Source organism: Amnibacterium endophyticum (assembly GCF_042680685.1).
Lineage (GTDB): Bacteria > Actinomycetota > Actinomycetes > Actinomycetales > Microbacteriaceae > Amnibacterium > Amnibacterium endophyticum.
This window is the reverse complement of the sequence record NZ_JBHUEA010000018.1, coordinates 1-56,012: the sequence shown is the minus strand read 5'-3', so window position 1 is coordinate 56,012 and position 56,012 is coordinate 1. Positions and strand designations below refer to the sequence as shown.

53 protein-coding genes and 1 pseudogene (1 of these 54 running past the window's edge) are annotated in these 56,012 nt (G+C 72.1%); 34 read left to right on the top strand and 20 right to left on the bottom strand.

The annotated features are described in order from the left end of the window. Together ACFSBI_RS11980 and ACFSBI_RS11975 are read right to left on the bottom strand one after the other, a co-directional pair. On the bottom strand, positions 1-484 hold the 5' portion of the coding sequence (locus ACFSBI_RS11980) for a response regulator transcription factor (RefSeq protein ID WP_377935225.1). Its footprint begins 152 nt before the window's first position; only the first 484 of its 636 coding nucleotides appear in the window; the start codon lies at positions 482-484; its stop codon lies off the left edge, out of view. A gap of 8 nt (positions 485-492) precedes the next feature. Further along, a complete protein-coding gene (locus ACFSBI_RS11975; protein ID WP_377935223.1) occupies positions 493-1,722 on the bottom strand; it encodes a sensor histidine kinase in 1,230 nt (409 codons plus the stop codon). Positions 1,723-2,655: 933 nt separating this feature from the next. Here ACFSBI_RS11975 and ACFSBI_RS11970 point away from each other — a divergent pair. Next, positions 2,656-3,708, top strand: coding sequence for an adenosine deaminase family protein (locus ACFSBI_RS11970; RefSeq protein WP_377935221.1), 1,053 nt, complete (start codon positions 2,656-2,658; stop codon positions 3,706-3,708). 47 nt (positions 3,709-3,755) lie between these two features. On the opposite strand, the gene ACFSBI_RS11965 is transcribed toward ACFSBI_RS11970, so the two are convergent. Further along, a complete protein-coding gene (locus ACFSBI_RS11965) occupies positions 3,756-4,463 on the bottom strand; it encodes a FadR/GntR family transcriptional regulator (protein ID WP_377935219.1) in 708 nt (235 codons plus the stop codon). Positions 4,464-4,527: 64 nt separating this feature from the next. Between ACFSBI_RS11965 and ACFSBI_RS11960 the strand changes: the two genes are divergently transcribed. From ACFSBI_RS11960 to ACFSBI_RS11925, 8 genes are all read left to right on the top strand, one after another. Further along, the gene (locus ACFSBI_RS11960) at positions 4,528-5,433 is read left to right on the top strand and encodes an NAD(P)-dependent oxidoreductase (protein ID WP_377935262.1); all 906 of its coding nucleotides are present in this window, start codon (positions 4,528-4,530) and stop codon (positions 5,431-5,433) included. Between the two features lie 181 nt (positions 5,434-5,614). After that, on the top strand, positions 5,615-6,292 hold the full coding sequence (locus ACFSBI_RS11955; RefSeq protein ID WP_377935217.1) for an aspartate/glutamate racemase family protein: 678 nt from the start codon (positions 5,615-5,617) through the stop codon (positions 6,290-6,292). 23 nt (positions 6,293-6,315) lie between these two features. Further along, complete coding sequence (locus ACFSBI_RS11950) at positions 6,316-7,773, top strand: four-carbon acid sugar kinase family protein (RefSeq protein WP_377935215.1); 1,458 nt, start codon at positions 6,316-6,318, stop codon at positions 7,771-7,773. 115 nt (positions 7,774-7,888) lie between these two features. After that, complete coding sequence (locus ACFSBI_RS11945) at positions 7,889-8,866, top strand: sugar-binding protein (protein WP_377935213.1); 978 nt, start codon at positions 7,889-7,891, stop codon at positions 8,864-8,866. 64 nt (positions 8,867-8,930) lie between these two features. Further along, positions 8,931-10,475 carry a sugar ABC transporter ATP-binding protein gene (locus ACFSBI_RS11940; protein WP_377935211.1) on the top strand — a complete coding sequence of 515 codons (1,545 nt, stop codon included), beginning with the start codon at positions 8,931-8,933 and terminating at the stop codon, positions 10,473-10,475. 140 nt (positions 10,476-10,615) lie between these two features. After that, the gene (locus ACFSBI_RS11935; protein ID WP_377935209.1) at positions 10,616-11,509 is read left to right on the top strand and encodes an ABC transporter permease; all 894 of its coding nucleotides are present in this window, start codon (positions 10,616-10,618) and stop codon (positions 11,507-11,509) included. 70 nt (positions 11,510-11,579) lie between these two features. Continuing rightward, positions 11,580-12,464, top strand: a complete 885-nt coding sequence (locus ACFSBI_RS11930) for an NAD-dependent epimerase/dehydratase family protein (protein ID WP_377935207.1) — start codon at positions 11,580-11,582, stop codon at positions 12,462-12,464. Positions 12,465-12,574: 110 nt separating this feature from the next. Beyond that, positions 12,575-12,718, top strand: a complete 144-nt coding sequence (locus ACFSBI_RS11925) for a hypothetical protein (protein ID WP_377935205.1) — start codon at positions 12,575-12,577, stop codon at positions 12,716-12,718. A gap of 18 nt (positions 12,719-12,736) precedes the next feature. Here ACFSBI_RS11925 and msrA read toward each other — a convergent pair whose 3' ends face one another. After that, positions 12,737-13,261 carry a peptide-methionine (S)-S-oxide reductase MsrA gene (gene msrA / locus ACFSBI_RS11920; protein ID WP_377935203.1) on the bottom strand — a complete coding sequence of 175 codons (525 nt, stop codon included), beginning with the start codon at positions 13,259-13,261 and terminating at the stop codon, positions 12,737-12,739. 121 nt (positions 13,262-13,382) lie between these two features. Here msrA and ACFSBI_RS11915 point away from each other — a divergent pair, with 121 nt between their 5' ends. Genes ACFSBI_RS11915 through ACFSBI_RS11905 form a run of 3 tightly spaced genes read left to right on the top strand, consistent with a single transcriptional unit; the run spans position 13,383 to position 16,915 of the window. Continuing rightward, positions 13,383-14,882, top strand: coding sequence for an MmgE/PrpD family protein (locus ACFSBI_RS11915; RefSeq protein ID WP_377935201.1), 1,500 nt, complete (start codon positions 13,383-13,385; stop codon positions 14,880-14,882). Beyond that, positions 14,882-15,790: a methylisocitrate lyase gene (gene prpB / locus ACFSBI_RS11910; protein ID WP_377935199.1), complete on the top strand. Its 909-nt coding sequence runs from the start codon at positions 14,882-14,884 to the stop codon at positions 15,788-15,790. The genes ACFSBI_RS11915 and prpB overlap by 1 nt, the downstream gene beginning before the upstream one ends. Before the next feature lie 9 nt (positions 15,791-15,799). Continuing rightward, a complete protein-coding gene (locus ACFSBI_RS11905) occupies positions 15,800-16,915 on the top strand; it encodes a bifunctional 2-methylcitrate synthase/citrate synthase (RefSeq protein WP_377935197.1) in 1,116 nt (371 codons plus the stop codon). A gap of 66 nt (positions 16,916-16,981) precedes the next feature. On the opposite strand, the gene ACFSBI_RS11900 is transcribed toward ACFSBI_RS11905, so the two are convergent. The 5 genes from ACFSBI_RS11900 to ACFSBI_RS11880 form a co-directional block, all read right to left on the bottom strand. Further along, a complete protein-coding gene (locus tag ACFSBI_RS11900) occupies positions 16,982-17,710 on the bottom strand; it encodes an SGNH/GDSL hydrolase family protein (RefSeq protein ID WP_377935195.1) in 729 nt (242 codons plus the stop codon). After that, positions 17,707-18,195: a Cys-tRNA(Pro) deacylase gene (ybaK, locus tag ACFSBI_RS11895; RefSeq protein WP_377935193.1), complete on the bottom strand. Its 489-nt coding sequence runs from the start codon at positions 18,193-18,195 to the stop codon at positions 17,707-17,709. Before ybaK ends, ACFSBI_RS11900 begins: the two co-directional genes overlap by 4 nt. Positions 18,196-18,352: 157 nt before the next feature. Then, positions 18,353-19,147: a DNA-formamidopyrimidine glycosylase family protein gene (locus ACFSBI_RS11890; protein WP_377935191.1), complete on the bottom strand. Its 795-nt coding sequence runs from the start codon at positions 19,145-19,147 to the stop codon at positions 18,353-18,355. A 53-nt stretch (positions 19,148-19,200) separates the two neighbouring features. Further along, a complete protein-coding gene (locus ACFSBI_RS11885) occupies positions 19,201-23,910 on the bottom strand; it encodes an ATP-dependent helicase (RefSeq protein WP_377935189.1) in 4,710 nt (1,569 codons plus the stop codon). Between the two features lie 78 nt (positions 23,911-23,988). After that, positions 23,989-24,603, bottom strand: coding sequence for an alpha/beta hydrolase (locus ACFSBI_RS11880; RefSeq protein WP_377935187.1), 615 nt, complete (start codon positions 24,601-24,603; stop codon positions 23,989-23,991). A 36-nt stretch (positions 24,604-24,639) separates the two neighbouring features. On the opposite strand from ACFSBI_RS11880, the gene ACFSBI_RS11875 reads away from it, so the two are divergent. Together ACFSBI_RS11875 and ACFSBI_RS11870 are read left to right on the top strand one after the other, a co-directional pair. Beyond that, positions 24,640-25,182: an NUDIX hydrolase family protein gene (locus ACFSBI_RS11875; RefSeq protein WP_377935185.1), complete on the top strand. Its 543-nt coding sequence runs from the start codon at positions 24,640-24,642 to the stop codon at positions 25,180-25,182. An 82-nt stretch (positions 25,183-25,264) separates the two neighbouring features. After that, positions 25,265-25,630: a hypothetical protein gene (locus ACFSBI_RS11870; protein WP_377935183.1), complete on the top strand. Its 366-nt coding sequence runs from the start codon at positions 25,265-25,267 to the stop codon at positions 25,628-25,630. A 27-nt stretch (positions 25,631-25,657) separates the two neighbouring features. Here the strand turns inward: ACFSBI_RS11870 and ACFSBI_RS11865 are convergent, their stop codons facing one another. From ACFSBI_RS11865 to ACFSBI_RS11855, 3 genes are read right to left on the bottom strand one after another with little or no spacing between them, the layout of a single operon-like run. After that, positions 25,658-26,170, bottom strand: coding sequence for a hypothetical protein (locus tag ACFSBI_RS11865; protein ID WP_377935181.1), 513 nt, complete (start codon positions 26,168-26,170; stop codon positions 25,658-25,660). 41 nt (positions 26,171-26,211) lie between these two features. Further along, a complete protein-coding gene (locus ACFSBI_RS11860) occupies positions 26,212-26,523 on the bottom strand; it encodes a hypothetical protein (RefSeq protein WP_377935179.1) in 312 nt (103 codons plus the stop codon). Beyond that, complete coding sequence (locus tag ACFSBI_RS11855; RefSeq protein ID WP_377935177.1) at positions 26,520-27,137, bottom strand: hypothetical protein; 618 nt, start codon at positions 27,135-27,137, stop codon at positions 26,520-26,522. Before ACFSBI_RS11855 ends, ACFSBI_RS11860 begins: the two co-directional genes overlap by 4 nt. Before the next feature lie 82 nt (positions 27,138-27,219). On the opposite strand from ACFSBI_RS11855, the gene ACFSBI_RS11850 reads away from it, so the two are divergent. Then, entirely contained in the window at positions 27,220-27,522 is a 303-nt protein-coding gene (locus ACFSBI_RS11850; RefSeq protein ID WP_377935175.1) for a DUF427 domain-containing protein, read from the top strand. Between the two features lie 75 nt (positions 27,523-27,597). Here the strand turns inward: ACFSBI_RS11850 and ACFSBI_RS11845 are convergent, their stop codons facing one another. From ACFSBI_RS11845 to ACFSBI_RS11835, 3 genes are all read right to left on the bottom strand, one after another. Continuing rightward, positions 27,598-28,518: an SDR family oxidoreductase gene (locus tag ACFSBI_RS11845; protein WP_377935173.1), complete on the bottom strand. Its 921-nt coding sequence runs from the start codon at positions 28,516-28,518 to the stop codon at positions 27,598-27,600. Between the two features lie 62 nt (positions 28,519-28,580). Further along, positions 28,581-29,036 (bottom strand): SprT-like domain-containing protein, encoded by a 456-nt coding sequence (locus ACFSBI_RS11840; protein WP_377935171.1) that lies wholly within the window; start codon positions 29,034-29,036, stop codon positions 28,581-28,583. Positions 29,037-29,201: 165 nt separating this feature from the next. Continuing rightward, entirely contained in the window at positions 29,202-30,050 is an 849-nt protein-coding gene (locus ACFSBI_RS11835; RefSeq protein ID WP_377935169.1) for a spermidine synthase, read from the bottom strand. A gap of 367 nt (positions 30,051-30,417) precedes the next feature. On the opposite strand from ACFSBI_RS11835, the gene rpoB reads away from it, so the two are divergent. The 3 genes from rpoB to ACFSBI_RS11820 all read left to right on the top strand — a co-directional run bounded on the left by rpoB (position 30,418) and on the right by ACFSBI_RS11820 (position 38,499). Continuing rightward, positions 30,418-33,945, top strand: a complete 3,528-nt coding sequence (gene rpoB, locus ACFSBI_RS11830) for a DNA-directed RNA polymerase subunit beta (RefSeq protein WP_377935167.1) — start codon at positions 30,418-30,420, stop codon at positions 33,943-33,945. A 51-nt stretch (positions 33,946-33,996) separates the two neighbouring features. After that, entirely contained in the window at positions 33,997-37,830 is a 3,834-nt protein-coding gene (gene rpoC, locus ACFSBI_RS11825) for a DNA-directed RNA polymerase subunit beta' (RefSeq protein ID WP_377935165.1), read from the top strand. Positions 37,831-38,091: 261 nt separating this feature from the next. Further along, positions 38,092-38,499 carry a hypothetical protein gene (locus ACFSBI_RS11820; RefSeq protein WP_377935163.1) on the top strand — a complete coding sequence of 136 codons (408 nt, stop codon included), beginning with the start codon at positions 38,092-38,094 and terminating at the stop codon, positions 38,497-38,499. Positions 38,500-38,662: 163 nt separating this feature from the next. Here ACFSBI_RS11820 and ACFSBI_RS11815 read toward each other — a convergent pair whose 3' ends face one another. Further along, the gene (locus ACFSBI_RS11815) at positions 38,663-39,403 is read right to left on the bottom strand and encodes a hypothetical protein (protein WP_377935161.1); all 741 of its coding nucleotides are present in this window, start codon (positions 39,401-39,403) and stop codon (positions 38,663-38,665) included. Here ACFSBI_RS11815 and ACFSBI_RS11810 point away from each other — a divergent pair. Next, positions 39,402-39,656 carry a hypothetical protein gene (locus tag ACFSBI_RS11810; RefSeq protein ID WP_377935159.1) on the top strand — a complete coding sequence of 85 codons (255 nt, stop codon included), beginning with the start codon at positions 39,402-39,404 and terminating at the stop codon, positions 39,654-39,656. The two genes, ACFSBI_RS11815 and ACFSBI_RS11810, sit on opposite strands and share 2 nt — an antisense overlap. 7 nt (positions 39,657-39,663) lie before the next feature. Here the strand turns inward: ACFSBI_RS11810 and ACFSBI_RS11805 are convergent, their stop codons facing one another. The 4 genes from ACFSBI_RS11805 to ACFSBI_RS11790 are packed head-to-tail and all read right to left on the bottom strand — an operon-like array spanning position 39,664 to position 42,953. Next, positions 39,664-40,059, bottom strand: a complete 396-nt coding sequence (locus ACFSBI_RS11805) for a flagellar assembly protein FliW (RefSeq protein ID WP_377935157.1) — start codon at positions 40,057-40,059, stop codon at positions 39,664-39,666. Continuing rightward, complete coding sequence (flgL, locus tag ACFSBI_RS11800) at positions 40,059-41,021, bottom strand: flagellar hook-associated protein FlgL (protein WP_377935156.1); 963 nt, start codon at positions 41,019-41,021, stop codon at positions 40,059-40,061. The genes ACFSBI_RS11805 and flgL overlap by 1 nt, the downstream gene beginning before the upstream one ends. Next, the gene (gene flgK, locus ACFSBI_RS11795) at positions 41,021-42,451 is read right to left on the bottom strand and encodes a flagellar hook-associated protein FlgK (protein WP_377935155.1); all 1,431 of its coding nucleotides are present in this window, start codon (positions 42,449-42,451) and stop codon (positions 41,021-41,023) included. The genes flgL and flgK overlap by 1 nt, the downstream gene beginning before the upstream one ends. Before the next feature lie 4 nt (positions 42,452-42,455). Beyond that, on the bottom strand, positions 42,456-42,953 hold the full coding sequence (locus ACFSBI_RS11790; RefSeq protein ID WP_377935153.1) for a flagellar protein FlgN: 498 nt from the start codon (positions 42,951-42,953) through the stop codon (positions 42,456-42,458). A 472-nt stretch (positions 42,954-43,425) separates the two neighbouring features. Between ACFSBI_RS11790 and ACFSBI_RS11785 the strand changes: the two genes are divergently transcribed. The 15 genes and pseudogenes from ACFSBI_RS11785 to ACFSBI_RS11715 form a co-directional block, all read left to right on the top strand. Next, the gene (locus ACFSBI_RS11785) at positions 43,426-44,238 is read left to right on the top strand and encodes a sigma-70 family RNA polymerase sigma factor (protein ID WP_377935152.1); all 813 of its coding nucleotides are present in this window, start codon (positions 43,426-43,428) and stop codon (positions 44,236-44,238) included. A gap of 140 nt (positions 44,239-44,378) precedes the next feature. Next, a complete protein-coding gene (locus tag ACFSBI_RS11780) occupies positions 44,379-45,587 on the top strand; it encodes a flagellin N-terminal helical domain-containing protein (RefSeq protein WP_377935150.1) in 1,209 nt (402 codons plus the stop codon). Positions 45,588-45,691: 104 nt separating this feature from the next. After that, positions 45,692-47,101 (top strand): flagellar filament capping protein FliD, encoded by a 1,410-nt coding sequence (fliD, locus tag ACFSBI_RS11775; RefSeq protein ID WP_377935148.1) that lies wholly within the window; start codon positions 45,692-45,694, stop codon positions 47,099-47,101. 7 nt (positions 47,102-47,108) lie between these two features. Then, on the top strand, positions 47,109-47,525 hold the full coding sequence (locus ACFSBI_RS11770) for a flagellar export chaperone FliS (RefSeq protein WP_377935146.1): 417 nt from the start codon (positions 47,109-47,111) through the stop codon (positions 47,523-47,525). Then, positions 47,525-47,815: a hypothetical protein gene (locus tag ACFSBI_RS11765; protein ID WP_377935144.1), complete on the top strand. Its 291-nt coding sequence runs from the start codon at positions 47,525-47,527 to the stop codon at positions 47,813-47,815. The genes ACFSBI_RS11770 and ACFSBI_RS11765 overlap by 1 nt, the downstream gene beginning before the upstream one ends. Positions 47,816-48,301: 486 nt before the next feature. Next, positions 48,302-48,643: a flagellar basal body rod protein FlgB gene (locus ACFSBI_RS11760; RefSeq protein ID WP_377935142.1), complete on the top strand. Its 342-nt coding sequence runs from the start codon at positions 48,302-48,304 to the stop codon at positions 48,641-48,643. Next, entirely contained in the window at positions 48,643-49,029 is a 387-nt protein-coding gene (locus tag ACFSBI_RS11755; protein WP_377935141.1) for a flagellar basal body rod protein FlgC, read from the top strand. The genes ACFSBI_RS11760 and ACFSBI_RS11755 overlap by 1 nt, the downstream gene beginning before the upstream one ends. Next, entirely contained in the window at positions 49,029-49,334 is a 306-nt protein-coding gene (gene fliE / locus ACFSBI_RS11750; RefSeq protein ID WP_377935139.1) for a flagellar hook-basal body complex protein FliE, read from the top strand. Before ACFSBI_RS11755 ends, fliE begins: the two co-directional genes overlap by 1 nt. Further along, complete coding sequence (gene fliF / locus ACFSBI_RS11745; protein ID WP_377935137.1) at positions 49,331-50,977, top strand: flagellar basal-body MS-ring/collar protein FliF; 1,647 nt, start codon at positions 49,331-49,333, stop codon at positions 50,975-50,977. The genes fliE and fliF overlap by 4 nt, the downstream gene beginning before the upstream one ends. Further along, complete coding sequence (locus ACFSBI_RS11740; protein ID WP_377935135.1) at positions 50,974-52,083, top strand: flagellar motor switch protein FliG; 1,110 nt, start codon at positions 50,974-50,976, stop codon at positions 52,081-52,083. Before fliF ends, ACFSBI_RS11740 begins: the two co-directional genes overlap by 4 nt. Continuing rightward, complete coding sequence (locus tag ACFSBI_RS11735; RefSeq protein WP_377935133.1) at positions 52,073-52,804, top strand: FliH/SctL family protein; 732 nt, start codon at positions 52,073-52,075, stop codon at positions 52,802-52,804. Before ACFSBI_RS11740 ends, ACFSBI_RS11735 begins: the two co-directional genes overlap by 11 nt. Positions 52,805-52,824: 20 nt before the next feature. Beyond that, positions 52,825-54,105 carry a FliI/YscN family ATPase gene (locus ACFSBI_RS11730; protein ID WP_377935261.1) on the top strand — a complete coding sequence of 427 codons (1,281 nt, stop codon included), beginning with the start codon at positions 52,825-52,827 and terminating at the stop codon, positions 54,103-54,105. Next, positions 54,105-54,530 carry a flagellar FliJ family protein gene (locus ACFSBI_RS11725; RefSeq protein WP_377935131.1) on the top strand — a complete coding sequence of 142 codons (426 nt, stop codon included), beginning with the start codon at positions 54,105-54,107 and terminating at the stop codon, positions 54,528-54,530. The genes ACFSBI_RS11730 and ACFSBI_RS11725 overlap by 1 nt, the downstream gene beginning before the upstream one ends. Then, complete coding sequence (locus ACFSBI_RS11720; RefSeq protein ID WP_377935129.1) at positions 54,527-55,327, top strand: C40 family peptidase; 801 nt, start codon at positions 54,527-54,529, stop codon at positions 55,325-55,327. The genes ACFSBI_RS11725 and ACFSBI_RS11720 overlap by 4 nt, the downstream gene beginning before the upstream one ends. A 2-nt stretch (positions 55,328-55,329) precedes the next feature. Then, positions 55,330-56,012, top strand: a pseudogene (locus ACFSBI_RS11715) (hypothetical protein); the annotation flags it as partial.

Sequence of the window (56,012 nt, the reverse complement as noted above, 5' to 3'; positions counted from 1 at the left end):
CTCGCGCGGCGTGGAGGAAGACCTCCCGTTCGCGCGGTGTCAGTCCTGCGATCGCAGCGAGGTCCGGGGCGTGTGCTGGGACGGGATCGCTCAGCATCGGTGTCGACGCGCTCGTCGCCAGCACGGGTCTTCCCGCAAGCACATCGCGAATCGCGCCGATGAGTCGACCGGGCGTCGCGTCTTTCGTCAATACGCCAGACGCCCCTGCATTCATTGCGAGCCGTGCGCTGGCCGTGTCGCGGAACGTGGTGAGCACAAGGACATGAGGCGCTGCGGGCATACGGAGGATCTCGCGTGTGGCCGTCACACCATTTCCATCCGGCATCCGAAGGTCCATCAGGACGATGTCCGGATGCAAGCGCGCGCTCTCCCTGACGGCAGCCGAGCCCGAATGCGCGGCGCCGACGTACTTCAGGTCGGGCTGCGCATCGATCAGCAGCTGCAGGCCCGAGCAGAAGAGCGGCTGGTCGTCGGCAACCAGCACTGTCCTTGTCATGGCGTTACGGCCGGCCGCGGGACTGGCAGGAACGCAGTGACGACGTAGCGACCGGCGTCGGGGTCGGGCCCGGACGAGACCCAGCCTCCGACCAGCCGTGCGCGCTGCTCCATCCCAATCACGCCGCGGCCCGGCGTAGCGGTATCGCTGTTGTCCGCCCCGAGCGGCGACGAGATCACGATGGACAGGCCCGAGGGCTGCCAGTCGAGCGCGACAGTGATCGGTGCGTCGGCGCCGTGGCGGACCGCATTCGTCAGCGCCTCCTGCGCGATCCGATAGGCGGCGAGCCCGGACGCGGCAGGCAGCGCCGTCGCGTCGCCGCGCTGCTCGAGGTCGACGGCACGGCCGGTGGCTCGGACGCCTTCGACCAGTCCCTCGATGTCCGCGGCGGTGAACCCGGTGTCCATCCGCGGGTCTTCCAGGTTCTCCAGCAGCGTGCGCACTTCCGCGAGGGCGGACCGAGCGCTCACGGCGATCGTTGCGAGCGTTGCACGACTGACGTCGTCGCTCGCCTGAGCGGCGCCGCCGTCGGCCTGCGCCACGATGACGCTGAGCGAGTGCGCGGTGATGTCGTGCACGTCCTGCGCGATGCGGTCGCGCTCCTCGGCGACGCGCAGCTCGATCCTGCTGCCGGCGAGGTCGGATCGGATTGCCTGCGTCTCAAGCTCGGCCGCGACTTGTCGCCGGTGGGCATGGAAGACGGACCCGATCGTCCACGCGGCGAGAATCGCGCCCATCGCGATGGTCGACCAGAACACCAGCGGAAGGCCCACGCTCTGCATCGGATCCTGAACGACACCCTGCCGAAGCAGCGCGAGCTCGTTGCCGTTCATGATCACGCCCACCAGCGCTCCAAGGGGAAGCAACGCGAGCAGCGTCAGCCGTCGTCTGTCTTGTACTCGGACGGCGAGGAGCGCGACGGCAAGCACGATCGCGGCGGACGCGGCCCACCCCTGCTGGTCGAGGAAACCGTTGATAGCGGTGAGCTGCACAAAGAAGGCGGTATACAGCGCGGCAATCGCTGCCCAGGGCGCCACCCAACTGAGGCCCACGCCGCCGAAAAGCAGCAGTGCCGCCCAGGTGAACGGATTGAGCAGCAGCGCTGCCCAATCAGACAGTTGCGCAGGCCCCACGTCCGCGGACACCGAGACGCACCACCACGAGAGCAACGCCACGCCCAGGATGGGCGGGACCAGTCCTCGTGTCAGCCGGTGCACTGTTTGCATGTGGCGAATGTATGAACCTGCCGCATGAGCGCGCCATCACGGAGGTCCGATCTCGTCCAACTGGACGAGATATCGACCCCGGCCGTTGGTCTGCGGCATCTCCTGGAGGAGGGTGATGGCGCGCAGCACCTGCGCGGAATCAACGACTTGAGGAGCAGCTGTGAAGCGCCACCAACCTGATGCGACCGGTGTCGAGCCGCACGTGTTCGACCAGACGAATGGGCTCGTCGATCTCGGGAGGGACGAGTTGGATCCGGGCGGTGGCTCAGCGGGCGACCTTCGCAGTCGAGCTGTTGTCGGAATCGCGATGTTCTCCACGCAACGGCCCTGACCGTCGGCGTCCATCGCTGCCCAGCGATGAGCGGCCGGGGTGCTCGCTCTGCCCACATTCTGCCCACATCTCTGCGAGTCCCTACGAGAGTCGGCGCGACTTCTTGAGATCAGAACAACTGGTCAGGGCCATGTTCTCTGTAATCGTTCGACGTCGTGATATCGCCCTGATCGAGTTCAAATCCCACCGCCACCGCGCGTGACAGAACCCCCTCGATCGGCAGGACGACGCCGGCCGAGGGGGTTCTGCGTCCGTGGACGGGGTCCGTCCGCCGCACCCCCACTTGCAGGGGGTTCCGGCGTGCCCCGGGCGCAGCGTCCGGAGCCCTCCGCCAGCGTCGATGCATGAACCCCCGCTGCGCGTATGAGGGCCACCTCTTCCCCCGCTGCTCCTGCACCTCCTGCGAGACCGAGCCGTGCCGCCGCTGCGGCGCCGATCGGGAGGCGTCGGAGGTGGCGCTCAGCGCCTGACCGTTCCGACGCGGGCGGCGCCCCGACCGCGTCCCTAGGCTGCAGCCGTCGCCGTGGCGGCTGCGCACCTGACCGGCCCGGTCCGGAGCGAGGATGCTCCGATTCTGGAGTCGGACGCAGGAGGGACGACCCATGGAGCTGCGCGAGCGCCTGCGGCGGCTGCCGAAGACGGAGCTGCACTGCCACTTCGTCTCGACGATCCGGCCCGCGACCCTCGCCGAGCTGGCGGCGCGCGAGCGCATCGAGCTGCCGCACCACGACCCGTCCGCGCCCTTCGACGAGGGCGGCCTGCTCGCGTTCCTGCAGGTCTTCGACGCCGCGCAGGCGGTGCTGACCCGGCCCGAGGACGTGGCGCGGGTCGCGGCCGAGGGCGTCGCGGACGCCGTGGCGGCCGGCTCCCTGCGCTACCGCGAGCTGTTCGTGAATCCCGACGACCTGCCGCTGCCCTACCCGGTGCTGATCGACGCGATGATCGACGGGCTCGAGCAGGGACGCGCCGAGTGGGGCGTCGGCTCCCGCATCGTGGTGGCGATCGACCGGTCGCTGCCCGCGTCCTCCGCCGTCGCGCTCGTCGAGACGGTCCTCGCGCATCGGCGCGCCGCCGTCGTCGGGATCGGGCAGGACAACCTCACGGCAGACGGCGCGGAGGACGCGCTGCGCTTCCGCGACGCCTACGCGCTCGCCGAGCGGCACGGCCTGAAGCGCACCGCGCACGTCGGCGAGACGATGCGCGCGCAGCCCGCCGACGTGCCGGACGCGATCGACGCCCTCCGGCTCGACCGGGTCGACCACGGCTACCGGGTGGTGGACGACCCGGACGCGCTCGCACGCGCCCGGGACTCGGGCGTGCCGTTCGACTGCACCCCGTACTCGACCCTGCGGCTCTCGCAGTGGCCGTTCGCCCCGGACCACCGCATCGCGCGCATGATCCGGGCCGGGCTCCCGGTGAACCTGTCGACCGACGACGCGGTCTTCTTCGACACCGACATCGGACGCGAGTACGCCGACGCGCTGCCGGCGATGGGGCTCGACCTCGAGGACGCGACCCGCATCGCCCGCGCCGGCTTCGAGGCCGCCTGGTGCGACGACGACGAGCGGGCCGCGATGCTCGCGGAGTTCGACGCGGCCGTCCGCGCGGGGGCGGGCTCTTCAGTTGAGACGCCGTCGTACCGCACCGTGCAGTAGTTGCCGACGAGGTCGGAAGGCGCACGGACGGTCCGGCGCCCATCGACTCACGGCCGAGGTGACAGCACGTAGCGACGGAGGTCGGTGAGCGTCTGGTTCATGTGGCTCTCCATCGCACGGCGAGCGGCTGCCGGGTCGCGCGACTCGAGCGCGGTCCACACCTTCTCGTGCTCGACGATGGCGTTGCGCTGAATCTCCGCCACCTTCGACGTCTCCCGGCGGCGAGCCGCGAGGATCCGGGTGAGCGGGCGGAAGAGGACGGTGAGGAAGACGTTCCCGGCAGCGTTGAGGATCGTGTCGTGGAACTCGAGGTCAGCGGCGACGAACTCGTCGACGTCGCCGCGAGCGTGGGCGGCACGCATGCGGTCGATGCAGGCGTGCATCTCCTGGAGGTCGGTGGACGTGATCTTGCTCGCGGCGAGCATGCTCGCCCCGGTCTCGAAGATGCGCCGCAGCTCGATCAGTTGGATCGAGGCGGTCTCGCCGTCGGTGCCCTCGGTCGCCGCGCGGAGCACGGCCTCCATGGACGTCCACTCATGGACCGGGTTGACGAACGTCCCGCGGCCCTGCTCGACGCGTACGACGCCCTGGGCCTCGAGGGTCTTCACCGCTTCTCTGACCGTCACACGGCTGACGTCGTGGCGGGCGGTGAGCTCCTGCTCGCCCGGGATCGGATCGCTCGAAGAGAACTCGCCGGCGACGATCCGGTCGAGCAGGTCGTCCGCGACCGTGTTCACGAGCGACTTCCTGGCCAAATGGTCCCCCGCATCCGAGCGATCGGCTTCTCGGCGCTCCAACGCCCTCCGAATAGTATGATGACTGGTCGTGTCTGATCCGGTGGTGGCGGTCCTCGGGCTCGGCGCGATGGGGCTCCCCATGGCCGCGCGACTCGCGGAGCGGTTCGCGGTCACTGCCTTCGACCTGACCGCCGGACGACGCGCGGCTGCCCGAGAGGCTGGGGCGACAGATCGGCGGACCGCGATCGAGGCCGTCGCGGGGGCCGACGTCGTCGTGATCGCGGTGCGCAGCGCTGGACAGCTGGACGCCGTGCTCTTCGGGTCCGAGGGCGTGGCCGCGCACCTCGAGGAGGGCTGCACCGTCATCCTCACCAGCACGGTCGGCATCCAAGCGGCGCGGGGTGCATCGGCACGGCTCGCGGAGGCCGGCACCGGCTTGCGTCTCGTCGACGCTCCCCTGTCGGGCGGACCGGTCCGTGCGCGGGCGGGCGACCTGCTGATCGTCGTCGGAGCCGAGGACGCCGCCTACGCGCACGTCGAGCCTGTGCTGCGAATGCTGGGGTCGACCATCAGTCGCGTCGGGGCGCTTCCCGGCGATGGTCAGGCGCTCAAGACGGTGAACCAGTTGCTGTGCGGCGTCCACATCGCGGCGGCGGCCGAGGCGCTCGCGCTTGCCGACGCGCTCGGCCTCGATCAGGCGGCGGCGCTCGAGGCCCTGGGGGAGGGGGCGGCGGCCTCCTTCATGCTCGCGAATCGCGGGCCCCGCATGCTCGACGCCTACGGGGACGATGGAGCCGAGGTGCTCAGTCGTCTCGACATCTTCGTGAAGGACCTCGGCATCGTCGGCGATGCCGCGCGATCGGCCGGCATGGCCGCGCCGGTGGCCGCCGCTGCCGAGCAGCTCTTCCTCCTCGGCGCGGCGCAGGGGCTCGCCACCGAGGACGACTCCGCCGTGATCCGCGTCGTCGCGCCTACGCGGAGGACCTGACCGTCCCGACGTGATGCGTCGCGCAGCACGTTGCAACGATCGTCGATCCGCCGTCGTCTCCAGAGAGTCCGCAGCGTGCGGCACCGAGAAGACGGCCTGCGGTGAGCCTTGACAAGCGAGGCGTGCAGCGTCACACTCTCCTCAGTCACCAGATGTCTGATGACTTACTAGGGAGTCTTCGATGACGAAGAAGATCGCAGTGCTGCACACCAGCTTCGTGTTCGTGCAGGTCGAGCCGATCATCAACGATCTGATCGCCGAGCTCATCCCCGACGCAGAGGTGCTCCACTTCGTCGACTCGGACGTGCTCGCGACCGTTGTGCGGGAGCAGGGCATCTCCGCTAAGAGCGAGATGCGGATGGTCCGGCTCGCAGAGGCGGCAGAAGCCGCGGACGCGGACATCATCTTCTCGGCGTGCTCCTCGCTCGGCCCGGCCCTCGACGCCGCCTCAGCCGCCGTGGCCATCCCGGTCGTGAAGATCGACGACGCCATGGCTCGACGGGCCGCGGCCGAGGGCCGTCGGATCGGCGTGCTGGCCACGGTGCCGACGACGCTCCAGCCCACGACCGACCTCATCCGGGCGCAGGCGGACGCGTTGGACCGCGAGATCCAGGTCGTGCAGCGGCTGTGCGAGGGCGCCTTCGACGTGCTGATGGGCGGCGACCGTGCGCGGCACGACGAGATAGTCGTCACGCAGGCGGTCGACCTCGCCGCGGAGGTGGACCTGATCGTGCTGGCTCAGGCCTCCATGAACCGGCTCGCTCCCGTGCTGAAGGATCGGACCGGGCTCGAGGTGCTGTCGAGCCCGCGGATGGGCGTCGAGTATCTGGCCGAACGCGTCGCCGCGCTGGCGTCGTGAGCGCGCCGACGCTCGGAGCGTCCGTGACGCGCTCGGAGATGCTGGAGGGGACGCCGCCGGAGGCGGTGGTGCCTCATGCGCGCGAACGGATCAAGGCGGCGAACGAAGACGGCGGCCCCTGGGTCGTCGTCCTCGACGACGACCCGACCGGCAGCCAGGCGGTGCACGACGTACCGGTGCTGACCGCCTGGGGCATCGACGACCTCGGATGGGCCTTCGAGCAACCCAGCCACGGGTTCTTCATCCTCACCAACACCCGAGGCCTCGGAGCGGATGAGACTCGTGGGCTCCTGACTGAGGTCGTCGGCGCCGTCGAACGAGCCGCGGCCGGTCGGCCCTACACGCTTCTGGCCCGGAGCGACTCCACCCTGCGCGGCCACTATCCGCTCGAGACCGACGTGCTCGCGGAACAGAAACGCAGCGATCCCTACGACGCGGTGCTGATCGTCCCCGCCTACCTCCCCGCGGGGCGGGTCACCGCGGACGACGTCCACTGGGTCGCCGACGGGGAGCGGTACGAACCGGTCGGCAGCACGGTCTACGCGAAGGACGCGACCTTCGGCTTCGTGAGCTCGGACCTCAAGGACTACGTCGAGGAGAAGACGGCCGGCCGAGTGAAGGCCGGGGACGTCCTCAGCATCGGGCTCGCGGACATCCGGCTCGGCGGCCCGTCTCGGGTCGAGCAGATCCTCGCCTCGGCACGGAACGCCGCTCCGGTCGTGGTGAACGCGGTCGACGAGTCGGACCTCGATGCTGTCGTCCTCGGCGTGATCGAGGCGGAGAAGCACGGGGTCCGCGTCCTCGCGAGGACGGGTCCTTCGTTCGCTGCGGCTCGACTCGGCATCGCCCCGCGCGAGCCGCTCCGCTCCGCCGAGGTGTTCCGGACCGGTCGCGGCGAGGGCCACGGGCTGATCGTCGTCGGCTCGCACGTCGACCTGAGCACGAGGCAGCTCGCACGGCTCCGCGAGGACCTGCCCGACGTCCGGACGATCGAGCTCGATGTCCCGCGCCTGCTCGATCCGTCGACGCAGGACGAGGAGGTGCTCCAGAAGGGCGATGCCCTCGTCGAGGCGCTCCGCGGAGGCGACGCGGTGCTCGCGACGAGCCGAGTCCGTGTGACCGGCGAGACGGGAGCGTCGAGCCTGTCGATTGCGCAGGCCGTGTCGGCGGCGCTCACCGGGATCAGCGGACGCGCCGTCGCCGAGGTGCCGGTCGCGTGGGTCCTCGCGAAGGGCGGCATCACCTCGAGCGACGTGGCGACCAGAGGGCTCGGCATCCGGCGCGCGACCGTCGCCGGTCAACTCTTCCCCGGGATCGTCTCCGTCTGGGTCACCGAGAGCAGTGACGACTCGCCGCGCGGGCTGCCCTACGTCGTCTTCGCGGGCAACGTCGGGGACGACGAATCGCTCCTGCGCGCGGTGCACGTCCTCCGAGGCGATGGCGATCCGCCCGACTCCGGGGCCGAGAAGTCCTTCTCCTGATCGGCGACGACGCCCCTCCGTTCCCCTTTCCACCAGCACCTCGAGCCGTGCGACGCAGCACGGATGACTCACCACTGAACCGACGCAGTACAAAGGAGTAGCAATGCGCAAGGCCATGGCAGCAGCACTGGTGGTCGCCGCTTCGGCGATCGCCCTGACCGGATGCAGCGGGCCCGGATCGGGAACGTCAGCGGCGTCGGACGCGGCGAGCGTGGCGCCCGGCAAGTCGGGCGGCACGTTCGTCTTCCTCCCGAAGTCGCTGAACAACCCCTACTGGGTGGATGCCCGCAAGGGGATGGAGGCCGAGGCGAAGAAGCTGGGCGTGAAGGCGCAGTTCCTCGGGCCGGACAACGATGACGCCGCAGCGCAGGTGCAGATCTTCGACTCCGTCCTCGCGACGAACCCGGCGGGCATCGCGATCTCCCCGAACGATCCCGCGAGCGTCGTCGGCGACATCGCGAAGGCGAGGGCCGCGGGCATCCCCGTGATCGCGTGGGACGGCCCGGTGCCGAACAGTCAGGTTCTCGGATACATCGGGACGAACAACGTCGCGGCGGGCGAGCAGGCGGGGGAGGCGCTGGCGTCCGCCATCGGGAACAAGGGCAAGGTCGCCGTGGTCATCGGCAGCCTGACCGCGGTGAACCTCAACCAACGTCTGGAAGGGGTGAAGAAGGCGCTCGCGAAGCACCCGGACATCAAGCTCGTCGCGACGCAGACTTCAGGCGAGTCGGTAGCGACGGCGCAGAGCGCTGCTGAGACGATCCTGCAGGCGCAGCCCGACCTCAGCGGGATGATCGGCATCGGCGGCAGCGACCTGCCCGGCATCGCCGGGGCCCTCAAGTCCGGCGGCAAATGCGGATCCATCAAGGCGGTCGGCTTCGACGTCGTTCCGCAGGGCATCGCCGGGATGAAGGGCGGCTGCGTCGACGCGCTCATCTCGCAGAAGCCGTTCGGCATGACGGCGCAGGCGCTGCAGATCCTCGTCGACCTCGACAAGGGCAAGCCCGGTCCCGGCAAGGACTTCAACATCGACACGGGCGTCGTCACCGTCACGCCGAGCACGCTCGACGAGTTCCTGAAGACCGAGCACTGAGTGAGGACGTGCCGAAGGCGTTCAGCCTTCGGCACGTCGTCCGACCGAGTCGAGGAGCAGCACTGTGGCTGATCATCCTGTCGTCGCGATGCGGGGCATCGTGAAGACCTATCCGGGGGTCCGGGCGCTCTCGAGCGTCGACCTCAGCATCCGGTCCGGCGAGGTCATGGCGCTCGTCGGAGAGAACGGGGCGGGCAAGTCCACGCTCCTCAAGATCCTCGCCGGCGCCGCACGGGCGGACGAGGGCCAGATCCTCGTCGACGGCGAGCGGGTCGCGATCAACTCGCCGCGCGACGCACAGGACGCCGGCATCGCCGTCATCTACCAGGAGCTGAACCTGGCGAGCCACCTCAGCGTGGCGGAGAACGTCTACGTCGGGCGGGAGCCCCGGACGCGCCTGGGCACGGTCGACTTCGGCGCCATGCGACGCGGGTCCGAGGCGCTGCTCCGCGGCCTGGGGGTGTCCCTCGACTCGACCCGGCTCGTCGGTGACCTCAACATCGCGATGCGCCAGATGGTGGAGATCGCGAAGGCGCTCCTGGTCAACGCTCGGGTCGTGGTGATGGACGAGCCGACGTCGTCGCTGACGGAGGAGGAGGTGGACGCGCTCCTCGCCCTGGTGCGTCGCCTGCGCGAGTCCGGCGTCGCCGTCGTCTACGTGTCGCACCGCATGCGGGAGATCTTCGAGATCGCAGACCGCATCACCGTCCTGAGAGACGGCGCCGTCGTGGGCGTGCGGGAGGCGGACGCTGCGCGCCCGGGTGACATCGTGCAGATGATGGTCGGCCGCGATCTCGAGGACCTCTACGGAGTCCGGGCGTCGAACGTCGACGAGAAGGCGGTGCCGGCCCTGGAGGTGCGCGGCCTCGGCTGCGGGGCCCTGCTGCACGACGTGAGCTTCTCGGTGCGACCGGGCGAGATCGTGGCGCTGTCAGGGCTCATCGGTGCCGGGCGCAGCCACGCCGCGCTGGCGATCTTCGGGGCTCGGCGGAGGACGGCCGGTCAGGTGCTGCTCGATGGAGTACCGAGGAGGTTCCGCAGTCCCAAGGACGCCATGGCGGCGGGCATCGGGCTGGTCCCGGAGGACCGGAAGGCGCAGGGGCTGTTCCTCGGGCTCCCGGTCCGCGAGAACATGTCCTCGGCGTCGCTCGCGTCGATCTCCCGACTCGCGTTCGTCTCCGGCCGACGAGACCGCGCGCTGGCCGGCCGCTTCGCACAGCAGCTGAACCTGCGCAGCTCCGCACTGGAGGTGGGAGCGGGGACTCTGAGCGGGGGCAACCAGCAGAAGGTCGTCCTGGCTCGCTGGCTGGCGCGCTCGCCCCGAGTGCTCATCCTCGACGAGCCCACGCGGGGCGTGGACGTCGGCGCGAAGGCTGAGATCTACGCCCTCATCCGCAGGATCGCCGCAGACGGCGTCGCCGTACTCGTCATCTCCTCCGAGCTGACGGAGGTCCTCGGGATCGCGGATCGCATCGTCGTCATGCGCGAGGGCTACGGCGTCGGCGAACTCGATGCCTCCGACGCCACGGAGAAGCGCGTGATGGCTCTCGCCACAGGGGTCCAGGACGACGGGACCTCGTACCTCGCACAGAACTCGGAGAGATCGTGAACCAGCAGACCGTCGAGACCCGCTCGGGAAGCGACCCGACTTCCCCCTCGAGAGAGGACGGCGGGAGGGCGCCGGCTGGCACCGTGCTCCGTGATCGGGCCCGGCGTCTGATCGCTGCGCGTGAATCGACGCTCGCAGCGGTGGTGATCCTCCTGATCATCTTCCTCTCGATCGCGTCCCCGTACTTCCTCACGCCGGGCAACATCACGGTCGTCGGCAGGCAGATCGCGCTCGCCCTGATCATCAGCACGGGCATGACCTTCGTCATCCTCATCGGCGGGATCGACCTGTCCGTCGGCTCGATCGTCGCTCTCGTGAGCGTGCTCACGGGCGGAGCGATGGTCTCACTGGGGCTGCCGCCCGTCGTCGCGGTGCTCATCGCGCTCCTGGGCGGGCTGGCTGTGGGCGTCGTGAACGGCGTGATCAACGCCTACGGCGGCCTGCCCTCCTTCGTGGTGACACTGGGCATGCTCGCCGCAGCTCGAGGGGTCGCCCTGGGTATCACGGGTGGCTCGACCATCAGCGGCTTCCCTGAGCCCTTCCTCTTCCTCGGTCAGGGGAGCATCGCAGGCGTCCCGGTGCCGATCTGGATCGCGGCGGTGATCGCCGTCGTCGCCCACGTGGTGCTGACTCGGACCACCTACGGCAGGCACATCTTCTTCGTCGGATCGAACGAGGAGGCGGCCGTCCTCTCGGGGATCGACGTGCGGCGGATCAAGGTCTCGGTGTTCGTGATCTCGGCGGGGCTCGCCGCTGTCTCGGGAATCCTCGAGACCTCACGGCTGAGCGTGGGGCAGCCCGGAGCGGGGAACGGGTACGAGCTGCTCGCCATCGGCGCGGCGGTGATCGGCGGCGCCAGCCTCTTCGGAGGAGTCGGCGGCGTGCTCGGCACAGCCCTGGGCACGACGCTCCTGCTCCTCATCCAGAACGCCCTGATCCTGCTCGGCATCTCGCCGTACTGGCAGCAGGTCTTCAGCGGCGCGATCATCGTCGGCGCGGTCGCGCTGAACCAGTGGCGCCGCAGACGTGCCTGATGAAGCCGCAGCACAGCGGCACGCTGCGCGACGACACCCGTCGCGCTGAACCCTAATGAAGGAGCAATACATGAAGGTCCTCGTCACCGGCGCTCGCGGACGGGTCGGCCGCGCCGCGACCCAGGCACTGCTCGACGCAGGACACGAGGTGCACGCCACCGATCTCCTCCGCCCGAACTTCGATCGGAAGCCGGAGGGCAGCGCCAAATACACGATGGCGGACCTGACCGACGCGGGCGAGGCGTTCGCAGTGGTGCGCGGCATGGACGCGGTGGTGCACGTCGCCGCCATCCCGGAGCCGACGGGCAACCCGCCTCACGTGGTGTTCCGCACCAACCTGATCTCGACCTTCAACGTCCTCGAGGCCGCGGTGCGCTTCAACGTCCCTCGGTTCGTCAACATCTCGAGCGAGACGGTGCCGGGCTTCTTCTTCCCAGAGCGGCCGTTCCTTCCGCAGTATGCGCCGGTCGACGAGGCTCACCCGGCGCATCCGCAGGACCCCTACGCCCTCTCGAAGCACTTCGGCGAGCAGCTCATGAACGCCGCGGTGGAGCGTTCGGACATCCGGGTGATCTCGATCCGACCCTCCTGGGTGCAGAACGAGGAGACCTACGAGATGAACCTCGGGCCGCAGGTCCGCGACGCCTCCGTGCTCAGCCCGAACCTTTGGAGCTACATCGACGTCTACGACCTCGCCGACGCGATCGTTTTGGCGACCGACTCCGACCTGCCGGGCCACGAGATCTTCTACATCGCGTCGCCCGACAACGTCGGAGGACGCGATTTTGCGGAGATCCTCCACCAGTACTACGGCGACCAGATCGAGCTCCGGCAGCTCGATAGGCCGGACGCGTCGGGCATCTCGAGCGCGAAGGCCGTGCGCATGCTCGGATGGAACCCGAAGCGCTCCTGGCGGGACTACCTCGACGCGGACGGACGGCTGAAGCAGAGCTGAGAGGGAGGCGCTGCTCATGGACCGTCTGGATCCGCGGGCAGCGCCGCCTCCGTCTGCGTAACCCGGACGGGGGAGGGCGGCCCGCTGCGTGCGCTCGGTACCGTGCCGGGGTGTCTGACCCGGACGCCTTCACCACCATGCCCATGCCCGGCTCCGAGCCCGCGGAGCCGAGCGACTTCCTGGACCGCGTGCGCCTGCACGGCGGTGCCACGAGCGCGCGTGCGTTCGAGGTGTTCCGCGGAGCGGAACCGTGACCGCGTCCGGGTAGGGCGTCAGCTCGCGGGCTGCGCCTCGCGGTGCGGCAGCTTCCAGCCCGGCCGCACGAAGTGGCAGGTGTAGCCCCAGGGCTGCTTCTCCAGGTAGTCCTGGTGCTCCTCCTCGGCCCGCCAGAACGCGCCCGCCGGCTCGACCTCGGTGACGACCTTCCCCGGCCACAGCCCGGACGCATCGACGTCGGCGATCGTGTCGAGCGCGACCCGCTGCTGCTCCTCGGACGTGAAGAAGATCGCGGAGCGGTAGCTGCGGCCGCGGTCGTTGCCCTGGCGGTCCTTCGTCGACGGGTCGTGGATCTGGAAGAAGAACTCGAGCAGGTCGCGGTAGGTGATCGTGCTCGGATCGAAGACGATCTCGACCGCCTCGGCGTGGTCGCCGTGCCGCCGGTACGTGGCGTTCGGGGTGCCCTCGTCGCCGGAGTAGCCGACCTGCGTCGAGATGACGCCGGGGCGACGGCGCAGCAGCTGCTGCGCGCCCCAGAAGCATCCGCCGGCGAGGATCGCGGTCTCGGTGGTGGTGGCCATGGGTGCACCCTCCTGTGGTCGATGACGTGCCTCTTCGACAACGCCCGAGGGATGCGCCGCCTTCCCGGGGTCCGCCGCCTCGGGCAGGCCCCTCCTCACGAGGAGTGCATACAGTGCGGGAGTGAGGACCTTCAGCGTGCGCACCCGTCCGAGCTCCGAGCCCTTCCCCCGGGAGGAGCAGCTGGCGTGGCGGATCGCGGAAGTCGCCGCGGACCCGGTGGACGTGGTGCCCGAGGTCGTCGAGATGATCGTCAACCGGGTGATCGACAACGCGGCCGTGGCCGTCGCCTCGCTCGGCCGGGCCCCGGTGACGGCCGCGCGGACGCAGGCGCTCGCGCACCCGTACGCGCCCGGCGCCTCCGTCTTCGGGGTCCCGGACTCGGTGTCGCCGGAGTGGGCCGCGTGGGCGAACGGGGTCGCGGTGCGCGAGCTCGACTACCACGACACCTTCCTCGCGGCGGAGTACTCGCACCCCGGCGACAACATCCCCCCGATCCTCGCCGTCGCGCAGCACGCCGGCCGTGACGGCGCCGAGCTGGTCCGCGGGCTCGCGACCGGGTACGAGGTGCAGATCGACCTCGCGAAGGCGGTCAGCCTGCACGCCCACAAGATCGACCACGTCGCCCATCTCGGGCCGAGCGCGGCGGCGGGCATCGGGACCCTCCTCGGCCTGAGCCCCGAGGTGGTGTTCCAGGCGATCGGCCAGGCGCTCCACGTCACGACCGCCACCCGCCAGTCGCGGAAGGGCGAGATCTCCACCTGGAAGGCCCACGCGCCGGCCTTCGCCGGGAAGATGGCGGTCGAGGCCGTCGACCGGGCGATGCGCGGCCAGACCTCGCCCTCCCCGATCTGGGAGGGCGAGGACGGGGTGATCGCCTGGCTGCTCGACGGCCCCGAGGGGCGCTACGAGGTCGGGCTGCCGGACCGCGGCGAGGCCAAGCGCGCGATCCTCGACTCGTTCACCAAGGAGCACTCCGCGGAGTACCAGGCCCAGGCCTGGATCGACCTCGGTCGGCGGCTCCGCACCGAGCACCCCGAGCTCGCCGATCCCGACCGGGTCGCCTCGATCGTCCTGCACACGAGCCACCACACCCACACCGTGATCGGCTCCGGCGCCGGCGATCCGCAGAAGTACGACCCGACCGCCAGCCGCGAGACGCTCGACCACTCGGTGCCCTACATCTTCGCGGTCGCGCTGCAGGACGGGTCCTGGGACCACGAGACCAGCTACGCGCCCTCGCGAGCCGGACGCCCCGACACCGTGGCGCTGTGGCGGAGGATCTCGACGGTCGACGACCCCGAGTGGACGCGGCGCTACCACTCGAACGACCTCGCCGAGAAGGCGTTCGGCGGCCGGATGGAGGCGACCCTGACGGACGGCTCGACCGTGGTCGAGGAGATCGCGGTCGCCGACGCGCACCCGCTCGGCGCCCGGCCCTTCCGCCGGGCCGACTACGTCCGCAAGTTCCGGACGCTCGCCGAGGGCGTCGTCGCGCCCGAGGAGATCGAGCGGTTCCTCGGGCTGGCCGAGCGGCTCCCCGAGCTCGGCGCGGACGAGGTCCGCGCCCTGAACGTCGTCGCGGCCACCGCGCTGCCCACCTCGTCGAAGGGGCTCTTCTGATGCTGCACACCACCGTCACCCCGTCGCAGAAGCGGCAGGCGTTCCGCGCGGGGCTCGCCAGCGGGGCCATCCAGCGGTTCCCGGGCGCGTTCACCCCGCTGACCGCGCCGCTCATCCAGGAGAAGGGGTTCGAGGGCGTCTACATCTCCGGGGCCGTGATGGCCAACGAGCTGGGGCTGCCGGACATCGGGCTCACCACGCTGACCGAGGTCGTCCAGCGGGGTGCGCAGATCTCGCGCAACACCGACCTCCCCACGCTGATCGACGGCGACACCGGGTTCGGCGAGCCGATGAACGTCGCGCGCACGGTCCAGCTGCTCGAGGACGCGGGCCTCTCGGGCGTCCACCTCGAGGACCAGGTCAACCCGAAGCGGTGCGGGCACCTCGACGGCAAGGAGGTCGTCGACGAGGCGACGGCGGTGAACCGCATCCGGGCCGCGGTCCAGGCGCGCCGCGACCCCGACTTCGTCGTCATGGCGCGCACGGACGTCCGCGGCGTCGAGGGGCTGCGCGCCGCCACCGACCGCGCCAAGGCGCTGGCCGACGCGGGCGCGGACGCGATCTTCGCCGAGGCGATGGCGGACCTGTCCGAGTTCGAGGCCATGCGCGCCGCCGTCGACGTGCCGCTCCTCGCCAACATGACCGAGTTCGGCAAGAGCGACCTCTTCACCGTCCAGCAGCTGCAGGACGTCGGCGTGAACATGGTGATCTTCCCGGTCTCGCTGCTGCGGATGGCGATGGGCGCGATCGAGCGCGGCCTCGACGCGCTCGCGGGCGACGGCTCGCTGCAGTCGCAGGTGCCGGGGATGCAGACCCGGGCGCGGCTCTACGAGCTCGTCGACTACGCGGGCTACGCCGCCTTCGACGACGGCGTCGCCACCTTCGACCTCGCCAACAACCGGAGCTGAGAGGCAGTGATGGCCGACATCAAGAAGGGGCTCGCGGGCGTCGTCGTCGACACCACCGCGATCTCGAAGGTGAACCCCGAGACCAACTCGCTGCTCTACCGCGGGTACCCGGTGCAGGAGCTGGCGGACCGCTGCTCCTTCGAGGAGGTCGCCCACCTGCTGTGGCACGGCGAGCTGCCCGACGAGGCGCAGCTCGCCGCCTTCCAGCAGGCGGAGCGATCGCAGCGGCGCCTCGACGAGGGCGTCAAGCGCGTCATCGACGACCTCCCGCGCGACGCGGCGCCGATGGACCTCGTCCGCACGGCCGTCAGCGTCATCGGCGCCGGGGACCCGGCCGTCGCCGACTCCTCGCGCGAGGCGGACCTCGAGAAGTCGATGAGGCTCTTCGCGAAGCTGCCCGCGATCGTCGCCTACGTGCAGCGTCGACGGCACGACCTGCCGGTGGTCGAGCCCCGGGACGACCTCGGCTACAGCGCGAACCTCCTCCACATGTCCTTCGGCAGCGTGCCCGGCCCGACGGTCGTGAAGGCCTTCGACGTCTCGATGACGCTGTACGCCGAGCACTCCTTCAACGCGTCGACGTTCACCGCCCGCGTCGTCACCTCGACGCTCGCGGACCTGTACTCGGCCGTCACGGCGGCGATCGGCGCGCTCAAGGGGCCCCTGCACGGCGGCGCGAACGAGGCCGTCATGCACGCGTTCGACGAGATCGGGTCGGCGGACGCCGCGGCGGGCTGGCTCGACGCGGCGCTCGCGGAGAAGCGGAAGATCATGGGCTTCGGGCATCGCGTCTACAAGCACGGCGACTCCCGCGTGCCGACCATGAAGGCCGCCCTCGAGACGCTCGTCGCCGAGTACGACCGACCCGACCTGCTCGCGCTGTACGAGGAGCTCGCGCGGGCGATGGACGAGCGCAAGTCGATCAAGCCGAACCTCGACTACCCGTCGGGCCCGGCCTACCACCTGATGGGCTTCGACACCGAGGTGTTCACGCCGCTGTTCGTCGCGGCGCGCGTGACCGGCTGGACCGCGCACGTCATGGAGCAGCTGGAGGCTAACGCGCTCATCCGCCCGCTTTCGGAGTACGTGGGCCCGGACGAGCGGCACGTCCCCGAGCGCGGCTGAGCCGCCCTCGCCGCCGGGCTCGGGCGCCACGAGGACCGCGCGAGGTGGCGGAGCGACCGCGCGAGGTCAGTAGCCGCTATCGGCGAGGCGCGCGCGGAGGGGCGGGAGGAACGCCTCCGCCCAGCGGGCGTGGCCGCGGTCGTTCGGGTGGAACAGGTCGCCCGCCGCGTTCCGGAGCGCGGAGAGAGGGCCGCCGCGCGCGGTCGTCGCGTTCAGCGGCACGAGCACGTGCCCGTGCGCCGCGACCAGCTCGTGGACGATCGTGTTCATCCGGCGCACGCGCCCCGCCACCGGCAGCGGGGCGAAGCTCGGGACGTCGGCGACCAGCGTCCCGCTGGGCAGCGCGGCGAGCACCTGCCCCAGCTCTCGGCGGAAGCGCTCCGGCTCGAAGCTCCACACGTCGTTCGCGCCGATGTCGATCGTGCAGACCAGCGCGGGCTCGTCCGGCACGCGGTGCAGCTCGTCCTGCAGCACCACCGCGCAGGTCGCGCCGTCGATCGAGAGGTTGCGCACGCGGACGTGCCGCCCCGTGATCCGAGCGATCTCGTCGGCGAGCAGCCCGACGTAGCCGCGCTCCGGCCGCGACGCCCCGAGCCCGAGCGCCGCGGAGTCGCCGAGCGCGACGTAGAGCACGCTCCCCTCACGGCGGCGCCCCCGCTCGCGCCAGTGCTCGTGGTGCGCGGGGATGCGGTTCGTGAGCAGCACGGTCCACGCCGCCCGGTGGCGGGCGAGCCAGACGAGGTACCCGAGCCCTCCGGCGGCGGCGAGCCCGGCCGCGAGCCGGCCGGCCCTCATCGGGCCGTCGCGATCGGGGCGGTCGAGCCGCCGGTCGCCCGCAGCAGATCGTGCGGCGCCACCTCGAGGTCGAAGCCGCGCCGGCCGCCGGACACGAGGATCGTCGGCAGCTCCGCAGCGCTCTCGTCGAGCACGAGGGGGAGCCGCGACCGCTGCCCGAACGGGCTGATGCCGCCGACGACGTAGCCCGTGCGGCGCTCGGCCGCCTCCGGCGCCGCCATCACGGCGCGCTTGGCGCCGAGCGACCCGGCCAGCGCCTTGAGGTCGAGCATCGACGAGACGGGCACGACGGCGACGACGCCGCGGCCCTCGACCTCCGCCACCAGGGTCTTGAAGACCCGCTGCGCCGGGACCCCGAGCGCCCTCGCCGCCTCCTCGCCGTAGTCGACGGTCGCCGGGTCGTGGTCGTAGGGGCGGGGCGTGTAGACGACCCCGAGCGCGTCGAGCGCCTTCGTCGCCGCGGTGGAGGGCGGCTTCCTGCTCACCGGGCGATCCTCGCAGGAGGGGCCGGTGCGCGGGCCGGGTGGTCTCGAGGCTCGCTGCGCTCGCACCTCGACCAGCGCTGGGTGGGGCCGGGCGCTGTCGAGGCTCGCTGCGCTCGCACCTCGACCAGCGGTGGGGTGAGCGGCTGCATCGCGTGCGTCAGGTCTGGCAGCGGGGGCACCAGTAGGTCTCGCGGTCCTGCGCGCCCTGGCCCGGGCGCACCGGGTCGCCGAGCGAGCCGCCGCGGATCCGGGTGCCGCAGCGGCGGCAGGGCTTGCCCGTGCGGCCGTAGACCCAGTCCTGCTTCCCGGACCTCGTGTCGCCGGTCAAGGTCCGCTCGACCCGGTTCTTGTTCGCCTCGAGGGTGCGCTTCGCCAGGTCGACCATCCGGGGCAGGTCCCGCACCTCGCCGACCGGCCGGGTCGGCAGCACGCCGCGGAGGAAGCAGAGCTCGTTCCGGTACACGTTGCCGACCCCGGCCAGGTTCCGCTGGTCGAGCAGCGCGAGCCCGATCGCCCGCTCCGGCTGCGCCGCGATGTTCGCGAGCGCCGTCTCCGCGTCCCAGTCCGGGCCGAGCAGGTCCGGCCCGAGGTACCCGACCACGTCCTCCTCCTGCGCCCGCGGCAGGACCTCGAGCACGCCGAGCGCGAAGCCGACCGCCTGCCAGGGCGCGGTGTCGAGCACGATGCGGGCCTCGAACGCCGGCCGCCGCCAGCGGCCCCCGGGCCGGTACAGGTGCCAGGCGCCCTCCATCTTCAGATGCGAGTGGACGAGCGCCTCCTCGGTCCGCAGCAGCAGGTGCTTGCCGCGGCTGCCGACCGACTCGACCGTCTGGCCGGTCAGGTCGACGGTCGCGTACCTGGGCACCCGGACGTCGCAGCCCGTCAGCACCTGGCCCGCGAGGGCCGTGTCGAGGTTCCTCGCGGCGCGGTAGACGGTGTCGCCCTCAGGCATCGCGCATCCCGCTCACCGTCACGGGGTCACCCGCGGTCGCACCGCGGCCACTGCTACGTGGCACGGAGCCGCAGGCCCTTCGGCGTCGCCGCGAAGCCGGCGGACTCGAGCCGCTTGCCGAACTCGGAGCCGAGGGCGTACTCGCCGTCGACCTTCTCCACGACCAGATGCGGCACGGCACCGGAGCGCACCGCGGCAGCGAGCCCGTCGGCCGCGAGGCCCATCGCGCCGTCACCCGCGGAGAAGCGGAGCACGGTCTTGCCGCCCCGCTCGACGTAGAGCACGAGGTGCCCGTCGACGAGGACGACGAGGGCGCCGGCCTTCCTGCCGGGACGGTGGCCGCCGTCCGACGCCGTCTCCAGCCACGGCAGCGCACCGCCGTACGGGTTGGCGGGATCGGTGGCGGCGAGCACCACGACGGCGGGGTCGGGCACCTCGTCGTTCGCGTCCCGGGCGTGCTTGCGCAGCCGGTCGACCGTGCCCGCGGTGGAGAACTGCGCGGCGCCGAGCTGCTCGACGAAGTAGCCGCGCCGGGCGCGCCCCGCCTCCTCGAGCGCGGCGAGCGTCTTGTAGACGAGCGCGAACCCGCCCGGGACCTGCTCCGCCTGCACGGAGCCGCGGGTGACGACGCCGTACCGGTCGAGCAGGATCTCCGCCGTGGCGGCCGCACGCACCGTCGGATCGTCCTCGGGCAGCGGCAGGATCGCCCAGCGCCCCGCCGTGCTCGGCGGTCCGCTGCGGACTGGCATCGCCGGGCGCCCGCGGCCCCGGTAGCTCTTCGCCCGCGGCGCCCGACGCTGCGTCCGGTGCGCGGTGCCGGAGCCCCTCGCTCCGACGAGCGCACGGACCGGCGCGAACGTGTCGTTCGTGACCAGGCCGCTCCACACGAGGTTCCAGAGCGCGGTCGTGAGCGCGTGGTCGTCGACCGCACCGACGGTGTCGGCGAGCTGACGGAAGAAGAACGCGCCGCCACCGCCGAGCGTCGCGAGCACCTCCTGCTCCAGCGGCGTGCGCTCGCCCTGCTCCGCCTCCGGCAGTGTCAACGGGACCGCGTCGGCGAGGTGGAGCGCGACCCAGCCGTCGCTGCCCGCGAGCCGTCCGGCGCCCGACCAGACCACCTCGCCCGTCGCGGTCAGCTCGTCGAGCATCGCGGGCGCGTAGTCCCGGACCCGGGCGGGCAGCACCAGCGTCTCCCACGCGGAGGCGGGGACGGGCACGCCCGCGAGCTGCTCGATCACCGTCGCGACCCCGTCGACGCCCCGCAGGCTGCGGCCGGTGCGGCGCCCCTCGGCGTCCAGCGCGCCCACGTGCTGCCACTCGGGCAGGAAGCGGGCGAAGGCGGCCTGCTCGACCGGCTCGACCTCCTTCCGCAGGGCGGCGAGGGACCTGCTGCGCAGGCGCCGCAGCACCTCGACGTCGCACCACTCCGCGCCGGTGCCACCCGGGCGGAACTCGCCCTCGGTGACGCGGCGCGCGTCCAGCAGTCGGCGGAGGGTGTCGACCACCACCGCGGGGCCGAGCCCGAGGCGCTGCGCCGCGGCGGCCGCGGTGAAGGGGCCGTGCGTGCGCGCGTACCGGCCGACGAGGTCGCCGAGCGGGTCCTGCACGGGCTCGACGAAGGCGACCGGCACCCCGATCGGCAGCGGCACGCCGAGCGCGTCGCGCAGCCGGCTCGCGTCCTCGATCGCGGCGACCCAGCGCTCGCCGCCCCAGGACGCCTCGATCGCCCGCTTCGACGCGACGAGCTCGGCCACGAACCCGCCCGCCTGCTCCGCGGTCGCCGCGTGCTCGCCCACGACCAGGCGGGCCGCGATCTCGTCGGCGGTGAGCGGCCCGAGCAGGCGGAGCAGGTCGGCGACGCCCTCCAGGCCCTGCAGCCGGCGGTCGGGGGCGAGTCGCTGCAGCTCCTGCTCCGTGCGCTCGACCACGGCGGCGTCGAGCAGCTCGCGCAGCTCGACGCGGCCGAGCAGCTCCGAGAGCAGCGTCGCGTCGAGGGCGAGCGCCTGCGCCTTGCGCTCCGCCAGCGGGCTGTCGCCCTCGTACATGAACGCGCCGACGTAGCTGAACAGCAGGCTGCGGGCGAACGGGCTCGCGGTCGGCGTCTCGACCTCCACGATGCGGATCGCGCGGCTCTCGAGCCCGGCCGCGAGCTCCTTCAGCGCGGGCAGGTCGTACACGTCCTGCAGCACCTCGCGGATGGTCTCGAAGATGATCGGGAAGGTCGGGAACTTCTTCGCCACGTCGAGCAGCTGGCTGGCGCGCTGGCGCTGCTGCCACAGGGGCGATCGCCGTCCGGGGTTGTAGCGCGGCAGCAGCAGGGCGCGCGCCGCGCACTCGCGGAAGCGGGACGCAAAGATCGCCGACGAGGTCACCTCGGTGGTCACCGTCTCGTCGAGCTCGTCCGGCTCGAAGACGAACAGGTCGGCGCCCGGCGGCTCCGCGTCCGTGTCCGGCACCCGCAGCACGATGCCGTCGTCCGCGGCCATGGCGCCGTTCTCGATGCCGAAGCGCTCGGCGAGGCGTGCGCCGACGGCGAGCGCCCACGGTGCGTGCACCTGCATGCCGAACGGGGAATGGAGCACGATGCGCCAGTCGCCCAGCTCGTCCCGGAACCGCTCGAGCACCAGGGTGCGGTCCGACGGCACGCTGCCGGTCGCCTCCGCCTGCTCCTTCACGAAGCGGACGAGGTTCGCGGTCGCGCGGTCGTCGAGCCCGATGCGGTGCGCGGCGGCGGCGGCCTGCGCGTCGTCGGCGGTCGCGAGCTCCCGCTGGAAGGCCCCGACGGCCCGCCCGAGCTCGACGGGCCGGCCGAGGCCGTCGCCCTTCCAGAACGGCACGCGGCCGGGCTCGCCGAACGCGGGCAGGACGAGCACGCGGTCGTGCGTGATCTCCTGGATCCGCCAGCTGGTCGCGCCGAGGCTGAAGACGTCGCCGACCCGCGACTCGTAGACCATCTCCTCGTCCAGCTCGCCGACACGGTTGCCGCCCCCCTCGCCGCCGGAGACCAGGAAGACGCCGAACATGCCGCGGTCGGGGATGGTGCCGCCGGAGGTGACCGCCAGGCGCTGCGCGCCGTTGCGGCCGGACAGCGTGTTCGCGTCGCGGTCCCAGACGATGCGGGGGCGCAGCTCGGCGAACTCGTCGGACGGGTAGCGGCCGGCCAGCAGGTCGAGCACCGCCTCGTAGGCGGAGCGGGGGAGCGCGGCGAACGGCGCGCTGCGCCGGACGGTGTCGAACCACGCCTCGACGTCGAGGTCCTCCATCGCGCTCGCCGCGACCGTCTGCTGCGCCAGCACGTCGAGCGGGTTCGCGGGGATGCGGATGGACTCGAGCTCGCCGCGCAGCATCCGGTCGGTCGCGACCGCGGCGTGGATCAGGTCGGCCTGGTGCACGGGGAAGACGACGCCCTTGCTGATCTCGCCGACCTGGTGCCCGGCCCGGCCGATGCGCTGCAGGCCGCTCGCCGCGGACGGCGGCGCGCCCACCTGCACGACGAGGTCGACGGCGCCCATGTCGATGCCGAGCTCGAGGCTCGAGGTCGCCACGACGCAGCGCAGCCGTCCCGACTTCAGGTCGTCCTCGATCAGGCCGCGCTGCTCCTTGCTGACCGAGCCGTGGTGGGCGCGGGCGAGCAGCTCGGTGGCGCCGCGGGTCGAGCCGGAGGACGCCTGGACCGCGGCCGGCGCGGGCTGCCCGCGCTTCGCGAGCCCGCTGCCGGCGACGGCCAGCTCGAGCGCCGCCGGAGCCTCGACGCCCTCGCGGGCCTCCTCCCTCGCCTGCTGCGACTCGAGCCGCTCCTGGTACTCCTCGTTGAGCCGCGCCGTCAGCCGCTCCGCGAGGCGCCTCGAGTTCGCGAACACGATCGTCGAGCGGTGCTGCAGCACCAGGTCGGTGATCGAGGACTCCACGTACGGCCAGATCGAGCCCGTCCGCTGCGGCAGCGGGTCGTCCGGGTCGAAGACGTCCTGCGCGGCGCTGCCCTCGAGCGGCTGCTCGGGGTCGCCGGCCGGCCACCCGCTGCCGAGGTCGGGGTCGGCCATGTCCTCGACCGGGACGACGACGCTCAGGTCGAAGGTCTTCTGCGCCGCCGGCTGCACGACCGTGACGGGGGAGCGGCCGCCGAGGAAGCGGGCGACCTCCTCCACGAGCTTCACGGTCGCCGACAGTCCGATGCGCTGCGCGGGCTGCTCGAGCATCGCGTCGAGCCGTTCGAGGGAGAGCGCGAGGTGCGACCCCCGCTTCGTCGCGGCGACGGCGTGCACCTCGTCCACGATGACCGTGTCGACCTCGGTCAGCGTCTCCCGCGCGGCCGACGTGAGCATGAGGAACAGGGACTCGGGGGTCGTGATCAGGATCTCGGGCGGGTCGTTCGACAGCGCCCGCCGCTCCGACTGGCTCGTGTCGCCGGAGCGCACGCCGACGCGGATGGGCGGCGGGGTCTCGCCCAGGCGCTTCGCGGTCTGGGTCACCCCGACGAGCGGGCTGCGGAGGTTGCGCTCCACGTCGACGCCGAGCGCCTTCAGCGGCGAGATGTAGAGGACGCGGGTGCCCTTCGGCGCATCGCTCGGGCGCGCGGCCAGCCGGTCGACCGCCCACAGGAACGCGGCGAGCGTCTTGCCCGACCCCGTGGGCGCGACGACCAGTGCGTGCCGCCCGGCAGCGATCGCCTCCCACGCGCCCGCCTGCGCACGCGTGGGCTCGCGGAAGGCGCCGACGAACCACTCGCGGGTCGCGGCGCCGAACCGATCGAGCACTCCGGGCATGGTCGGAGCATCATGCACCCCGCCTCCGACAGCCCGGTGCGCGGACTCGGGCGGGAAAGCCCGGGTGGACCGGGCGTGTCAGGCGAGGAAGGCGCGCACGTCCGCGATCTCCTCGATCGAGATGCCGTGCGCGAGCCCCGGGTACACGCGCTCCGTCAGCGCGCTGTGCGCCGGCAGCCAGCCGCTCGTGCGGTCGATCGCGGCGGCAGGGATCACGGGATCCGCGTCGCCGCGGCCCCACAGCACCGGCGGGCGGACGGCCGCGAGCGCGGCGTCGTCCTCGTCGTCCTCGGGCACGAAGCCCGCGAGCACGACCGCCGAGGCGAACCGCTCCGGCGCGAGGCGCAGCAGCGTCAGCGCGAGCGCGCCGCCCTGCGAGAAGCCGAGCAGTCGCACCTCCGCGGGCTCGCCCAGGGCCGCCGTCGCCCCGTCCAGCCAGGCGAGCACCGCCTCGGCGGCCGGCCGCATGCTGCCGGTCCTGCGGGTCGGGTCGTCGCGGACCTCCGCCCACGCGAAGCCCGGCCCCCACGGCAGCGGCGCCCGGAGGGAGACGACCGCGTCGTCGAGCGCCAGCTCCGGCGCCAGGGGGAGCAGGTCGCGCTCGTCCGCCCCGAGACCGTGCAGCAGCACGAGCAGGCGGTGGCCCGCGAGGTCGTCCAGGGGCCCGGCGGAGACGGCGGTGAGGGGGTGCACGGCCGCATCCTCCCGTGCGCCCGGTAGAAAAGGGGCATGAGCAGCGTGCGCACGCCCGATCCCAACCCCGGCTGGCTCGCCGAGGAGGAGCTGGCGTCGATCCGCCGCCGGCTGCCGCTGCTCTACGTCGAGGCGGTGCCGGTGCGCTGCGACGGGATGGGGCGGGTGACCGAGGTCGGCCTGCTGCTGCGGGTCGGCGCGAGCGGCTCCATCGCGCGCACCATCGTGTCCGGGCGCGTGCTGTTCGGGGAGACCCTGCGGGACGCCCTGTTCCGCCACCTGGAGAAGGACCTCGGCCCGATGGCGTTCCCGCAGCTGCCGGCGAGCACCGTGCCGTTCCAGGTCGCGGAGTACTTCCCCACGCCGAGCCCCAGCCAGTTCACCGACGAGCGGCAGCACGCCGTCGCGCTCGCCTACGTCGTCCCCGTGACGGGCACGACCGACCCGCGCCAGGACGCGCTCGAGCTGACGTGGATGACGCCCGACGAGGCGGCGTCGGACGCCGTCGCGGCGGAGATGGAGGGCGGTCGCGGCGCGCTGGTCCGCGCGGCGCTCGCCTCCGTGGGCCGCCTCTCCTGAGCCGGACCGCCCTCGGACGGGGGCGGCGGAGCGTGCAGCGAGGCGCCGCGATCCGGGTGCGGCCTGCGGCTACCGTCGCCGGGTGCTGATCGCCGCGGCCTCGAACCCGACCTTCACCGTCTCGCTCACCTCCGGGCTCGCGATCGCGGCGGGGGTGCTGGGGTTCATCGACGCGTCCCTGCGCTTCCGCCGGCCGGGAGGCAACGCGCTGCTCGCGATCCTGACGCTGCTGATCGCGCTGCTGCTGCTCGTGCGGGTGCTCGGGCCCGTGCAGCCGTGGGTGTCGACGACGCTGCAGGCCCTCTGGCTCGAGGTCGCGCTCGCGGTCGTGCTGGTGCTGCAGCTGGTGGTGCGCTCGGCTCGGAAGAGCGGCGTGCTCGGGCTGACGATCGTCGCCGCGCTGGCCGCCGGGGCGGCCGCGGTGGTCACCTACCTCGGCGTGGGCTGACGCCGGGCACCGCATCCGCCGGGCGCCTCAGGCGGCGGCGTCCTCGGGGGCGAACTCGTGGTCGAACGACGGGGCGAGCTGCTTGAGGCGCAGACCCCGCCACTGCCAGAGCGGCCACAGCCCCGCCCACATCGCGGGCGTCAGCGGGCCGGCGTCGAACTCGAGCCGGTCGCGGTAGAGCGTCTCGGTCGGGTCGTCGGGGTGGGGTGCGACGGCCATCCGGTGGTACCAGCTGCGGAGCACGCCGGGGACGCCGTCCACCCCGCGCCCGGTGTCGCGCACGATCCGCACCCCCTGGTGCGTGGCCGTGTCGAAGGTGAGGTCGATGTCCTGCTGCCCCATCGGCACGAGCCCCGCGCCGAGCAGCCGGACCGGGTGGTCGCCCTGGGTCCACGTCGACGGGAAGCCGCCGTCCTCCTCGGAGGCGTAGCCGAGCCAGGGCCCGGCGACCTCGCGCATCACGGTCGGGCTCTGCAGCGCGCGCCACGCCTGCTCCGGCGGGCACGCCAGCCGCTCCTTCAGCATCACGACCATCCGCATCGCGCCAGTATCGCTGCGGAGGCCGAACGGCGGCAGGGACGTCAGCGGACCGCCCGTGCCGCCAGCCAGTCGAGCGCCGCCTCGCCCTGCACCCGCTGGAAGGCGCGGATGCCGCGCATGCCCTCGGCCTCGGGGCGCAGCGAGGCGCGGAAGAAGTAGCCGGCGAGGGCCGCGAGCACCGCGTCGACCGCGCCGGGGTCCACCCGGGCGAGCACCGGGTGCCGCAGGGCGCGCTCGGCGTCTCCGCCGACGCGCCGCACGTCGAGGGCGTAGGTCAGCGCGTCGAACCACGCCGCGCCCTCGAGCGCGTTGGGCCAGTCGAGCAGCAGGGCGGTGCCGTCCGGTCGGGTCAATGCGTTGTCGGGCGCAGGTCGCCGTGGACCAGGCCGTCCCCCGCGACCGCTTCACCCGCTTCAGCGGCGAGGCGAGCGAGCGCTCGCACCGCCTGCTCACCGCCCGGGACCGCGTCCGCGCGCCCCTCCTCGAGCACGCGCGTCCAGTCCGTCGCCGCGTCCCTCAGCGCGTCCGCCGCGGTCTCCGCCGCCCGCGGCACGGCGGCCGGGAGCGGTGCCGGCAGGCGGTGCACCGCGTCGAGCACCGCGTCGGTGTCGGCGGCGGAGCGGGGGTCGGGGTGCCGGCCGTCGACGTGCTCCACGGCGAGCGCGATCCAGCCGTCCCGCTCCACCGCGCCGAGCGCTCGTGGTGCCGCACCGGACCCGTCGAGGCCGGCCAGCACCGCGGCCTCCCGCCGGTGCAGCGCGACCGTGACCTCGTTCACCGCCGCGCTCGCGGCCTTCACGAAGACGCGCCGGCCGTCCTGCAGGGTGATGACGTCCGCAGTGCCGGGCGACCAGCCGCCCGCGCTGCTCTCCGCGGCGACGACCGGGGCGCCGAGCAGCGCCTCGACCTCCTGCCTGACGGTGGCGGGGACGTCCGACCAGGCGGGGCGGGGCGAGGAGCGCTGCACCCCGAGGAGTCTTCCGGACCCCGGACGGAATGCGAGGGGCCCGACGTGCGCTGTGGCGGGGGACACCCCTGAGGAGGAGCGCATGAAGGCAGTCGTCGACGGCACCGTGATCGCGGAGGCCCCGAAGGAGGACCTGATCTCGATCGAGGGCAACTGGTACTTCCCGCCGGCGAGCGTGAGGTCGGAGCTGCTCGCGAAGAGCCCGACCCCCTACACCTGCCCGTGGAAGGGCGAGTGCCAGTACTTCACCGTCGAGGTCGACGGCACGCGGCTGCAGGACCGCGCGTGGAGCTACCCGCACCCGTACCCGAGCGGCGTGGAGCGGGTCGGCAAGGACTTTGCGGACTACGTCGCGTTCTGGAAGGAGGTCCGCGTCACCGACTGACGCGGACCACTGCGGCCGACCGGGCCCTCGTGCCGCCTCATCCGCGGCGGAGGGCCCGGTCCACGCGCACGGTCGTCAGGCCGGGGTCGGCGCGGTCACCGGCACCCGACCCGCGGCGACGACCTCCGCGGCCCAGTCGGCGTAGTCCTGCGGCGGTCGCCCGAGCAGCGCCGCCGTGCGCGCGACGTCCTTCGCACTGGCGGTCAAGCGATGCCGGCCGAGCCCGGCGAACGACCCCCGGTAGTCCTCGCCCTTGCGACCGGCGGCTAGCCGCAGGTCCGCGGTGCGGGCCCATGCGGCGGCGTCGTCCCCCGTGTGTCGCACCGGTCGGCCGAGCGCGCGCGACCACGCGGCCGCGACCTCGGCGCCCGTCATGGACCGCGGCCCGACGACCCGGTGGGTCCCGGGCGGGAAGCCCGGCTCCAGCAGGGCGCGGGCGGCCACCGCGCCCACGTCGGCGGTCGAGACCATGCTGAACCCCTTGAGCGGCGCCGGGTAGACGCCCGCCGCGATGTCCTCGAGGAACAGCTCGTCGTTCTGGAAGAACGCGGTCGGCGTCAGCAGCACCGCGTCGGTCGCCTCGCGCTCGATCAGCGCACCGATCGCGAGCTTGCCGCGGTAGTGGGGCATGATCCGGCGCACGACCGCACCCTCCAGGCGGCCGGCGAGCGTGCGCCTCGTGGCGTGCACGCCGGCGAAGACCACGCGGACACCGGCGCGCTCGGCCTCCTCCACGAAGCGGCGGGCGTAGGCGAGCTCGGCCTCCTCGTGCGGGGAGACGTAGAAGGCGGCGCGGATGCCGACCAGTGCGGCGCGCACGCTCGCGGCGTCGCCGAGGTCGCCGACGACCTGCTCCGTCAGGGGGTGGACGAGGTCGGGACGGCGCCGGCGGACGAGGACGCGGGCGCCGCGCCCCCGTTCGCGGAGCGCCGCGAGGGTCGCGCCACCGAGGCTGCCGGTCGCGCCGATCACGAGGACGTCGGGGGCGGGGGTCATGGACGTGGAGTGCTCCTGCTCATCGGTTACAGGTACACCGTATTGAAAACAGGAGGTGTCGTCTAGACCGGATCCGCCCGTCGCCACGTGATGAGGGCTCCGCGGTCGAAGCGGCGGGAGCAGACGCCGCACGAGAGCGCGCGCTCCGGCCGCCGGAACCGCCGGTGCTCGTGCCCCGCCGGGCAGGTGCCGACCCACCGGGCCCGGTCCTCCGCGATCGGGCGCTCGTGCAGCCGGCCGCCGCTGTGCCCGACGCGGGCGCACGCCGCTCGCCATCGAGGCCCGTGGCCGGCGCGGTGGCCGGCGAGCGCGTGCGCGACCTCGTGCAGCAGCACCTGGCGCACCTCGTCCTCCTCCGCCCGTTCGGCGAGGTGACGGGAGACCGTGATGCGCCGGTCGGCGTGGTGGCACGCGCCCGCCCGCCGCACGGCCCGGTCGAAGGCGAACGTCCACCCGCCGCCGGGCAGGTGATCGGCGATCAGCCCCTCCGCGAGCCGGCGGACGTCGTCGGGGAGCACGGCGGCGACCCTAGGCGGCGGCGCCGACGGGCTCGCGGCTCCGCGTACCCCGTCCGCGGATTTGCCTCCTGGTGACGCATTCGTCGCTGCTGCCGTGCAGAGACGTCACGGGGCGCCGAACTCCCGCGTCGCGCGGGTGATCAGCGGGTGAAGTCGCGCGGGTGATCAGCGGGTGAAGATGCCGCGGCCAGGGTCGGGGGAGGGGTGCGCGGTCGCGTCCGTCACCACGGCGGCACCGGCGACCAGGGCGTCCAGCTCCTCGCCGGAGACCGCGCGGGCGGGGTGCGGGCCCGCGGCCACGAGGCGGGGCAGCCAGTCGAGCGGCGCCGGGTCCTTCGCCCCGACGATGACGAGGTTGCCGAAGCGGCGGCCCTTCATCACCTGCGCCTCGGCGATCACCGCGACGTGCGGCAGCACCGAGCGCACCGTCGCGATCTGCCCGCGCGCGAACGGCAGCCCGGAGCCGTCGGCGACGTTCACGGCCAGCACGCCGTGGTCGTTCAGCGGCGCGGCGGCGAGCCGGTAGAACTCCTGCGTCGTGCACTGGGCCGGGATCGTGGCGCCGGCGAAGACGTCGACGACGACGAGGTCGGCCGAGCCGAGCAGACCGCCGGGCAGCCGCTCCGCCACCTGGCGGGCGTCGCCGTAGCGCACCCGGATCGCGGCGCCCCGCGGCAGCGGCAGGCGGGAGCGGACGAGGTCCACGAGCTCCCGCTCCAGCTCGACCACCTGCTGACGGGACCCGGGGCGCGTCCACTCGACGTAGCGCGGGAGCGTCAGGGCGCCCGCCCCGAAGTGGACGGCCGTGATCGGCGCCCTCGGCTCGCCGAGCAGGTCGATCACGTGCCCGATGCGCTCCACGTACTCGAACGCGAGGTCGGTCGGGTCGTCCAGGTTGACGCTCGACTGCGGCGTCCCGTCGACGACCAGCTCGATGCGGGCGGCGTTCCACCGGTCGCGCTCGAGGGTCGCGACCTGGCCGCCGGAGAGCAGCACGGAGTCGCTGGTCGCCATGGATGGGAACCATAGGGCGGCCCCGCTGGGCGCGGAGCGGGGGTGGTCCCGACGGACTCGGCCGGCGGGGCGGTGCGGCCGGTGGGGCGCCCCGGAGAAGGGGACCGACGGTTATAGCGGACGCGTCGCGCGGAGGTCAAGCACCGCGCTGGACACGGCGGGGATTCCGGGGTACTGTGGCCGTTCGCGCTCGTCGACGGGCCCTGCCCTCGACCCCCTTCTCCGCCCTCATATCGCGGTCGGCGGACCCGCGTGCCACGGCATGCGGCTGATCGGGTGCGCGAACTCGGCACGTGCCGCTCTTCACGAAACCACGACAGGAATCGGGACCGCGAGTTCAGCGGTCCTGCCGAAAGGTCACATCTCCTTGGTCTCCGCGCCTGACGCCACCACTCCCACCACCGGCCGAGGGGCGTCCCGCCTCTCCTTCGCCAAGATCACGGACACCCTCACGGTGCCCGATCTGCTCGCCCTGCAGACCGAGAGCTTCGACTGGCTCGTCGGCAGCGAGGCGTGGCGCTACCGCCTCGAGGAGGCGCAGGCGGCCGGCCGCTCCGACATCGCCGTGCAGAGCGGCCTCGAGGAGATCTTCGAGGAGATCTCGCCGATCGAGGACCTGTCGGAGACGATGCAGCTCTCCTTCACGAACCCGTTCCTGGAGGAGAAGAAGTACTCGCTCGAGGAGTGCAAGGAGCGCGGCAAGACGTACGCGGCGCCGCTGTACGTCGAGGCCGAGTTCATGAACCACCTCACCGGTGAGATCAAGACCCAGACGGTCTTCATGGGCGACTTCCCGCTGATGACCGACAAGGGCACGTTCATCATCAACGGCACCGAGCGCGTCGTCGTGTCGCAGCTCGTCCGTTCGCCGGGCGTCTACTTCGAGCGCCAGCAGGAGAAGACCTCCGACAAGGACGTCTACTCCGCGCGCATCATCCCGAGCCGCGGCGCGTGGCTCGAGTTCGAGATCGACAAGCGCGACCAGGTCGGCGTGCGCATCGACCGCAAGCGCAAGCAGTCCGTCACCGTCTTCCTGAAGGCCCTCGGCCTCACGAGCGAGGAGATCCTGGAGCACTTCCAGGGCTTCCAGTCCATCGAGCTGACCCTCGAGAAGGACAACATCCTCACCAAGGAGGAGGCGCTCAAGGACATCTACCGCAAGCTGCGTCCGGGCGAGCAGGTCGCCGCGGAGGCCGCTCGTGCGCTGCTCGACAACTTCTACTTCAACAGCAAGCGCTACGACCTGGCGAAGGTCGGCCGCTACAAGCTGAACCGGAAGCTCGGCATCGACGCGCCGCTGACCGACAGCGTGCTGACCGTCGACGACATCATCGCGACGATCAAGTACCTGGTCGCCCTGCACGACACCACGGCGCCCGGCGTCAAGGAGGTCGGCGACACCGGCAGCACGAAGATCTTCGCGCTCGAGGGGCAGCGCGACGGCGGCGCCGTCGACGTGCGGCTCGACGTGGACGACATCGACCACTTCGGCAACCGCCGCATCCGTGCGGTGGGCGAGCTGATCCAGAACCAGGTCCGCACGGGCCTGTCCCGCATGGAGCGCGTCGTCCGCGAGCGCATGACCACGCAGGACATCGAGGCGATCACGCCGCAGACCCTGATCAACGTCCGTCCCGTCGTGGCGGCGATCAAGGAGTTCTTCGGCACGTCCCAGCTGTCGCAGTTCATGGACCAGAACAACCCGCTGGCCGGCCTGACCCACAAGCGCCGCCTGTCGGCGCTCGGCCCCGGCGGCCTCTCCCGCGAGCGCGCGGGCGTCGAGGTCCGCGACGTGCACCCGAGCCACTACGGCCGCATGTGCCCGATCGAGACGCCGGAGGGCCCGAACATCGGCCTGATCGGCTCGCTCGCCTCGTTCGCACGGATCAACTCCTTCGGGTTCATCGAGACCCCGTACCGCCGGGTGGAGAACGGCGTCGTCACCGACGACATCCACTACCTGACGGCGTCCGAGGAGGACGAGTACCTCGTCGCGCAGGCCAACGCCCCGCTGAACCCGGACTTCTCCTTCGCGGAGGACCTGGTGCTCGTGCGTCCGAAGGGCGGCGAGGTGGAGCTGGTCGCGAAGGACCGGGTCGACTACATGGACGTCTCGCCGCGCCAGATGGTGTCGGTGGCGACCTCGCTGATCCCGTTCCTCGAGCACGACGACGCGAACCGCGCGCTGATGGGCGCGAACATGCAGCGCCAGGCGGTGCCGCTGCTGCGCAGCGAGAGCCCCGTGGTCGGCACCGGCATGGAGGGCTACGCGGCGATCGACGCCGGTGACGTGGTCACCACCAACGGCGCCGGCGTCGTCGCGGAGGTCTCGGCCGACGCGGTCACGGTGCAGCTCGACGAGGGCGGCACGGAGACCTACTACCTGCGCAAGTTCGACCGCTCCAACCAGGGCACGTCGTACAACCACCGCGTGATCGTCGACGCCGGGCAGCGCGTCGAGGTCGGCGAGGTGCTCGCGGACGGGCCGGCGACGGAGAACGGCGAGCTCGCGCTCGGCAAGAACCTGCTGGTCGCGTTCATGCCGTGGGAGGGCCACAACTTCGAGGACGCGATCATCCTCAGCCAGAACCTGGTGAAGGACGACGTCCTCTCCTCGATCCACATCGAGGAGTACGAGGTCGACGCCCGCGACACCAAGCTGGGCAAGGAGGAGATCACCCGCGACCTGCCGAACGTGGCGCCGGACCTGCTGGCGGACCTCGACGAGCGCGGCATCATCCGCATCGGCGCCGAGGTCAGCCCCGGCGACATCCTGGTCGGCAAGGTCACGCCGAAGGGCGAGACCGAGCTGTCGGCCGAGGAGCGCCTGCTGCGCGCGATCTTCAACGAGAAGAGCCGCGAGGTCCGCGACACCTCCCTGAAGGTGCCGCACGGCGAGCAGGGCACGGTCATCGCGGTCAAGGAGTTCTCCGCGGAGAACGACGACGAGCTCGGCTCCGGCGTGAACCAGCGCGTGGTCGTCTACATCGCCCAGAAGCGCAAGATCACCGAGGGCGACAAGCTCGCGGGCCGCCACGGCAACAAGGGCGTCATCTCGAAGATCCTGCCGGTCGAGGACATGCCGTTCCTCGCGGACGGCACGCCGGTCGACGTCGTGCTGAACCCGCTGGGCATCCCGGGCCGCATGAACTTCGGCCAGGTGCTCGAGACGCACCTCGGCTGGGTCGCGAAGCAGGGCTGGCAGGTCGAGGGGAACCCCGAGTGGGCCGCGCGCCTGCCCGAGGCGGCGCACTCCGCGCCGGCGAACTCCAAGCTCGCGACGCCCGTCTTCGACGGTGCGGCCGAGGAGGAGATCGCGGGTCTGCTCGACTCGACGACCCTCAACCGCGACGGCGAGCGCCTGATCGGCTCCTCCGGCAAGACGCAGCTGTTCGACGGCCGCTCCGGTGAGCCGTTCCCGGACCCGGTGAGCGTCGGCTACATGTACATCCTGAAGCTGCACCACCTGGTGGACGACAAGATCCACGCCCGGTCGACCGGCCCCTACTCGATGATCACCCAGCAGCCGCTGGGCGGGAAGGCGCAGTTCGGCGGCCAGCGCTTCGGCGAGATGGAGGTGTGGGCCCTCGAGGCCTACGGCGCGGCCTACGCGCTGCAGGAGCTCCTGACGATCAAGTCCGACGACATCCTCGGCCGCGTGAAGGTCTACGAGGCGATCGTCAAGGGCGAGAACATCCAGGAGCCCGGCATCCCCGAGTCGTTCAAGGTGCTCATCAAGGAGATGCAGTCGCTCTGCCTGAACGTGGAGGTCCTCTCCGCCGACGGCCAGGTCGTCAGCCTCAAGGACACCGACGAGGAGGTCTTCCGCGCGGCGGAGGAGCTCGGCATCAACATCTCGGCCCGGTTCGAGTCGTCGTCCATCGACGACATCTGAACCCGGCCCCGCATTCGACACGTAACGAATCAGTAGAAGAGAAGAGATTCAGTGCTCGACGTCACCACCTTCGATGAGCTCCGCATCGGCCTGGCCACCGGCGACGACATCCGTCGCTGGTCCTACGGCGAGGTCAAGAAGCCGGAGACCATCAACTACCGCACTCTGAAGCCGGAGAAGGACGGCCTCTTCGGGGAGCAGATCTTCGGGCCCTCCCGCGACTGGGAGTGCTCCTGCGGCAAGTACAAGCGCGTCCGCTTCAAGGGCATCGTCTGCGAGCGGTGCGGCGTGGAGGTCACCAAGTCCTCCGTGCGCCGCGAGCGGATGGGCCACATCGAGCTCGCCGCGCCCGTCACGCACATCTGGTACTTCAAGGGCGTGCCGAGCCGGCTCGGCTACCTCCTCGACATGGCGCCGAAGGACCTCGAGAAGGTCATCTACTTCGCGGCGTACATGATCATCGAGATCGACGAGGAGGGCCGTCACGACGACATGCCCGACCTCGAGAACGAGCTGCGCCTCGAGATCAAGGCCCTGAACGACCAGCGCGACGCCCGCATCAACGAGCGCCTCAGCCGGCTCGAGCAGGACCTCGCCTCCCTGGAGGAGGAGGGCGCGAAGAGCGACCAGAAGCGCCGCACCCGCGACGTGGGCGAGAAGGAGATGGCGCAGATCCGCCGCGCCTTCGACGACCAGGCCACGGTGCTCGAGAAGGTCTGGGACGACTTCCGCAACCTGAAGGTCGGCGACCTCAAGCCCGAGGACGCGATCTACAACGAGCTGGTCGACCGCTACGGCACCTACTTCGAGGCCCACATGGGCGCCGAGGCGATCAAGCGCCGCCTGATCGCCTTCGACCTGCAGGCCGAGAGCGACCTGCTGCACCAGCAGATCGCCGAGGGCAAGGGCGCGAAGAAGATCCGCGCGATCAAGCGGCTCAAGGTCGTCAGCTCGTTCCTCGCCACCGGCAACTCGCCGGCCGCGATGGTGCTCGACGTCGTACCCGTGATCCCGCCTGAGCTGCGCCCGATGGTCCAGCTGGACGGCGGCCGCTTCGCGACCTCCGACCTGAACGACCTGTACCGCCGCGTCATCAACCGCAACAACCGCCTCCGCCGCCTGCTCGACCTGGGCGCGCCGGAGATCATCGTGAACAACGAGAAGCGGATGCTGCAGGAGGCGGTCGACGCGCTCTTCGACAACGGCCGCCGCGGCCGCCCGGTCACGGGCACCGGCAACCGGGCGCTGAAGAGCCTGTCCGACATGCTGAAGGGCAAGCAGGGCCGGTTCCGCCAGAACCTGCTCGGCAAGCGCGTCGACTACTCGGGCCGCTCGGTCATCGTCGTCGGCCCGCAGCTGAAGCTGCACCAGTGCGGTCTGCCCAAGCAGATGGCGCTCGAGCTCTTCAAGCCGTTCGTGATCAAGCGCCTCATCGACCTGAGCCACGCGCAGAACATCAAGGCCGCCAAGCGCATGGTCGAGCGCTCGCGCCCGCAGGTGTGGGACGTGCTCGAGGAGATCATCCGCGAGCGCCCCGTGCTGCTGAACCGCGCGCCGACCCTGCACCGCCTCGGCATCCAGGCGTTCGAGCCGCAGCTCGTCGAGGGCAAGGCGATCCAGCTGCACCCGCTCGTCTGCGCCGCGTTCAACGCGGACTTCGACGGCGACCAGATGGCCGTCCACCTGCCGCTGTCCGTCGAGGCCCAGGCCGAGGCCCGCATCCTGATGCTCGCCTCGAACAACATCCTGAAGCCGTCCGACGGCCGCCCGGTGACCCTGCCCAGCCAGGACATGATCATCGGCCTGCACCACCTGACGACCGTCACCCCGGGCGCCGTCGGCGAGGGCCGCGTGTTCTCGTCGGTCGCCGAGGCGATCATGGCCAAGGACCAGGGCACGCTGCACCTGAACGCGAAGGCGCGGATCCGCCTGACGGGCATCGTCCCGCCCGGTGCGACCGAGTCGGTCGACACCGTGCTGCTCGAGACGAGCCTCGGCCGCGCGATCTTCAACGAGGCGCTGCCGACGGACTACCCGTTCGTCGACGACCTCGCCGACAAGGGCCGCATCTCCGCGATCGTCAACGACCTCGCGGAGCGCTACCCCAAGGTGGAGGTCGCCGCGACGCTGGACCGCATCAAGGACGCGGGCTTCTACTGGGCCACGCGCTCCGGTGTGACGGTCTCGCTGTCCGACGTGCTCACCCCGCCGTCGAAGGCCGGCATCCTCGAGGACGCCGAGGCGAAGGCCGCGAAGATCGAGTCGCAGCGCGACCTCGGTCTGATCACGCCGGAGGAGCGCCGCCAGGAGCTCATCGAGATCTGGAACCGGGCCACGGCCGAGGTCGCCTCCGCGATGCAGGCGAACCTGCCGGTCGACAACAACATCAACCGGATGGTGTCGTCGGGCGCTCGAGGCAACTGGATGCAGGTCCGTCAGATCGCCGGCATGCGCGGCCTCGTGTCGAACCCGAAGGGCGAGATCATCCCGCGCCCGATCGTGCACTCGTACCGCGAGGGCCTCACCGTGGCCGAGTACTTCATCTCGACCCACGGCGCCCGCAAGGGCCTGGCCGACACGGCGCTCCGCACGGCGGACTCGGGCTACCTGACCCGTCGTCTGGTCGACGTGTCGCAGGACGTCATCATCCGCGAGGACGACTGCGGCACCAGCCGCGGCCTCGACCTCTCCACGAGCGAGAACGTCGAGAACGCGGTCTACGGCCGCACGCTCGCGACCGACGTGGTGACCGAGGCGGGCGAGGTGCTGGCCGAGGCGGGCGCCGACGTGGGCGACGTGCTGATCGACAAGCTGGCGACGGCCGGCATCGAGCACATCAAGGTGCGCTCCGTGCTGACCTGCGAGTCGGCGGTCGGCGTCTGCGCCAAGTGCTACGGCCGTTCGCTCGCCACGGGCCTGCTCGTGGACATCGGCGAGGCCGTCGGCATCATCGCGGCCCAGTCGATCGGCGAGCCCGGCACCCAGCTGACGATGCGCACCTTCCACACCGGTGGTGTGGCGTCCGCGGACGACATCACGCAGGGTCTGCCCCGCGTGCAGGAGCTGTTCGAGGCCCGCACCCCGAAGGGTGCGTCGCCGATCGCGGAGGCGGCCGGTCGCATCTCGATCGAGGACCACGACCGCCAGCGGAAGATCATCCTCACGCCGGACAACGGCGAGGAGGAGTTCGCCTACACGGTGCTCCGCCGCGCGACCCTCCTCGTCGAGGACGGGCAGCACGTCGAGCTCGGCCAGCAGCTCCACGTCGGGTCGGTCGACCCGAAGGAGGTCCTGCGGGTCAAGGGTGTCCGCGCGGTGCAGCAGCACCTCGTGGACGGCGTCCAGGGCGTCTACCGCAGCCAGGGCGTGCCGATCCACGACAAGCACATCGAGGTCATCGTGCGGCAGATGCTGCGCAAGGTCACCGTCGTCGACCACGGCGACACCGACCTGCTCCCCGGCGAGCTCGTGGACCGCAGCCGCTACCAGGACGTCAACCGGGCCGCGCTGGCCGAGGGTCGCAAGACCGCGTCCGCGCGCCAGGAGGTCATGGGCATCACGAAGGCGTCGCTCGCGACGGAGTCGTGGCTGTCCGCCGCCTCCTTCCAGGAGACGACCCGCGTGCTGACCCAGGCGGCGATGGACGGCAAGTCCGACAGCCTGCTGGGCCTGAAGGAGAACGTCATCATCGGCAAGCTGATCCCGGCCGGTACGGGCCTCGCCAAGTACCGCGACGTGACGGTCGAGCCGACGGAGGAGGCGAAGGCCGAGCGCTACCCGCTGCGCTCGTTCGGCGACGACTCGATGTTCAACGACGCCGACCTGTCGTTCGTCGACTTCGAGTCCTTCTCGAGCGACGACTACACCCCGGGCACCTACAACTAGGCCGCCCATCGCGAAGAGGCCCGTCTGCTCCGGCAGGCGGGCCTCTTCCATTTCGTAGGCGGATCTCCGCATCCACCGGAGATCCGCCTACGAAATGCACCCCGCACGGGGGATCCCGCCGCGCGGCGCGCCTCCCTAGGTTGGAGGGAGCCGGTCACCCAGCCGGCCTGCCGCGTCCCCGCGCGGCGTCTGCCCACCACCAGGACCCGCGGTGATGCTCGTGTTCCCCCACCACCCCTCCGTCTTCTCCGGAGCGCGCTGATGCTGCGCCCGTACCGCCTCGAGCGCGAGGTCGAACGCGCCGTCGGCCAGTGGCTCGACTGGCTGCCCCGCTGGGACCCGGCGACCGCACGCCGGCGCCTGAGCCCCTGCGCGACGTGCCCCCGCTGGGCGGCCGAGCTGCAGCTGGACGACGTGCCGCACGGCGCGCTGCACGCCCTCACGACCTCGCTGGACGGGGTCATCACCGAGCACGTGCGCCGCTCCCTGGTGCTCGAGCCCGCGATGACCGAGGCGTCGCTCGACGCCCTCCGGGAGCGCTGGCGCAGCGAGGCGATCACCCGCGTGATCCGCCAGTACACGCAGATCCTGCGCGCCCTCGACGCATACGTCGAGCCGAAGGTGCAGCACATGGCGGCGCTGCTGCTGGCGGACATCCAGAGCGCCTGAGACCGCTCGGCCGGCCGCGACGGGCGGCCCGCCGAGTCCGCGGACGGGGGAGTGGAGCCTCTCGTCCCGCGGGACGCGAGGGGGCCTCGATCTCGAGATCGAGGCCCCCTCCGCCATCCCCGCGTGCCCTCGATGGGGGCTCGACGGCGGCTGTCGCCGCCCGTCAGCATCGAGATGCCCACGGTGCACCCAGCACCCGCGTCACCCGCGCCCGGGCACCTGCTTCGAGGAGCGCTTCCGTGGCACTGCTGTTCCCCATCTTCGGCTCCGGCCGCACCACCCCGCCGGCCGGCTCCGGATCGTCGTCGGGCAGCGGCTCGACGGGCGGCACGAGCTCCACGTCGGGCAGCGGTGGCTCGACCAGCGGGTCGACGACCGGGTCCGGGACGACCGGCTCCGGCACGGGCTCGTCGACGACCGGATCGACGACGGCTCCCACCACGTCCACGGGCGGTGCGACGGCGCCCGCCTCGACCACGCCGGCGTCCAGCACGCCGACCTCGAGCACGCCGACCTCGAGCACGCCGGCGTCCAGCACGCCGAGCAGCACGCCGACCGCGTCATCCGCACCGGTCGACGACACCTTCGTGAGCACGACCGGGGCCTCGGCCACCGCTCCCGCATCCTCCGGGGACGCGCCTGCTGGCGTGACCACGCAGCCGACGAGCAGCGATCCCTCGTCGTCGACGGACGCTGATCGAGCGGCCGGTTCGCCGGCCGGGACCGCGGCACCCGCCTCGACCGCGGGCTCGGCTCCGACGTCGGCGCTGGTGTCGACGCCCGCCCCGATCGCGGAGGCACCGATCCGGTCGGGCCTTCCGGCCGTTGCGAGCGCGGTGTCGACGCCGACGACACCGGGCAGGACCACGCGCAGCATCAGCGAGTTCGAGCGGATCATGGCCATGCGGTCGCCCGAGACCTCGACCGCGTTCGTGCGCCCCGCGTCCGCTGCCGCGAGTAGCACCGCCCTGACGGCGGCTCCGGCCGCGGCGACGCGCATCGACGGGCGGACGCTGCACCTCGGCCCGACCCCGGTGCCCGCGCGCAAGCAGGACGGCGACCGCCTGGTCCTCGACCTGCAGGCGGCACTCGATGCGACCTTCGCGCAGGGCGGCGTGCGCCGCGACGTCGTGCAGCGGCTGCTGCTGGCGCTCTGACCCGCGGCTACGCCGCGGCGAGCTGCGCCTGGAGGGGCCAGTCCTCCTCGAGGATCAGCTGCGTCGCGGCGGCCGTGACCGGGTTGACCACGATCGGCGCGAGCAGGTTCACGATCGGCGCGCCGTCCTGCAGATCCGCGACGACGTAGACGTCGACCTCGGCGACCGACGAGACGCCGAGGGCGGCCAGCTCCTCGTCCCCGATCTCCGGCAGGTAGTCGGCCAGGTACAGGGTCGGGTCGAGCAGGAACAGCCGGAGGCCCTCGCCGGCGGTGTCGCGCAGCGTGTAGAGGCCGGACGCGCCGTCGACGGGCGCGAGGTCGAACTCGGTCAGCGGGGCGAAGCCGGGCGGCGGTGCCGTGAAGCTGAGCCGGGCGGAGCGGGTGGCAGTGAGGTTCGTCATCAGCGCAGGAAGCTCATCAGGGTCGGTTGGAGGACTTGGGCGGTCACGGCGAGGCTCGTCTGGTAGGCGAGCTCCTGGGTCTTCAGGTCGAGCAGCACCTTCGTCGTGTCGATGTCCTGCACGTCGGAGCGCTGCTGCTCGAGGAGGGTCGACTGGTCGCCGACCCGGGTCTTCGCGTCCTGGATCCGACTGTAGGCGTTCCCGATGACGGCGTGCTCGGTCGTCATCCGGCTCATCGCGGACTTCAGGTCGTCGATCCCGGCCGTGATCGCGGCCTTGTCGGCCGTGCCGGTGTCGTAGTCGGGCGACTGCAGCGCCGTGATGACGCGGTCGATCGACTCGAAGACGCTCGTGCCCGCGACGGCCGGCGGTCCCGCCACGGACGGGGTGCCGAACGCCGCCGCCCCGTTCCCGCTCACGGGGATCGTCTCGGTGCTGCTGATCCTGCGCTGCGCGGCGGGCAGCACGGTCGTCGTGCCCTGCACGACGCCGTTGAAGGTGCCGTCGGCGCTGAACGCCGCGGGCGCGTCGGAGGAGCCGGCGAAGACCGAGCGGCCGAGGTACTGCGTGTTCGCCTGCCCGAGCAGCTCCGACCGCAGGCTCGTGAGCTGCGCCGCGATCGCGCTCCGCACCTCGGGCGATGAGGTCGCGGAGTTCGCGGCCTGGATCGTGAGGTCGCTCGCCTTGCGGACCAGGTCCTCGGAGGTGCTGAGCGCGGAGTCGGCCGTGCTCAGCCAGCCGAGCCCGTCGGTGATGTTCGAGGCGTACTGGCTGTTGTTCGCGATCGACGACTGCAGGCGCAGGATCGTGCCTGCGGCGACCGGGTCGTCGGAGGCCTTGGCGACGGCGATGCCGCTGGAGGACTGCTGCTGCAGCGTCGAGAGGCGGGCCTTCGACTGCGCCATCGCCGTCTGCGAGTTCAGGTACAGCTGCTGGCTGGTGACCCGTCCGATCGTCGTCATCAGCCCCTCCCGGCGCCGGTGCGGTTGATGAGGGTGTCGAGCATCTCGTCGACCGCGCTCAGGACGCGCGCGGCGCCCTGGTAGGCGTGCTGGAACACCACGAGGTTCGCGGTCTCCTCGTCGAGGTCGACGCCGCTCTGCGAGGTCTGCGCCGTCGTCGCGGCGGTCGCGGCGCTGTCCGCGACGGAGGCGCGGGTGGTCGCGGCCTGCGTGAGGGCGCCGAGGCGGGTCACGAAGGTCGACCAGTCCGCGTCGGGCGCGTCTGCGCCGGTGCCGAGCTGCGAGATCGCGTCGGCGACCTGCCCGTCGGAGGAGCCCGGCGTCGCGGAGCTCGCCGCGATGCCCGCCACCGACGTCGGCACGATCGTGAGCGTCAGCGCACGGGAGCCCGTGGCGTTGGAGAAGTCGAAGAACTTCGCACCGGTCGCTCCGCTCGGCGTCTGGCCGGCTTCGTGCGCCGCGTTCACCTTCTGCTCCAGCGTCGACGCCATCGAGTCGTAAGCGGCCGCGGCCTCGGCGAACGCGCCGCCGGTGTGCTCGGGCGTCGCGGCGGCGAGCGAGGAGATCTGTGCCGCGACGGTGCCGCTCTCGACGCGGAGCGCCGTGCCGGGCTTGTCGGCGAACTCGAGCTGGATCGGGTGGCCGGCCGCCGACTCCATGGAGGCCGATCCGCCGAGCGCGAGCGCCTTCGCCGAGCCGCCGGACACGACGGTGCTGCCGCCGATGATGACGTCCATCGAACCGTTCGCGGCGGTGCGCGTCGTCGCTCCCGCGAGCGTCGAGAGCGTCGTCAGGGCGGCGTCGCGGCGGTCCATCAGCTCGTTCGCGTTGCCGCCCGAGACCGTGATCCGCAGGATCTGGTCGTTCAGCGTCGCGACGGCGGAGGTGGCCTGGTTGATCTGCGCGACGGTGTCGCTGGTGGCGGTGCGCTGGTTCGTCCAGCCCGTCTGCGCCGCCGTGTAGCCGGCGGCGATGCGACCGGTCAGCGACTGCGCGGTCGACAGCAGCGTGCTGGCCGCGGACGACGAGGTGGGGCTGTTGCTCATCGCGCCCCACGCGTTCCAGAAGGCGGTCAGCGCGCTGGACAGGCCGTTCGAGCCCGGCTCCGCGAGCCCGGTCTCCACCGTCGACAGCGCGGAGGACGCGGACGACCAGTACCCGCTCGTCGCCGCGGTGTCGCGGACGCGGGAGTCGATCAGCGCGTCGCCGAGGCGCGAGATCCCGGTGATCTGCGTGCCCTGCCCGATGTTCAGCCCGAGCGTGAAGCGGTTCGCGTAGTCGGTGCCGGGCACGGACACCTGGTCGACGCGCTGCCGCGTGTAGCCCGGGGTGTTGACGTTCGCGACGTTCTGGCCGGTGAGCTCCAGCGCCGCGCGCGCGGCGGCGAGGCCGCTGTACGCGGTGTTGAACGCGCCGAAGGTGCTGGCCATCGCGTCAGGCCCGACGGTCGAAGAGGTGGGCGTAGCCGCCGGAGCCGGACTGGCGCACGCCGCGGCCGGTGTACTCCTGGCTCGCGGGCGCGCCGGTGCCGACCGTCGCGAGGGTCTCCTGCGTCGCGCGGGTGGCCGCGCGCAGGTAGGTGAGATTCGTGTCGCGGACGTCGGCGATCTGCGCGGTCAGCGCGGTGAGCGCCGACAGGTGCGACTGGAGGATCTCGCGCCACGCGCCGTCGGGGGCGCCGTCGACCAGCTGCCGCAGCGTCGCGTCCTCCGGCAGGCCCCACTCGATCGCGACCGCGGAGGCCTCGACGGTGCGCTCGATGCCCGTGGTGCGCAGGTGCCCGAGCACCGCCTCCACCTCCCGGGTGGCGTGGTGCAGCCACTTGCTGCGGCCGGCGGTGAGCAGCAGCTGCTCCTCCTCCAGCTTGAAGACGAGCATGTCGAGCAGCTCGCGCTCGCGCCACAGCAGGGTGGAGAGGTCGTTGGCGCTCATCGCGGTCCTCCTCCTTCGTCCGTCATGGCGGATCCCACTGTCGGCCGGCGGCGCCCGCACGTAAGCGGGCTGCTCGTCGCGGGCACGGTACTGCCGCGGAACCACGCGGCACGGGAGGCGCGACGCACCCGAACTGGGGCCACGGAACGCGGACTTGCCACTTCTTGCGATCCCGCGCGGCGCGTCACGACAACAAATGGCAGGTCCGCGCTGCCAGGGACGCGGGCTTGCCACTTCTTGTCGTCGAGGACGGGGTGTCGTCGCAACACGAGGCAAGTCCGCGCTGCCGAGCGCGCGGGCTTGCCACTGGTTGCGGTCTCGCGCGGCGCGTTGTGACAAGACGGGGCAAGCGTGCGTTTCGGAGTGTGCCGCGGGCGCCCGAAGTGGGGGCGGGGCGAGCGGTCGGGAACGGGAGGGCCGCTCCTACGTTCGAGCCGCGGCCGTGACGCGCCGCCATCCACGAGGGGGAGTCATGACGGCACGCACGGAGCGCGACCGCCTGGTGCGCGAGAACCTCGCCATCGTCGGGTACCTCGTGAACGAGGTCGCCCGGAAGGCGACCCACCTGTCGCGCGACGACCTCGCCGCTGCCGGCGCGCTGGGCCTCGTCATGGCCGCGGAGAGCTTCGACCCCGCGCAGGGCGTGCCCTTCGGCGCCTTCGCCCGCAGGCGGGTGCTCGGCGCCATCGCGGACGAGATGCGCGCCGCCGACTGGGCGACCCGCACGGCCCGCCGCCGCATCAAGGAGTCGCTGAAGGTGCAGGAGCGCCTGACCTCGGCGCTCGGCCGCACGCCCACGCTCGACGAGCTGGCGGAGTCGCTCGGCGTCGACCGGGCGTCCGCCGCCGAGGCGATGGCGGACGCGCAGCGATCTGTGTCGGCACTGGACGAGACGGTCTCGGACGTCATCGCCGCCTCGACGGTCGGGCCGGAGGAGGCGGTGCTCGAGACCGAGCGCACCCGCTACGTCACCGCCGCGGTGAAGAGCCTGCCGGAGCGGATGCGCTACATCGTCGAGCAGGTCTACTTCCACGAGCGCACGGTCGGCGACCTGGCGACGGAGCTGGGGCTGACGCACAGCGCGGTGTCGCAGCAGCGCTCCGAAGCCGTTCGCATGATGCGCGAGGGCCTGCAGACGCACTATGCGACGGGGCCCGCGCCGACGATCGACGCCGGCTCGAAGACGGCCCCGGCGCGGCGCGCGGCCTACCTGGCGCGCCTCGCGGAGACTTCGGCCGCCGGGATGACGATGCCGGCACCGGTCGTCGTCCGCGCGGCGTCCTGATCGACCTCATAACTGAACACCGAGCAGTGCCCCTACTTCGGGGCGACGGCTTACCGGCGGGGAATCAGCGCCGATAGGCATTCGCGTCGGACCACGGATGGACCGCACTGTCCACATCCCAGTAATCACGGAGGAACATCATGGGATTCGCAATCAACACCAACAACGATGCGCTCAACACGTATCGCAACCTGACCAACGTGCAGAACTCGCTGAGCAAGTCGCTCGAGCGGCTGTCCAGCGGTCTGCGCATCAACCAGGCCGGTGACGATGCGGCGGGTCTCACGATCTCCACGCAGCTCGGCGCTCAGGTCTCGGGCCTGCAGCAGGCGGCCCGAAACGCGCAGGACGGCACCTCGCTCGTGCAGACCGCAGACGGCGCGCTCAGCCAGGCGCAGTCGATCCTCGGCCGGCTCCGCGACCTCGCGGTGCAGGCGGGCAACGACTCGAACAGCACCAGTGCTCGTGCGGCGATCACTTCGGAGGCGACCAGCCTTACGGCGGAACTCGCCCGTATCGGTAGCTCGGTCAACTTCAACGGTACGAACCTGCTCGACGGCTCTACTCAGGCCTTCCGCTTCCAGGTGGGTGCTGACGGAAACTCCCAGAGCCAGATCACGGTCGACCTGTCAGGCGCGAATCTCGCTGGGGTGGCTGCGGCCCTCACTAACGGCTCGTCGGGTGACAAGTTCACGACTGCACAGATCAAGACCGTGACGTCGTTCATCGCGACGAATGACAATGGTTCCACCACGAAGTACGACGTGTCGGATGCGACGAGCGACGCGCTGACCGCTGCTGATGGGTACACCAATTCGTCGATGACCGCTGCCCAGCTCAACGAGGCGAAGGTCGATAAGGCCATCGCTGCGCTCAGCGGTGACTCCGCCTTCTCGGCGACATTCACGGCGGTGAAGATCAACGACAGCGGGACGTTCAAGCTGCTGGTCACGGCGAAGGACGGCAGTGCGGTCACGTCCGATGACGGGACGGGTACCAACGGGGCGCTCCACGAGGCGGGTACGGCCGCAGTGGCCAACGCCGGGTCGATCAAGTTCGACTCTGCCGTGAACGCACAGGCCGCGATCACGGCCATTGATGCGCAGATCGCGAACGTCTCGAAGGCCCGCGCGAACATTGGTGCGATCGAGAACCGGTTCAACAACGTGGTCTCCACGATCAGCACCTCGGTGCAGAACCTGACCGCTGCGAAGAGCCGCATCACCGACGTCGACATGGCGCAGGAGATGGTCAACTACACCCGGGCGAACGTGCTGTCGCAGTCCGGTACCGCGATGCTCGCCCAGGCGAACTCGCTGCCGCAGCTGGCGCTCAAGCTGCTCGGCTGATCCACCCGATGCCGCGGTGACGCGAGGCCGCTCCAGGTCCTCGCGTCGCCGCGGCTTCGGTCGTTCCCCCCGCACCCCACCACTGCTCGAGGAAGGAGACCCCGATGGCGGGCATCTCCGGCACCTCGCTGTCCGGGCTCGGGATCTCCGGGCTCTCGAGCGGCCTCGACACGAGCGGCATCATCACCAAGCTGATGTCGATCGAGGCGCTGCCGCAGAACCAGCTGAAGACGCAGCTGTCCAGCGCGACGACGTACCGGACCGCGCTGCAGTCCCTCAACACCTCCGTCGCCGCCATCGCGACGACCGCAGCCGCCGCAGCGAAGCCCGGCGCGCTCGCCTCCTTCACCGCGACCAGCGACACGAGCGGCGTGACCGCCCAGGCGTCGAGCACCGCCTCCGCCGGGTCCGTCTCCTTCACCGTCGACCAGCTGGCGAAGGCGCAGGTCTCCGTCACCGGCGCGATGACCGCCTGGCCCGACCCCGCCGGCACCGGGAAGCCCGACATCACGATCCAGGTCGGCACCGGTGCTGCCAAGACCTTCACCGCCGCCTCGACGAACCTCGACGACGTCGTCGGCGCGATCAACGGGTCCGGCACCGGGATCACGGCGACCAAGATCGCGTCCGGCACCGACCAGGACGGCAAGACGATCTTCCGCCTGCAGCTGCGCGGTGCGACGGGTGACGGCAACGGCTTCTCGGTCTACCAGGGGAGCGACACGAGCGCCCCGCCCGTCGCCGTGACGAACGTCTCCACGGCGCAGAGCGCGCAGCTGACGCTCTACAAGAACGTGCCGGGCGCGGAGCAGCAGGTCAGCTCGACGAGCAACACGTTCTCCTCGCTGCTCGGCGGCGTCGACGTCACGGTCTCGGCCGTCAGCACCGCGGCCGCCACCGTCACGATCGCTGCAGACTCCACCGCTGCGACGACCAGTGCGCAGACGCTGACCGCGAGCCTCACCACGCTGTTCTCCGGCATCGCCGCCGCCACCGCGATCACGACGACGGCGAGCACCAGCGGCACCTCGTCCAGCACCACCGGCAGCGTCTTCACCGGCGACTCGCTCGTGCGGTCCGTCAAGGACGCCCTGCTGAGCGCCGTGTCGGGCGCGGTCGGCACCACGACCTCCCCGTCGACGATCGGCATCAACCTCACCAAGGACGGGACGATCACCTTCGACCAGGCGAAGTTCGCTGCGGCGATGCAGAGCGACCCGAGCGGCACGACCTCGCTGTTCCAGACGATCGCCGGCCGGGTCGCGAAGGCGGCCGACGCCGCGTCGAACTCGACGACCGGCACGCTGACGCAGAAGATCACGTCGCAGCAGTCGACCGAGTCGAACCTGAACAAGGAGATCGGCGACTGGGACACGCGGCTCGCCGCGATCCAGCAGCAGTACACGAACCAGTTCAACGCGCTCGAGACCGCGTTGAACAGCCTCAGCTCGCAGGCGAGCTACCTCACCAGCCAGATCTCCGGGCTGACGACCAACTACCAGAGCACGAAGTAGCCAACACATGCGCAACGACCTCGCCGCCGCCCGCTCCCTCTACAACCGCGACAGCGTGCTGAACGCCTCCCCGGCGAAGCTGCTCGTCATGCTGTACGACCGCCTGCTGCTCGACCTGCAGCGCGCGGAGGCCGCGCAGCTGACCGCGGACTGGCCCACCGCCTCCGCGCAGCTGCTGCACGCGCAGGAGATCGTCGGCGAGCTGATGAACAGCCTGCGGCCCGACGTGTGGGACGGCGGCCCCGGCCTGGTGGCCATCTACTCGTACGTGCTGAACGGCATGATGCGGGCGAACACCGGCCGCGACGTCGAGAAGACCCGCGAGTGCATCCGGCTGCTCGAGCCCCTGCGCACCGCGTGGCACGAGGCCGCGCTCAAGGTCGCCATGCACGAGGCGGCGCTGCGCCGGGACGCGGTCGGCTGATGGCCTGGGATCCCTGGGGCCCGGTGCTCGACGACCTGGAGGAGCGGGTCGTCGCGGCCGAGACCGGCGACCTCTCCGCCCTGCAGGGCTGGGAGCCGCCGACCTCGATCCGTCCGATGGACGACGAGGAGCAGCACCGCGCCAACGGGATCCTCGGCCGGCAGCGCCGGCTGCTCGAGCGGCTGCGCTCCGAGCGCGCCGAGGTCGCGGCGTCGCTCGCCGCCACGCGCCGGCCCGCCCCGCGCCGCGCGCTGTCGAGCGCGCCGGTGTACGTCGACCGCGTGGGCTGAAGACCGTCTCCGCACCTCCGCCGTTGATCGAGGTGCGAGCGCAGCGAGCCTCGAGATCACTCGAGCCCGCGGGCGGAGGTGGTCCCTTCGAGAGCCTCAGGACATCGCTCGAGGCTCCGCTGCGCTCCGCACCTCGACCGACGGGGGTGGACTGCTGGCGGGGGTGGTCCCTTCGAGAGCCTCAGGACGTCGCTCAAGGCTCCGCTGCGCTCCGCACCTCGACCAGCGGAGAGCGGGTCGCTGAGTCCGTTTTGAAGGTGATCCGGTCGTAGGGGATCTCTGGATCTGCCGGCTGGGCGACCGGATCACCTTCAAAACGGACATGGCCCCCGAATGAGGGCGGTCCTCGGCCGAATGAGGGCGCGTCGCTTCCACCTCGGGTTGAAGGTTGCGCATAGCGTCGCTGCATCGAGCACGGATCGCTCGGTTCACCAGGCCACGGATCGGCCGCGCATCGCTTCCCCTCGACTGAGAACGGAATGCGCCGTGTTCGATTCGGTGTCCATGAACGCGCTGTCCAGCGCGCTCGACGGCCTGGCCCTGCGCCAGCGCACGATCGCGCAGAACATCGCGAACGTGAACACGCCGAACTACCACGCGCGCACCGTGTCGTTCGAGCAGGCGCTCGCCCAGTCCGTCGAGGCGGGCAGCGGCGCGGCGATCGCGACCACCGGCGTCTCCGACGCGCCGACCCGGCAGGACGGGAACAACGTCAGCCTCGACAACGAGACCCTGAACAACATCGAGACGGTGCTGCGGTACCAGTTCGCGACCCGCGCGGTGAACCTCGACTTCGACCTGACGCGCTCGGCGATGAGGACGAGCTGATGGACGCCATCGGCATCGCCGCGTCGGCCCTGAACACGCATCAGGCGTGGCTGAACGCGATCTCGAACAACATCGCCAACGTCAACACGGCGAAGCCGACGAGCGGCAGCGCGTTCCAGGCCGAGTACATCCACGCGCAGGAGCAGGCGGGCGACCAGGGCGTCGCCGTCGTCGGCGTGGAGCACGGCAGCGCGGCCGGGCGGCTCACCTACGACCCCACGAACCCGGTCGCGGACAAGGACGGCTACGTCCGCATGCCCGACATCGACCTCGGTGAGCAGATGTCCTCGATGATCATGGCCCAGCGCGGGTACCAGGCGAACGCCGCCGTGGTCGACCGCGCGAAGACGACCTACGAGGCGGCCCTGCAGATCGGCAGGAGCTGATGACCTTCCCCGCGATCCCCGCGATCGGCGGCCTGTCCGGCCTCGGCGGCATCCCCACGACGCCGGCGGTGCAGAGCACCGGCGGCAGCGGCTTCGGCAACGTGCTGACGAACGCGGTCCAGAACCTGAGCGACCAGCAGAGCACGGCGAACGACCTCGCCGTGAAGGCGGTCACCGGTGACCTGACCGACATCCACCAGGCGACCCTGGCCGCCACGCGCGCCCAGGTGACCATGGAGCTCGTCAGCGCCGTCCGCAACAAGGGCGTCGAGGCGTTCAACGAGATCATGCGGATGCAGGCGTGAAGCGCCTGAACGGTGCGGGCACCCGGCTGCTCGCGACGATCCGCGAGTTCACCGTCGCGCAGCGCACCATCGCGATCATCGGCGTCGCGGTGCTCGTCCTCGGCGGGATCGCGCTCGCGAACGCCGTCGGCAAGCCGACGATGACGCCGCTGTACTCGAACCTGCCCGCCTCCGAGGCGTCCGCCGTGGTCGCGCAGCTGCAGAAGGACAAGGTCCAGTACGACCTGACCGACGGCGGCTCCACGATCCTCGTCCCCGCCGGCAGCGTCGACGCGGAGCGCCTGGCGACCGCCACCCTGCTCTCGAGCGGCGCGGGCGGCTACTCCCTGCTCGACAGCATGGGCGTCACGGCCAGCCAGTTCCAGCAGGACGTCACCTTCAAGCGCGCGATCGAGGGCGAGCTCGCCAAGACGATCGAGTCGATCCAGGGCGTCTCGGCCGCGAGCGTGCAGCTCGCGATCCCGGAGCAGACGGTCTTCTCCGACGAGAAGCAGTCCCCGACGGCGAGCGTGTTCGTGAACACCGCTTCCACGCTGACCTCCGCGCAGGTCGGCGCCGTCGTGCACCTGGTGTCCGCGGCCTACCCGGGCCTGACCGACACGAACGTGTCGGTCGTCGACCAGCGCGGCAACACCCTGTCCGCGGTCGGCGGCGGCACCGCGGGTGCGGCGAGCGACCAGGCGAGCGACTACGAGGCCCGCACCAGGGACGCCGTGCAGACGATGCTCGACAAGGTGCTCGGCCCGGGCCAGGCGATGGTGACCGTCGCCGCCGACGTGTCCCGCTCCTCCGGCACGAAGCGCAGCGAGACCTACACGACGCCGAGCCAGGCGCCCGTGCTGTCCGAGAGCACCAACGAGCAGACCTACAACGGCGGCGCCGCGAACGGCGGCGCGGCCAGCGGCGTGCTCGGCAACGACACGACCAGCATCCCGGCCGGCGGCGCGGCCGGCACCGGCAGCAGCGGCAAGTACGTGTCGAAGCAGGGCGTGAAGAACAACGGGGTCGACAAGACGGTCACGGACGAGACGATCGTGCCCGGGACGCTGAACCGGCAGACGATCGCCGTCGCGGTGAACACCCCGGCCGGCGCCATCGCCTCGACCGCGCAGATCTCGCAGCTCGTGTCCAACGCCGCCGGCGTGAACACCGCGCGCGGCGACTCGGTGTCGGTGAACTTCCTGCCCTTCTCGAACGCCGCCGCGAAGCAGGCCGCGGCCGCGCTCGCGCAGTCGCAGAAGGACGCGGGCGCCGCGCAGACGACCGAGATCATCACGACCGCGATCAAGGTGGTCGGCGGGCTCCTGCTGCTGATCCTGCTGTTCGTCCTGCTGAAGAAGCTGTTCAAGCGGGAGGAGCCCGCCGCGACCGCCGTCGACGGCGGCGTGCTCGGCGTCGTCCCGGGCGGGCTGCCCGGCGACCCGGCCCTGCTCGGCGCCGGCGCGCCCGGTCAGCTCGGCGGCTGGGCCGGCATGCCCGGGGCGCAAGGCCTGCCCGCGGGCATCGCGCCGACCGAGGTGCTGCCGACCGCGGACCCCGCGTACGCGCAGATGCAGGCCGACGTCGACGCGCTCGCCGGCGGCGACCCGGCGCAGACCGCCGAGTACCTGCGGGTGCTCATGGGTGAGCGGAGCCGCGCATGACCGCGGAGGTCGAGACCCGGGAGCTGACCGGGGTGCAGAAGGCCGCGCTCGTGCTCATGAACATGAGCACCGAGCGCGCCTCCGCCGTGCTCAGGACCTTCGGGGCCGAGGAGGCGGAGGAGATCACCGCCGAGATGGCGCGGATGCGCGACGTCAGCGGGCGCGACGCCATGCTCGCGATCGAGCAGTTCAAGGACCTCGTCGAGGCGCCGCCGGAGCCGACGGAGCTGACCGGCCACGACGTCGCGACGCAGCTGATCGAGGCGGCGTTCGAGGGCGAGCGGCAGACCGAGCTGCTGGAGCGCATCGCCGCGCCCGGCTCGAGCGCGACGTTCGCATTCCTCGAGGAGCTGGAGCCGGCCCGCGCGGCCGCGCTCGTGGAGCACGACAGCGCCGAGGTCGTCGCCTTCGTGCTGGTGCAGCTGGGGCCCGACCTCGCCGCCAAGATCCTGATGTCGCAGGACCCGGGGCGCCGCGTCGACATCGCGCGGGCGGTCGCCACGATGACGTCGCCGGCGCCGGAGGCGGGCTCGATCGTCGCCGACGTCCTGCGCCGCCGCGCGCGGCTCGCCGCCTCCGAGACGGTGATCGCGATCGACGACGACGGCGAGCCCGGGGTGCCGCAGCTGCGCGTGCAGCCGCTCGTCGACATCATGAACCACGCCGAGCCGGCCGACGAGGGCGCCCTGCTGGACGGCCTGCGCGAGAAGGACGGCCTGCTCGCCGACGAGGTCCGCGCCCGGCTGCTGTCGTTCGAGGACGTGCCGCGCCTGCAGGACCGCGACCTCCAGCAGGTGCTGCGCGGCGTCGACCTCTCGACGCTGGCGCTCGCGCTGAAGGGCGCGGCGTCCGAGATCTCGTCCGCGATCACCTCCAACATGTCGGAGCGCAACCGCGAGTCGCTGGCCGAGGAGGCCGGCGAGCTCGGCCGCGTGCCGAAGCGGCAGGTGGAGGAGGCGCGCAACGTGGTCGTGCGCGCGATCCGCGAGCTGGCCGGGACGACCGGCCTGGAGCTGAAGAAGGTCGCGGGCGAGGAAGCCCCGGCCGAGGAGACCGACGTCCCCGAGACGGGGCCCGCCGAGCCGGAGGAAGAGTATGTCGACTAGCGCCGCATTCGCGCCCATCGCGTTCCCGGAGCTCGGGAGCCCCGCCCCGGCCAGGCCCCGCGCGCGGGTCGCCGCCCCGGTCGCGTTCGAGCAGGACGACACCCGCACGCGCCCCGTGGCGGTGCGGATGACGCCGCTCGCGTTCCCGGAGCTGGTGAAGGACGAGACGCCCGAGGTGCACGAGCGCGCCCGGGTGCAGGGGCACGCCGCCGGGTACGCCGCCGGCCGCCGCGCGGCGACGGAGACGCTGAACGCCGACCGCGCCGCGCTGCGGGCCGAGGCCGACCGCGCGCTCGGCGACGAGATCGCGGGCCTGCAGGCCGCGCTCGTCGCGGTGCGCGAGGCGGCCGCGCAGCTGAACGAGCAGACGACGACCGCGCTCGAGGGCACCGAGGAGCAGGTGCTCGCCGCCGCCATCGAGATCGCCGGCATGATCCTCGGCCGCGCGATCCTCGAGGACCGCGAGGGCGCCGCCGCCGCGGCCCTGCGCCGGGCGATCGAGGCCGCCGGCCCCGCTCCGGTCCGCACCGTCCGCATGCACCCGGCGGACGTGGAGCTCGTCGCCGCGGTCGCGGAGGAGGACGCCGACCTCAGGCTCGTCGCCGACCCCCGCGTGCAGCGGGGCGACGCGATGGTCGACCTGCCCGACGGCGTCGTCGACGCGCGGATCTCGAGCGCCGTCGAGCGCGTCCGCCGCGCCCTGACGGGCGGCGACGAGTGAGCGTCGACACCTGGGCCGCGATGCGCGCCGCCGCCCTGCCGGAGCGGCTCGGCCGCGTCGTGTCGGCGGTCGGGCTCGGCATCGTGGTGCGCGGCGTCGATGCGGGCATCGGTGAGGTCGTGCTCGTCGGCGACCGCCGGGAGCGCGCAGAGGTCGTCGCCGTCTCCGACGACGGCGTCACGCTGATGCCGATCGACCGCATCGAGGACCTCCACGTCGGCGCCCCCGTGCGCCCGACCGGCCGCCGCATGACGGTGCCGACCGGGCTCGGCCTGCTCGGCCGGGTGCTCGACGCCACCGGCCGCCCGATCGACGGGCGCGGTCCGCTGCAGTTCGACGACCGGGTCCCCGTGGACGCGGAGGCGCCCTCCGCGCTCGAGCGCGCCCGCATCGACACCCCGGTCGCCCTCGGCGTCCGCGCCCTCGACACCCTGACCGCGGTCGGCCGCGGCCAGCGGATCGGTCTGTTCGCCGGCTCCGGTGTCGGCAAGTCGTCGCTGCTGTCGATGATCGCCCGCGGCACCGACGCCGAGGTCAACGTGATCGCCCTGATCGGCGAGCGCGGCCGCGAGGTGCGGGAGTTCCTCGAGGACGACCTCGGCCCCGAGGGCCTCGCGCGCTCGGTCGTGATCGTGTCGACCGCGGACCAGCCGGCGCTCACCCGTGCCCGCGCCGCCTTCACGGCGACCCGGATCGCGGAGTCGTTCCGGGACCGCGGGCAGCACGCGCTGCTGATGATGGACTCGCTGACCCGCGTCGCGATGGCCCAGCGCGAGATCGGCCTGGCGGCCGGCGAGCCGCCCGCCACCCGCGGCTACCCGCCGAGCACCTTCGGGCTGCTCGCCCGGCTGCTCGAGCGCGCCGGCACCGGACCGGTCGGCTCCGTCACCGGCATCTACACGGTGCTCGTGGACGGCGACGACCACAACGAGCCGATCGCCGACACGGCCCGCTCGATCCTCGACGGGCACGTCGTGCTCGACCGCAAGCTCGCGACCGCGGGGCACTTCCCGTCGATCGACGTGCTCGGCAGCGTCAGCCGCGTCGCCTCCCGCGTCACCTCGCGCGAGCAGCAGGCCGTCGCCCGGGCGCTGCGGAGCGCCATGGCCGCTCGCCGGGGCGTGCAGGACCTGCTCGACGTCGGCGCCTACGCGGCCGGCTCGAACCCGCGGGTCGACGCCGCCGTCGCCTACGCCGGGCAGATCGAGGCGTTCCTCCGGCAGGACATGGACGACGTGACGCCTGCTGACGAGGCGTGGCACCGGCTCGCGCTGCTGGTCGGAGCGATGGGGATCGACTGATGGTGGTGTTCGGCCTGGCCGGGCTGCTGCGCCTCCGCAAGCTGGGGGAGGAGCGGGCGGCGTACGACATGGTCCGCGCGCGCTCCCGCGCGTCGGAGCTCGCGGGCGAGCGGCACCAGCTGCTCGACCAGCTGTCCGACCACGGCCACGACGCGCGCGACGTCCGCGGCATCGCGGCGATCTCGGCAGCGCGTGCCTCGTCCGCCACCATGCTGGCCGACCTGGAGGCGCTCGTGGAGAGCCAGCGGCTGGTCGTCTCCGAGGCCGAGCAGCGGCACCGCGACGCCAAGCGCGGCGTGCGCAGCGTCGAGAAGCTCGAGGAGCGATTCGACGAGGAGCAGCGGGTGGAGGAGCTGCGGACCGAGCAGGCCGCGCTCGACGAGCTGGCCGGCCGGCGGCGCCCCGACGCGGAGGACGACCGGTGAGCATCGCGGACGTCACCCAGCAGATCAGCGACATCCAGGGCCGCCTCGCGCTGCTCTCGTCGAGCCCCGCGACCTCCGTCGACGGCGGCGCCGGATTCGCCTCCGCGCTCTCCGGCGCGACGGCCACCACGGGCGCGTCCTCGGTCGGCACCGCGCTGAACGGCTCCGGCGTCACGGGCGACGACGTGGTGAAGGCGGCGCTGCAGTACCAGGGCGTGCCCTACGTGCTGGGCGGGGAGTCGAAGAGCGGCATCGACTGCTCGGGGCTCGTGCAGGCGTCGTTCAAGAGCCTCGGCGTCGACGTGCCGCGCCTGGTGCACCAGCAGCAGACCATCGGCCAGGCGGTGCCCTCGCTGAAGGACGCGAAGCCCGGCGACCTGATCGTGCTGAACGGCGGCGACCACATCGCGATCTGGATGGGCGACGGCAAGGCGATCCACGCGCCCTACCCCGGCCGGACCGTGTCGGTGCAGAAGGCCTGGTTCGACGACTCGGACATCACGACCATCCGACGGGTCGTGCCGGCGACCGCCGACGCGTCCTCCGGGACGGTGTCGGCGCTCGGCGCTGCGACCGCGGGCGGGCTCACGGCGAGCGGGCTGGCGCAGGCGTCGGCGCTGGTCGGCATGTACGGCGCGGCGTCCGGCGACTCCGGGGCCGGCGCCCTGACCTCGATGCTCGGCTCGGGCGGGGCCGCCGGCTCGCTGCCCGCCCTGCTCCCGTCCTACGGCGCGAGCGGTTCGAGCGGGACGGCGCAGCAGCTGCTCGCGGCGCGCGCGGCACTGGTGGGGAGCTGACGATGGGCACGACGATCACGCAGGCGCTGCTCGACCCGGGCGCGGCCCAGCCGCAGCCCGTGTCGGCGCGCGCGACGACGGCGACTCCGGGCGCCTTCGCACAGCTGCTCGCCGGTCAGCTCGGTGCCGGTGCCGGTGCCGGTGCCGGTGCCGGCAGCGCTGCGGGGGCCGGCGCGGGCTTCGCGGCCGAGGCGGACGTGGCGGGCGCGAGCACGGACGACGCGAAGGCGACGCCGGTCGCGCTCGCGGTGCAGGCCGGACTCGCGCTGCGTGCGCTGGCGGGCGGTGGCGCGGCGCAGCCGCGAGCGGCGGCGGCGGAGGAGGCGACCGGAGCAGCGGTCACCGGTCAGGCCGGCGCGGCGGGAGTCGTCCCCGTGCCTTCCGCGCCCGCGACGGTGGCCGTCGCAGCCGCGCCGCGAGCAGCGCAGGCGGGCGACACGTCCGGCCCCGTCCCGACCGCGACCGCGACCGCGCCCTCGCCCGCGACCGGAGCGTCGGTCGCACCCGCGAAGCCCCACCGCGGCGCGGCCGCGGAGAGCGAGGAGTCGGCGGACGAGTCCGTCCTCGCGGCGGGGGCGCCGGTCCCGGTCGCGCCACCGGTAGCACCCGAGGCCGTGCGCCCCGGCAGCGCCGCCGCCCCACCGGCAGCGGCGCGGGCCCTCGCCGTCGCGGCGCCCGGGTCGGC

Coding starts and splice junctions, on each gene's coding strand:
- ACFSBI_RS11975 (WP_377935223.1), bottom strand. CDS start 1,722: ATGCAAACAGTGCACCGGCTGACACGAGGACTGGTCCCGCCCATCCTG.
- ACFSBI_RS11970 (WP_377935221.1), top strand. CDS start 2,656: ATGGAGCTGCGCGAGCGCCTGCGGCGGCTGCCGAAGACGGAGCTGCAC.
- ACFSBI_RS11955 (WP_377935217.1), top strand. CDS start 5,615: ATGACGAAGAAGATCGCAGTGCTGCACACCAGCTTCGTGTTCGTGCAG.
- ACFSBI_RS11945 (WP_377935213.1), top strand. CDS start 7,889: ATGGCAGCAGCACTGGTGGTCGCCGCTTCGGCGATCGCCCTGACCGGA.
- ACFSBI_RS11930 (WP_377935207.1), top strand. CDS start 11,580: ATGAAGGTCCTCGTCACCGGCGCTCGCGGACGGGTCGGCCGCGCCGCG.
- msrA (WP_377935203.1), bottom strand. CDS start 13,261: ATGGCCACCACCACCGAGACCGCGATCCTCGCCGGCGGATGCTTCTGG.
- prpB (WP_377935199.1), top strand. CDS start 14,882: ATGCTGCACACCACCGTCACCCCGTCGCAGAAGCGGCAGGCGTTCCGC.
- ACFSBI_RS11905 (WP_377935197.1), top strand. CDS start 15,800: ATGGCCGACATCAAGAAGGGGCTCGCGGGCGTCGTCGTCGACACCACC.
- ACFSBI_RS11900 (WP_377935195.1), bottom strand. CDS start 17,710: ATGAGGGCCGGCCGGCTCGCGGCCGGGCTCGCCGCCGCCGGAGGGCTC.
- ACFSBI_RS11890 (WP_377935191.1), bottom strand. CDS start 19,147: ATGCCTGAGGGCGACACCGTCTACCGCGCCGCGAGGAACCTCGACACG.
- ACFSBI_RS11885 (WP_377935189.1), bottom strand. CDS start 23,910: ATGCCCGGAGTGCTCGATCGGTTCGGCGCCGCGACCCGCGAGTGGTTC.
- ACFSBI_RS11875 (WP_377935185.1), top strand. CDS start 24,640: ATGAGCAGCGTGCGCACGCCCGATCCCAACCCCGGCTGGCTCGCCGAG.
- ACFSBI_RS11865 (WP_377935181.1), bottom strand. CDS start 26,170: ATGCGGATGGTCGTGATGCTGAAGGAGCGGCTGGCGTGCCCGCCGGAG.
- ACFSBI_RS11850 (WP_377935175.1), top strand. CDS start 27,220: ATGAAGGCAGTCGTCGACGGCACCGTGATCGCGGAGGCCCCGAAGGAG.
- ACFSBI_RS11845 (WP_377935173.1), bottom strand. CDS start 28,518: ATGACCCCCGCCCCCGACGTCCTCGTGATCGGCGCGACCGGCAGCCTC.
- ACFSBI_RS11835 (WP_377935169.1), bottom strand. CDS start 30,050: ATGGCGACCAGCGACTCCGTGCTGCTCTCCGGCGGCCAGGTCGCGACC.
- ACFSBI_RS11820 (WP_377935163.1), top strand. CDS start 38,092: ATGCTGCGCCCGTACCGCCTCGAGCGCGAGGTCGAACGCGCCGTCGGC.
- ACFSBI_RS11810 (WP_377935159.1), top strand. CDS start 39,402: ATGCGGTCGCCCGAGACCTCGACCGCGTTCGTGCGCCCCGCGTCCGCT.
- ACFSBI_RS11815 (WP_377935161.1), bottom strand. CDS start 39,403: ATGGCCATGATCCGCTCGAACTCGCTGATGCTGCGCGTGGTCCTGCCC.
- ACFSBI_RS11805 (WP_377935157.1), bottom strand. CDS start 40,059: ATGACGAACCTCACTGCCACCCGCTCCGCCCGGCTCAGCTTCACGGCA.
- flgL (WP_377935156.1), bottom strand. CDS start 41,021: ATGACGACGATCGGACGGGTCACCAGCCAGCAGCTGTACCTGAACTCG.
- flgK (WP_377935155.1), bottom strand. CDS start 42,451: ATGGCCAGCACCTTCGGCGCGTTCAACACCGCGTACAGCGGCCTCGCC.
- ACFSBI_RS11790 (WP_377935153.1), bottom strand. CDS start 42,953: ATGAGCGCCAACGACCTCTCCACCCTGCTGTGGCGCGAGCGCGAGCTG.
- ACFSBI_RS11785 (WP_377935152.1), top strand. CDS start 43,426: ATGACGGCACGCACGGAGCGCGACCGCCTGGTGCGCGAGAACCTCGCC.
- ACFSBI_RS11780 (WP_377935150.1), top strand. CDS start 44,379: ATGGGATTCGCAATCAACACCAACAACGATGCGCTCAACACGTATCGC.
- fliD (WP_377935148.1), top strand. CDS start 45,692: ATGGCGGGCATCTCCGGCACCTCGCTGTCCGGGCTCGGGATCTCCGGG.
- ACFSBI_RS11770 (WP_377935146.1), top strand. CDS start 47,109: ATGCGCAACGACCTCGCCGCCGCCCGCTCCCTCTACAACCGCGACAGC.
- ACFSBI_RS11765 (WP_377935144.1), top strand. CDS start 47,525: ATGGCCTGGGATCCCTGGGGCCCGGTGCTCGACGACCTGGAGGAGCGG.
- ACFSBI_RS11755 (WP_377935141.1), top strand. CDS start 48,643: ATGGACGCCATCGGCATCGCCGCGTCGGCCCTGAACACGCATCAGGCG.
- fliE (WP_377935139.1), top strand. CDS start 49,029: ATGACCTTCCCCGCGATCCCCGCGATCGGCGGCCTGTCCGGCCTCGGC.
- ACFSBI_RS11740 (WP_377935135.1), top strand. CDS start 50,974: ATGACCGCGGAGGTCGAGACCCGGGAGCTGACCGGGGTGCAGAAGGCC.
- ACFSBI_RS11735 (WP_377935133.1), top strand. CDS start 52,073: ATGTCGACTAGCGCCGCATTCGCGCCCATCGCGTTCCCGGAGCTCGGG.
- ACFSBI_RS11730 (WP_377935261.1), top strand. CDS start 52,825: ATGCGCGCCGCCGCCCTGCCGGAGCGGCTCGGCCGCGTCGTGTCGGCG.
- ACFSBI_RS11725 (WP_377935131.1), top strand. CDS start 54,105: ATGGTGGTGTTCGGCCTGGCCGGGCTGCTGCGCCTCCGCAAGCTGGGG.